Below are 55,328 nucleotides of genomic sequence, written 5' to 3'. Positions count from 1 at the left end.
TCACAACACTGCTGCTCCCAGAGGAGTACTAGCTCGAGGCCTGCCACCGTCGTTTGATGGGCTGGCACGCCGATAGGCGCAAGCAGAGCAGCTAGCTGGAACGGCGGACGCGCTTGATCGCTCGCTTGGGCAGCGGTTCCATCAATTGGGAGACGGAGATATCGAGCCCTCCGGCTAATCGCCAGATGTTGAAGAGCGACAAGTTGCGCTCACCGCGTTCAACGGAACCAACGTAGTTCGGGTGTAAGCCAGACAACTCTGCGAGTTGCTCGATTGTGATGAGGCGGTTGTGACGCACGGCTCGCAGGTGCTCGCCAAAGGTCTGCTGCAGACGCTCCAGCTCTTTGCTGGACGCAGGGTCCAACGGCTGGGGCTTGTTTGCAACGACTCGGGGCATGCGCCCAAGTTTTCAGTCTTCCACACTAAGAGTACACAAACTATCCGTTTTGTTATGAGACGGCTTCTGGCAAACTAAATGAAAACCAAACGTAAAGTGTGTTCGCGCACTCAATCCTTTTTTCTTCTGGAGCTTTGATGACCACGGTAGATGCAAGACCGAAACGTGATTCGGTCACCGAAATTTTGAGCATGGCCAAGCGCCGGCTGTGTGTAGCCCCTCTAGTCGTTCTAGTGACTGCCTTGCTGGCTGCCTGCGGCCCCGAAGCTCCAGCCTGCAACGATCCCAAGGTGACCAGCATGATCCTTGAGATGGTGGGTAAGGCTCACGACGCCCACCTCAAGCAGTACCCGTCGAAAAGCAAGGATCTAGCCTCCTTCACGCTCGAAACGCCAACGGTGACGGCCTACGACGACAAGCTCAAGCTGCGCAGCTGCAAGACCACCTTCGTCATGCAAATTCAGCCCGACAGGGTGGCGCAGATGAACGAGTTCATCTCCAACCCGAATCCCAGCTTGTTCGGTGCTCTTGCGATGCTTTCGGGGCGGCGAGATGCGCTGTACCCCGACATCGTCCGCAATGAAGTGCTCTATCTCCAACAGCGCAACGCGGTCCCGCTGACTCAGGAGCCTATACGCAAATCCCTGACCTACCAGGTTCAAAAGGAGGAGGGTAGCAACGAGTATGTGGCCAGCACCAACGTGGATGTCGACGGCTCGATCCAGTACTTGCGCGTGGCGGCCTTCACGGATCAACGAGCCAAGAGCAATGCTGAATCAAAAGCCCAGGCGGCCAAAGAGCAGCAGCAAAAGCAAATAGAGATCGACCGACTGGCCGCCACTGGCAACTGGCGAAGGGCGGTCACCATCGATGGCTTCAAGTGGGAAAAGGACCCCGAATTTTGCCGTCGGCAAGACGCTTTCTGCTTTGTTGGGCAGGCCGATGACCTCATGGGCAGCGTGCTGTACATGATCAAGGCCGGACCGAACACGACCGACGAATCTCGTGAGAAGACCCGCAGCAACCTGACTGCTGGTGCGCGTGTGTGCTTGATCGGGCTGAAGAAGACCTCAGATGCCGACGTGTTCGCGTACTCAGTGTGGTCCACGCTGCGTGATGACAAGGGCCAGTTGGAAGACTGCCGCCCGGGCGCGGCCGAAGCCGAAGCTGCGGCCAAGGTAAAGGGGGTAGCGGTTCAGCCTGTGCCGTCCGCCCCATCAGCCTCCACTCTTCCGGCACCCGTTGCAGCACCCGCGGGGACGGGGCCAGAAAGCGTGATGTCGCTGATCACCAAGTACGAGGCCTGTGGTGACGAAGCCGTGTGCCTGCATACCGGTAAGGGCAACACGGTCTGGATGCAGGCCGGGCAAATGCGCCGCATGGACTACGCATTGCTCGACCGAACCATCAGCAGCAAGACGCCGGTGTGCTTGCGTGAGCTCGTGCGCACCGAAGGCAAGAACTTCACGGCCGAGAGCCTGGACAGCCAGTGCTGAAGGCGATGTTCATGACGTAGCGACAGCGCGTCGCTGACCACAGCCCTTCGCGAAGGCGCCGTGCTGGCCACCAAGGCCGGTCCGGCGCCTTTGCTGTTTCTTCTCCTTCTCTTTTTCCCGCCGTGCGTGCTTGCGCGCGGCGTCACAGGTAACCCCAATGAATGTTCTTCACACGCCCGCCGACAGCGGGCCGACCACGGCTGTCCGCTTGATCGGGATCGGGGCCTCGGGCCGGCGCTTTGTTCAGCAGTTTCACGCCCGCATCGATGCACCACTGCATACGCCGCTGGCGGATCTTCTGAAGCAGCAGCCGGTCTACCTCGAGGTCGACAAAGGCGAAGTCGATGCCCTGGTCGAGCAGGTCGACCTCAAGGACGCGTGCATCCTGTGCATGGCCTTTGGCTTTGACGTCACACCCGCCGAGATCGAAGCGGCCATGCTGCTGGTCTGGCGCATGTGGGGCCAGGATGTCCATGTCATTGGCATCGTGCTCGAAGCCCACAATCATCCACCGCCGGAGAGCGAGTCGATGCTCGGCATCCTCTGCGAGTCGATCGATGCGCGCATTGATATCGCGAGCCTAAGCGAGCCCGCCGAGCTGGCGCCCTTGCAATGGTTTTATGTGGCGCTGCAGCGCTCGGTGCTGGAGGGCTTGTCGGCCCTGGAGGCCGCTTGGGACCACTCGGATGTCGTTGAAACCCTGGACTTCGGCCAGGTGCAGTTGGAACTCTTTACGCAGCCGCTGGACGAGCCCGCGCAGTTGGATGCGGCGATGGTGGCGGTTCTGGAGGAGCTCAGGCATCGCGGGGTCTGGCTTGAGCAGGCACTGGGCGCGGTCCTAGTGTTGTGGGTGCCTTCGGAGTACCAGCTCACCGTGCGCGTGGTGCGCGGGTTGGGGCGCAGCCTGGGCGAGGCGCTGGGGGCGGGCGCGATGCACCTGACCATCCGGCTGCGCAGTCGGCCGGCCGTGGGAGGCCTGACTGCGTATCTGACGGTGGTGGTGAGCACGGCGCGAGCACACACGCGTCTCCAGTAGATCACCTTGCACCTTGGCCATGGGCATTCCCATGGCTTCTCTAGACAACGCCCGCTGACGCGGGCGTTGCTCATTCTCAAGAACCAAGAACATTAACTCAAAGCGAGCAATACCATGAAGAAGGTTCGGATCGATTCGTCAAAGGGCGCGTCCGTTGCGCGCAAGTCTGCGACGGCCAATGCCAAGTTCAACCACTACGTCGTCAGTTCGGTGGCCGAGAGCACGCGGCGGGCCTATGCCGGAGACCTGAGGCATTTCCGGAACTGGGGTGGGAGGATCCCTGCCACGCCGGCCATGGTGGCGCGGTATCTGGCGGCCTTCGCTGGCAAGGTCAAAGCGAGCACGTTGAACCGGAGGTTGGCTGCAATTGCCAGCGCGCACACGACCATTGGCAAGCCGTCGCCCACGCGAGCGGAACTGGTACAGACCACCATGCGGGGGATCCGACGGGTGCATGGCTCGGCGCAAAGGCAAGCCAAGCCCATCAGCATCGAGATGCTGCGAGTGCTCGCCAAGCCGCAGAGGCAACTAGACCCTGTGCGGGATCTGCGAGATCGGACAGTGCTGGTGGTGGGATTTGCGGGAGGGTTTCGGAGGTCGGAACTGGCGAGGCTGAAGCTCGAGAACCTCGTCTTCGATGCCGAGGGCGTGACAGTGACGTTGGTGCGCTCGAAGACCGATCAGCAGGGCAAGGGCAGGGTGGTGGCGCTGCCACATGGGCCGGGGCGGATGTGCCCGGTCAAGCTATTACAGGCCTGGATTCAGCGGCTGCGTGGGCTGGGGCGCGAGGAGGAAATGGAAGCGATGCCGCTCTTTCGGAGGGTCGATCGATATGGACGCCCAGGAAACGGGTTGGGCGGGGCGGCAGTTGGTGGTGTGGTGCGGCGACGGATGCGCGACTGCGGGCTCGATCCGAATGGGTTCTCGGCGCACAGTCTGCGCTCGGGTTTGGTGACCGCCGCGGCAAGGGCTGGTGTACCGACGTGGGCTATTCAGCGGCAGACTGGCCATCGCTCAGAGAGTACTGTGCATCGCTATATCAGGGGGCTTTCGCCGTTCGAGCGAAATGCGTTCAAGTCGATCGCGAATTGAAGATCCGTGCGCCGGCGGGTCGATTCCACCCCAGCCGCCAGGTCCCCCTTCGTGTACGAGGTTGGCGCTTTGCCTGCACTTCAGTCGGTACGGCCTCTGAAGTGAAATGTTTGCAAAAACACTAGATGTAGCGTATCTTGTATGTCGAAGACGCTACCTATAGCGTCTTGGAGGTCTTGTAGCCAGCTTGGGCCAGCGAGGTGCACGATGAACAAAGTCGCGATTGAGAAAGAAGCGCGTCGACTCCAAACCGAAATCTGGAGTCGCCGGGACGTGCGCTACCCGCTTGGCGTGCCCGACATCCCCACACTGTTCGATCCACGGAATGTGGCCGACCACTGCGATCTCTACTTTGATGTGCGCGACAGGCTCGACACCGACTACCACGGAGGAGGCGAGGCTGCAGGTCTTTGGCAGCGAGACCGTTCGACCATCCTCGTATCGAGAAGGTTCTCCTTTGAGATCCAACGCTTCACTGCAGCGCATGAGATCGGGCATTTCATCCTTCATCCGGCGATCGGGGATCGAACACTTCACCGGGAAATGCCGGTAGATGGACCCCGCAGCGGTAGGCCACTGCTTGAGCAGGAGGCCGACTACTTCGCCGCATGCCTACTCATGCCCCGGAAGGCAGTAATCGCTGCATTCGAGGCTCGGTTCACAAAGCAACCGATCGTGCTCACGGAGACGGTGGCTTACCACCTGAAGGTGGACACAGGATTGATGTTTTCACAGCCCCGAGGGTCGTTGCTGTTTGCCGAGGCGGTGGCGCGCGCGCAGCAGTTCGATCGGCTTCGATTCAAGTCGCTAGCGCAATACTTCGGTGTCTCTGCGCGTGCGATGGCAATTCGATTGGATGAACTGGACCTGGTCGCACCATATCTACACGCCTAGCTCGCGAATTAAACCGATCGGCGTTGCTGATTCCGTGAGTGTCTTCTCGACAGGAAGGCTTGCCAGGAATGTGGAGGGAATGAGGTGAAGCGGAGCGCAGACGGTTCATCTGTCGCTGGTTTGCGTAGCAATTGCGAATCGATCGGGTGCTTGCCAAGGCTGTTGCAGGCCAGAGTCACCGAAGCCCGCTTTAGACTGGTTGCGGTCAGTCGGTGCGGCCCGCTGAATGTCTGCTTTGCGCCGCAATCGAGGCATCCGGTAGCGCATCGATATGCCTCCGGGCGTGAACTCGAACTGCACTGGACGCTGCGTCTTGTGCTGCATCACTGTTGCCCGTGGGGCAACTTGCTCTCCGTGGCAGACGTCCCCGACCTTCAGGCTAACAAGATCGCAGCCTCGTAACTTGCTGTCCAGACCCAAGTTGAAGAGAGCGAGCTCGCGCACTCGGCCCTCCAGTTGCAGCCGCACTCGCAGCGCCCAAATGTCCTTGAGCTTGAAGGGTACCTTCTGGCCGATCATCTTGCCCTTGTTCCAGGGTACTTCTGTTTAGTCGTTGGCATGATGGCCCGCATACCCGTCGCAGTGTTCGCAGCCTGTGACATAGGTGTGGTCGGTGTCGCCAGTCATTGGGTCGTTGCACCACTGACATTGGCCCACTGCGTCGAAGTAGGCGAAGCAGTTGGTGCAGAGGTAGCCGCCTTCATATTCGCATACGGTGTGATAGCCCTGACACTCGTCGCAGTTGGCTGGGGTGTCGGCATCAAGGCCGTCCTTTGTGCCGCGAAAACTGTTTTGATCGAGCAGCTCAAAGATTTCGCTTTCGCCTGAGACTTCGCAGTCGCATTCCGTGCAAGAGAACCCGTCGTAAGGTTCCATGTGCTGGTCGGAGTCGCCACAATCTGGGCAATCTATCTGAAGCTGCTTACCGCTGTGGAAACATACCATGCAGTGGTGAGAGGTCAGGCGAGGGGCTTCCTCTTCAGCTTGGTAGGCGTTTGTATGGCAGCGGGGGCAATCTTCAAAGGTCGCTCCACCTTGCTTCATGCCCTCAATCTTCGGCTTCAGGTCTTCGTACTTGGCCTTCGCATAGTGATTGTTGGCGATCAGCGTTCGCTCCATTCGCTGGAATTCGCTTGCAAACGGTTTGAATTCTTCACGCCAGGTGTCAGCTACGAATCTGTTCAATTCAAACCAGGCGGTTGCTTGCTCTAGCTTAATCTCGTTACGCTGCTTGCCATTGAGCCCACTGTGATAGAAATGCACCATACGGTTGCGGTGCTGGCGCACTTTGTCAAACGCATCTCTCGCGCTTTTTTGAAGAGGCTTTTTTAGCGTCTTGGACAGAAGCGAACATGCCTCTTCAAAAGATACAGAAACAAAGTCACCTGAGTCATATTTTTGTCGGTCTGGTTCGCGCCCAGCGATGACCAGAGTCCAATGATCCAATACGAGTGGAGCCTTGAGAAAAATCTCTACTGCCGTGTAGAAATTGATGACCGAGTGCTTCGGATCGCTGTCAAGCTGAGACATAGCCTTCTCAAGAAAGTCAATGCCATTGCGCACCAAGTTCTCAAAGTCTGTCGTAGGTGCTTTCTTCGCTACGGGTTTGGTCATTCTTCTGGCTCCCTGAATCTCTTACCACTGAAACCTGATCATACTTATCGGCATGCTATTAGAGGCTGTGGCAATGCTTGGCGGTCGGGAGACTAATTCCGCGTCTAGGAGCGCTTGCTGAAGCTCCAGTTTCGCTGCCACGGTGCCTAGGGTCGGTGGAGCGTGACCGGGAAACAGGTTCAGAAACACAGCCTGCGAGCGAAGCTCAAAGTAGAAGCCTCCAATGTGCCCGTCGTTGATCAGCGGAATCATGACGATCTCGCTAGGCTGGTGCAATGTTTCCTTTGCCGGGAAGAGGAAGTGAGCGCCCATTTGGTGGCTGAAGGGCAGCCTTCCAAACGCCACATCGATGAGGTAGGGGGAGGGCAGACCCGGCACAGAACCGTTCATACCGACACCGATGTGCAAATTCCCTCGGTAGGAAAGGTTGATGGCGGTCTTGAGCAGCCAGCGTTCTAACTTGTGGCCGTCGACGTTGTTGTTGCCAAGCGGGTCGTCTTTGGTTGGCGGTGCTGAGCGCTGGAAGAGGCCAATAGCTTTCTTGGCTTCTGCGTCTGTTTCTGACAAGGCCGAGTTGTGGGTCTTGCAGAGGATTTGCCTCTCAAGCCCGTTGACCCCTATGGACTTGGTCTCACCATTGCACCAGTCAAAGCCTGAAACGTGGACAACCCCTGCGGGGAACAGGCACTTGGACACGATGTGTTCGGCTGACGGTCCTTCGCCGCATCCACCACAGGCAGCAGCCCAGCACTTGAACTTGCGATTCTGAGGATTGTTCATGGTGTCAGCGTCGCTTGCCATGCCCGAAACTGCCAGGCAGCATGAGGCGAGAGTCCATCAGATCGTGGCTTCCCTTTGGCTTCGCGACCTTCTTGGAGGGCTTTGTTGGGGCAGTCTTGACGGTAATGGGCTTGGAGAGGGCCTGCTTTGCTGCCTTGGCTACTTGCTCGGGCGTGGCCTTCTTGAACTTGCGCGGCTTCGTCTCCGTGAGCACGAAGTTGAGCTTGGGGCGAAGTGAGAAGATGAGGTCGGTGGCATGCACGCTGCCTTCCACGAGGGTCAGCAGGTGGTTGAGGTAGTTGAAGTCGCCGTGCTTGGCGGCATGCTCTGTAGCCATCTGCACAGACAGGTTGTATGTGCCTGATTGGCAGAGCTTCTTGAGATCAATGAAGGCACTGATCTTCGGATCGGTCACGGTGCTTATGAACTTGCGAAGTTCGGCAATCCTCTTCTCATCCATGCTTTTGCTTCCCCCTTGCAAGCATTGTTGCCGCCCAGATGAAAAAAAGCACCACAAGGTTGCTTTTTTAACTGATCAAGTGCTGGTTACTTGACGCGGTACTTCTCGATGTCGTCGCCGGCTGCTTGAGCTTCAACGAGCCACTTGGGCTTGCGGCCCCGTGCGGCACCAGACCAAGCTTCCGTGTCGCTCTTCTTGTACATGACGGTGGCTTCCACCACAGCTGGAGGCAGTGGATGGGCAACATCGTCTCGATGGGGAACGGCGGTCAACCCAACTTCCGCTATGGGCGCCCATAGCTGAAGCTAACCTGCAGCCAACAGAAGCGTCGAAGGCTTCTGGAGCCCTTCATAATCAAAACCCGCCCCCTTGTTCGAGATACCGACCTTTCGTCATGGATAAATTCTTGCTGCAACAGCAGGTGCTGGAACGGCTCGCCGAAGACCTGCTGCAAGCCGAACAGGCAATGCGGGCAGCTCATGAAACGGCGACTCACGAAGAAAACATCGCCGAAAACAAATACGACACATTGGGACTCGAAGCCGCCTACCTGGCCACCGGCCAAGCTCGGCGCGCCGAAGCCATTCGCCAGGCGATGGCCAATTGGCGCCGATTCCGCCCGCGGCCCTACGACGCCATCAAAGGCATACAACTCGGCTCGCTGGTCTGCCTGGTCGATTCCGACGACAAGCAGCAACAGCTCTTTCTTGGTCCGGATGGGGGCAGCATGAAGTTGGTCAGCGGCGCTCAGCTTGTTCAGGTCATCAGCAGCGAAGCCCCTTTGGCCAGGGCAATGCTGGGCAAAGGCGAGGGGGATGAGGTGTCGATACAGGTCGCTCCAATCCGACAGCAGTTTGAGGTGCTGCGGGTTCTTTAAGCCGCAAGCAAGTTCACGCCGAATTGGCCAAGGTCAGCGGACGTGCAGGCGTCGTGCGTACCGGCTGGCTAGCAGGGTCAGCAGTACCTAAAACCGGCCACTGGGTCGATATGACCCTGGCGCATGAATGACCGCTGCGTGGCCAAGACCGTGAACTCAGGAGGCCGACATCACCGGCAGCAACCGCTGCATTCCAGACGTCCATGACGGTTCGCATCGGTGATGCGGCGAAAAAAACTAGGCATGTGCCGGATGACCTAGAGCCCGGATATATGCAGTGGCTGCCCAACCGCCGATAAGGGGGTATTTACGTACCTTTGGTTATCGTCGGTTGGTCGGTGGCACTGGGCGCGGGGCATTACCGCGCAGGCGCCTGGCCTCAGCGCCCGCGCCAAAACCGCTACCAACAGAACAGGGTCGCGCTGCCCTCAATCTCGAGCGGCCGCATATCGAGGGTGTCGTAGTTGGCGAACGGCGTTACGGATTCGTAAGGTCAGTTCAATCTGTGGGTGGCGCGTAAGAGGCTAATAGCGGAAATGGAAACGCCCTCCGCGCGGTTCCGCTGCCTGCCAGCGTGCCTTTTGGAAAAGTAGTGCTTCACCGATTGGAGAGTCTCAGTAGCTGAGCCGACCAGCCTTCCGCTTCTCGTGACATGTCGATATGGCACTGCATGAGTGGCGTTTTAAGTAAGCGCAAGTTCGGTCTTGACCCGCTTCGGTGTCATCGGCAGATCGCGGATGCGGCGTCCGGTTGCGTTGGCAAAAGCATTCCCCACCGCTGCCGCAGCCGGCCCTAGCGCCCCTTCGCCCGCGCCCAGCGAGGGCTCGTGTGGCCGGTCGATCATCGTGAGCTCGATCTTGGGCACCTCGGTGAAGCTCATCACTGGGTAGTCGGTCCAGGCGCGGGTGAGGACCCGTTCGCGGTCGAAGCGGACCTGCTCCTTCACGGTCCAGCTGATGCTCTGCAGGATGCCGCCCTCGATCTGGTTCGCCACGCCGTCCGGGTTCACGATGCGCCCGGTGTCGATCACCGCCACCACGCGCGGCACGCGCACGATGCCGGTGGCGCGGTCGACCTCGATGTCCGCCACCACCGCGGCATAGGTCTGCATGTTCTTGTAGCGCGAATAGGCAAAGCCGCGTCCGCGCAGCACGCCGCTGCCGTCGTCACCCGTCCGGTTGGCAGCGCTCGACCAGCCGGCCCGTCGTACTGCCTCCTCGATCACATGGCGCGCTCGCGGATCGCGTAGGTGATCGAGGCGAAACTGTGCCGCGTCGGCACCGGCCAGCGCGGCCAGTTCGTCCATGAACGACTCGATCGCATACACGTTGCCGTGCGCGCCCAGCGTGCGCACCGAGCTGTTGCGCAGCGGCGCATCGAGCAGCAGGTGATTGACGATGCGGCGGCGCGGAAGGTCGTACTCGGGCAACGCGTTGCGGTCGCCGTCTCCGAAGGGCTGTGGAATGCGCAGTGGCTGCGACGGCCCGTACGCGGACGACATGTGCCAAGCCGACAGCAGGTTGATGCCGCCCGGCTGACCCGGACGCATGGCGTGCGAGTTGCTCCACACCTCATAGTTCCAGTCGGCGATGCGGTTGTCTGCGCCCAGCGTAGCGCTCAGGCTGATGGCCATCGCGGGACCGAACGGCGCCGAGGCGAACTCGTCGTCGCGCATCCATTGCAGCTTGACCGGACGGCCCTTGATGGCCCGCGCCAGCAGCGCAGCGTCGAGCGCCACGTCGTCGGCGCCGTTGTGGCCGTAGCAGCCCGAGCCGGGCATGTGGATCACATCGACCTGCGCCTCGGGCATCTGCAGCACGGTCGCGAGGTCGCTGCGCAGCGGAAAGGCGCCCTGGGTGTGCGACCAGACCCGCATGTGCTCGCCCTCCAGCACGGCCACGGCGCACGACGGGCCCACGCTGCCGTGCGAGATGTAGGGCCGGCTGTACGACGCGCTCAAGTGCCGGCCTTCGGGGGCGGGGCGATCCTGGCCGGCGCTGCCGATCACGCTGTCCTCACGCCGCAGGGCACGCAAGGCGTCGGGGAGGGCGGCGGAGTCGGGCAACGCCGGCAAGGTGCCACCCCAACGCGCGGAGGCGTGCAGCGCGGCACGGGCGCGCACCGCCTGTTCCTCGCGCTCGGCCACCACCCCCAGGAAGTTGCCGTGGCGCACCACCACGAGCACGCCGGGCAGGCGGCGCGCGGCGGCCTCGTCGAAAGCCTCGAGCATCAGGCCCGAGCGCGGCGGTAGCACCACGCGGCCGAAGGCCATGCCAGGCAGGCGCAGGTCCTGCACGAAGGCCGCAGCACCCGAAAGCTTGCCCGGTAGGTCGATGCGCGGCATGGGCTTGCCGACCAGGGTGTAGGCATCGGGGTCTTTAGGGCGCGTCGTGCCGGCCAGCGTGCGCCGCAGCGCATCGGGTCCGCGACTGGCAATCTGCCAGTAGGTGATCTGCGAGCCCTTCGCGCCGGTGATGGTGCCGTCGCGAACGCCGAGCGCCCCGACCGGTTCGCCCAGCGCCTGCGACGCAGCGGCCAGCAGCACGCCGCGAGCCTCGGCACCGGCGCGTCGCAGTGCGTCGCCGCTGAGTTCGATTGATTGACTGCCGTAGGTGTAGCGCTCGTCGGGGCTGTCGATGGTGCTGGCACCACTGATGCTGATGCGTCCGGGCGCCACATCGAGCTCCTCGGCCACGATCTGCGACAGCGCGGTCAGGATGCCCTGCCCGAGCTCGGCCTTGCCGCTGAACACCGTCACCGTGCCATCGGGCTGGATGCGCAGCCAGGATTCGAGCCGCGGATTGGCCTTGAGGCTGCCGGGCAGAGCGGTGACCACCTGCGCCTGCGCGAAAGGCTCGCGCATCGAGAACGCGATGACGATGCCTCCGAGCAGTCGCCCCGCCGCGCGGCGCGTGAGCATCGCGGTGCCGCTCATTGCGCGCTCCCGGCGTGAACGAGGGCGTTGCCGCGCGCCGCGCGCAGCACCGCCTTGACGATGCGGTTCTGCGTGCCGCAGCGACAGATGTGGCCGTCGAGCGCGCTGCGGATCTCCGCTTCGCCCGGCTGCGGCGTGCGGTCGAGCAGCGCCTTGGCCGCGACGATCATGCCGCTCGTGCAGTAGCCGCACTGCGCGGCCTGTTCGTCGAGGAAGGCCTGCTGCAGCGGATGCAGCGACACCGGCGAATTTGGCCCCGCCTTGACAGCGTCTCCGACGAGCCCTTCGAGGGTCGTGAGCCGGCCCTTGCCGATGGCCGACACGGGCATCACGCACGAGCGCAACTCCTGTCCGTCGAGCAGCACGGCGCAGCTGCCGCACTGAGCGGCTCCGCAGCCGAATTTCGGGCTGTTGAGCCCGAGGTCGTTGCGCAGGATGTAAAGCAGCGGCGCGTCAGGTTCGCATCGAACGGAGTGCGAAGCACCATTGACGTCGAGAAGAAAGTTTTGCGGCATGGGGATGTCTTGTTTTGATTGAATTATCAAGTAATTTGTGAATTTATACTTGATTAATCAAATAGATGCGCGCGTAAACCCGAATGCCTTGCCGCATCTCGACCCGAGTGACAACGTTCCCGATTGGGTTGGCGCGGTCGACGTCGCATGGATGTCGACGAGCGCCGGCGGCCACGAATGAAGCCTGGCCGGCGGGATTGCTTGGCAGTTCAGGAAATCGGCCGGTCCGTCGCCAGATATTCGTCCAGCGCGAGAAGGATCGAATCGCACACCATCCGTGCGGCTGCGGGCAATGACGCTGTCTGGCGATGAAAGATGGCCAGCCGAAGGTGCTGGCTGCCCACGTCGCGAAGGTTCTTGAAGACAAGTTTTCCATTCGCGACTTCGCTTGCCACCGACAGGAGCGTCGTCACGGAAATCCCCGTACCCGACAGCGCAAGCGATCGGATCAGCGACATGGCGTTGGTCGTGATGGCCGGTGAGATGCTTGTTTGTCGGCCGACGTTGATCCGGTCCAGCAGCTTCCTGATCTCCATTCCGCCTGCGGGAAAGATGATCGGAAAGTCGCGGCACTGCTGCAGGGACAGGTCCGGTTCCTGTGCGAGCGGATGTGACGGATGCATCGCAACGCCTATGTCCATCGAATAGACCTTCAGCTTCTCGACGGGGACTTGCTCGGGAGGCTCCCAACATATCCCGATATCCAGCTCGTTGCCCACGACCTTGCGCACGATCTCTTCCGTATTGCCGCTGAAGATCGAGAAGGAAATGTCGGGGTTGTCCTGGCGAGAGTGCGTCAAGAAGTTGGGGAAAAAATCGCCGGCCAGCGTCTGGATGGTGCCGATCGAAACATGGCCCCTCTGCTTGCCCTTGATGGCACTCACTTCCGATACCGCAGCAGCGGAGACCTTCTCGAAATCCTTGATGATGTCGTAGATCACGCGGCCGGCGTCCGTCAGCTTCATGCCACGAGGCAGCCGCTCGAAGATCGGCGCACCGATGAGCTCTTCGAAGTTGATGATCTGGCGGTTGATGGCCGACGGCGAGATATGGAGGTACTCGGACGCCTTGCGAATGGACCCGTCCTCCGCGACCTGGCAGATGTACCGCATCAAGGGAGACAAGAGCATCTTCATGGGGAAGCCGAGTTGTGATCAGGGATGCTATTGCCCCATGCTTGGCAGCGTCAACCTATGCCAATGCGCGGCATTGGCCGTTCAGGTAGACGAGTGGGTCGACCTGCTCCACGAAGTGGCTTTCGAAGACCTCGGCGATGAAAACGGTGTGCGTCGCAAACGAGCTGGAGGTCGCGATCTTGCAGAAGAAGGTGGCCTGCGCGCCGGGTGAGTGAGGCAGCTGAAAGGGCCCCGAAAGCCATCGACTGCGGTTGAACCGCTCCTCCTGGTCGTACTTGCCGCCGAAGTCCGCACAGAGGTCCTGCTGCTCTCGCGACAGGACGCTCACGGAGAACCTGCCGCAGGCGTGGAGCAACGGATGCACGGACGCCGATTTGTTGACGCAGACCAGGAGTGACGGCGGATCGGCCGAGAGGGACACGACAGAGGTGGCAGCCATGCCCGCTCGCTTGCCATCGACTTCTGTGGCCACGATGCATACCGCACCGGCCATTCGCCGCATGGCAGTCTTGAATGCTTCGGTGTTGGTCATGCTCATCCTCGCTGATCGACGTTCGCAGATGCGGTCGCGGCGAACTGATTGACAGGGCGTGCCAAGTCGAGGTTTTCCCGCAGGGTCGATCCCTCGTACTCGGTTCGAAAGACCCCCATGTGCTGAAGAACCGGCACAACGTCGTAGACAAAGTCCTTCAAGCCGTTCGGCAACTCTGCCGGCTGAATGAGGAAACCATCGACGGCTCCGGCCTCGAACCACTGGGTCATGTCTCGGGCGATCTGCTCGGGCGTTCCAACCAAGGTGCGCTGGCCTCGGGCGCCCGCGAAGCGCTCGTAGAGTTGACGCACGGTCAGGTTCTCGCGCTGTGCCATCTTCATCACGCCTTCGAGCGTGCTCTTGCTGGTGTTGGTATCGCGCTCCAGAAGATCGAGGGGCAGCGGTTGGTCGATGTCGATACCTTTCAGGTCGACGCCCCCGATGGCGTTCGACAGTAGTTCAAGGCCAACCGACGGATGGATCAACGACTGCAGGTAGGCATGCTTCTCTTTGGCCTCGGCCTCCGTGCTACCGACAATCGGATTCAGGCCGGGCATGATCTTCAAGGACCGTTGTTCGCGTCCGTATCTGGCCATGCGGCCCTTGAGATCGTTGTAGAACTTCTTTGCCCCTTCCAGGTCGCCCTGGGCGGTGAACACGATGTCCGCGGTCTCCGCTGCCAGTTCCTTTCCCGGCTCTGACGAGCCCGCCTGCGCGATGACCGGATGGCCCTGAGGAGGGCGTGAAATGTTCAGCGGGCCTTTGACAGAGAAATTCTCACCCTTGTGGTTCAGCGTGTGCAGTTTGGCTGGATCGAAGTAGCGCTGCTGTTCCCGATCCCGCACGAAGGCGTCATCTTCCCAGCTGTCCCAAAGGCCGCGCACCACGGCGGCGAACTCCTTGGCACGCGCATACCGATCGCCATGTTCCAGGTGCTCATCGCGCCCGAAGTTCTTGCTCTCGTCCAGGTTCGAGGAGGTCACCACGTTCCAACCCGCGCGGCCCGCGCTGATGTGGTCGAGCGATGCGAATCGTCTGGCGATGTTGTACGGCTCGTTGTAGGTGGTGGTCGCCGTCGCTACCAGTCCGATCCGGCTTGTCACCGCAGCCAGCGCCGATAAGAGCGTGGTCGGCTCGAAGTAGGCCATGTACTGGGGCCAGCGACTGAGCGCCTCGAGATCGCCGCCGCGCACGGCGGCAGCGTCGGCCAGAAACATCAGATCGAACTTGCCCTGCTCTGCAAGCTGGGCGAGCTCGACGTAGTGCCGGAAGTTGGAGCCTGCATCCAGCTGGGAGTTCGGATGCAGCCATGAAGCGACGTGGTTGCCTGTCGGATGGAACAAACCGCCGAGCTTGAGTTTTTCAGCTTTGAAGTTGCGCATTGAGATCATTCCTTTACGCGCCCGGATTGCGGCGGACTCGATGTCCGTCTTGCAGGAGGGCAGGTGTGATCAGTATGCGGTTCCGTTTTTCAGCGACAAGCAGAGAAAACATGACGCACCGTGCCTGAATTGGCAACGCATATGGGGCGGCCCGTTCCCGGCGTCGGCCGCTGCAGACCGTTCGAGCAATGCGATCGTTGCGGTCGTCGCAGGTGTGCGACTTTTGCGAACGCGGTCGCCGAAAAATGCTAACCCGGGCGCCTTTGACAATCCCTAGGATCGTGAAATGAACCCACTCCAACAGGCCGGTGAGACGGCGCAGACGAGATCGTCGATGCGTGGCAATCCATCGCTGGCAAAGATCGCGGAAGCACCCAAGGCCGAGCTTCATGTCCATCTCGAAGGCACCATCGGCCCGGAGACCCTGCTGGCGCTGAGCACGCGAAACCAGGTGAAGGTCCCGTACACCACGGCAGAGGAGGTGCGCGCTGCCTACAAGTTCAGCGACCTTTCGGGATTCCTGAAGCTCTACTACTCTGCATTGAGCGTTCTGATCACCCAGCGGGACTTTTACGACATCACCTATGCGCAACTCGAGCGCTCGGCCGCGGACAGGGTGGTCTACGTGGAGTTCTACATGTCTCCACAGAGCCACCTCGAGCGCGGCATCGGGCTGGAAGTGGTGCTGGCCGGCGTCGAGGCGGCCATAAAAGCGGCGCGAGCTGACTTTGGCATCGAGGCAAAGCTCATCTTTGGCTTGCAGCGCCATCGCACCGAAGCGCAGGCCTTTGAAGCGTTGGAGGCGGCCCGCCCGTTCAGGGAGTCGTTTGTCGCGGTGGGTCTTGGCGGGGTGGAAAAGGGCAATCCGCCTTCAAAGTTCGAGCGGGCCTTCCGCCAGGCCAAGGACATGGGATGGCCGATCACCATCCACGCTGGCGAAGAAGGACCGCCCAGCTACATCTGGGAAGCTTTGGACATCTTGGGCGCGGACCGCATCGACCACGGCGTGACCGCGCAGGAGGATCCACGACTAATTGAGCGCCTGGCAACCGACCAGATTCCGATGACCGTGTGCCCGCTCTCCAATATCTGCCTGAACGTCTTCCCCTCCCTGGCGCAGCACAACCTGAAGGCCCTTCTCGATGCGGGTTGCAGGGTGAGCGTGAACACCGACGACCCGCCTTACTTCAACGGCTACATGAACGACAACCTCATGGGCGTGGCATCCGCGCTTCAGCTGTCGGATGGCGATGTCTATTCGTTGCTGCGAAATGGTTTTCAAGGCTCCTTTGCCTCAGCGGAACGCAAGGCGGAACTGATTGCCGGCCTCGACAAGTTCTGGTTGATCTAATTTCCTCAAAGGTGAAGCAAATGCTCAAAAACGCAGTCAGATGGATCGGCTTCTTGATGGGAGCCGTCGCGATTCTCTCGGCCACGCAGGCGGGGGCGCAGACACCAAAGAAGAAGGTGCGGATCGTGGTGGGGACGCAGGTTCTCAACATCTCGTATCCAACGCTGAACCTTCCTCTCGCGCTCGGCTATTGGAGCGACGAGGGCTACGACGTCGAGATCACGCCGCTGGCGCCGCCGGCACAGACCATCGCGCTGCTGATTGCAGGCCAGGCAGATTTCGCACAGATCAATGCGAGCATCGCTGTGCAGGCGCAGTCGCTCAACAGCCAACCGGTCAAGCTTGTCGTGAACAACGGTGTGATTGATTGGAGCATCGGCGTACTCCAGGACTCGCCCCTGCGTTCGATCACCGATTTCAAGGGCAAGACCATCGGGGTGTTCGGCCTGGGATCCGGCGGGGTCGCCATCTTGCGTGCCTATCTCAAGGAGAAGGGCATCGACCCGGACAAGGACGTCCAGTTCATCGCCACTGGAGCGGGCGCGCCAGCCATCGATGCGCTCAAAAGCGGGCGAGTGCAGGGCCTGATGTTCTGGGCTTCGGCCATGGCGGGCTTCGAGAATGCGGGCCTGAAGATGCGGTATCTGCGCGGCGAAGATTGGCGTACGTTGCCCGACTTCAGTATTGCGGCCATGTCGAAGACGATCGAATCGGACCCCAAGATGGTGGAGGCCATTGTGCGTGGCATGGCGAAGGCTTCGGAGTTTGCGTTCGCCAATCCCGACTGTGTCCGCCGAATCCAGTGGAAGACCTGGCCGAACACAAAGTCAACGGGGCAAGCCGACCCTTCCGTGCTGGCCCAGTGGGATACCAACCTGCTCAAGGCCCAACTCGATTCCTTTCGAGACGGGTACAAGGTCGGTGGCGGGAAGTACTGGGGCAACGTGGACACTGCCGCTGTGTCCCGGTTGGAGCAATACATGCTCAAGTCAGGCCAGATCAGCCGCGCGGTACCGGCAAGCGCACTGATGATTGCGGACGCCGATCTCTATCGGAGAGCCAATCAGTTCGACGCATCGGCGATCCGGCAGGCCGCCGAAAAGTGCGCGAACTGGTGAATGGGCCGAGTGACTTCACGAAGGGCGCTGTGCCGTGGATCCCTCAATTGGCGCCTGGATCCACGAGACCGCACTGATGAACAGCGACCTGGAGTCAGCCTTGTCGATCGCGGACCTCCGGCGCCTTGCCCGGCGCACGCTTCCCCGCATCCTGTTCGATTACCTCGAGGGCGGTGCGGAAGACGAGTGCGGGCTGGCCCGCAACACATCGGCCTTTGCGCAGCATGCGTTCTTGCCGCGCTACCTTCGGGACGTCGGCAGTGTCCAAAGCGGGGTCACGCTCCTTGGGCGCTCCTTCGACCAGCCCTTTGGAATCGCCCCGACGGGATTTGCTGGATTGCTGCGACCGGACGCCGATCTCATGCTGGTCCGCGCAGCCACGCGGCGGGGGATTCCATTCATCCTGTCCGGCGTCGGCAATTCCTCGCTCGAGGAAGTGCATCGCAACGGACCGGGGCACACGTGGTACCAGCTGTATCCGTCGAAGGACAAGGCCATTGCGTTGGATGTCATCGACCGTGCGGCAGGCTCGGGTATCGAGCACCTGGTGGTCACGGTCGATATTCCCGCGAGTTCGAAACGTGAACGCGACCTTCGCAATGGCTTCGGCTTGCCGTGGAAAGGCAATGCGCGCGCGACCATGGAGGCGCTGCTGCATCCCGGATGGCTGCTGCGCTTCTTGCGAAGCGGGGGACTGCCCTCGTTCGAGGGCTGGCGCCCCTATGCCGGGGCTCACGCCAGTGCCATGCAGATCGCGACGTTCCTGCGAACGCAGTCGCCGGCCCAGGTCACATGGAATGATCTCGAGGCATTCCGGCGGCGGTGGAAGGGCAAGCTCATCCTCAAAGGCGTCATGCACCCTGAAGATGCGCAAAAGGCCATCGCGCACGGCGTTGACGGAATCGTCATATCCAACCATGGAGGACGGCAACTCGATCGTGCTGGAAGTTCGCTGGCGGCATTGCGTGTCGTGCGCGAGGTTGTCGGGCGCACGTTTCCCTTGATGCTGGATGGCGGCGTACGCCGGGGTGCGGACATAGCGACTGCTCTGTGCCTCGGCGCGGATTTCGTCTTCGTGGGCAGGCCGACGCTCTACGGGACGGTCGCGGGTGCGCAGCAGGGAGCCATGAAGGCCATCGATATCCTGGCGGATGAACTCCTGCGCGTGCTCAAGCAGATCGGCGCCCGCGATGTGCGCGAACTCGACGCATCTTTCTTGATGTCGCCCTCCATGGAGGCGTTGGACGCGGCACGCTCATGAGCACAGGCGCGAAACCGCTCGAATCAGTCGAGCCGCAGGGCCGACGAAAAGCAGAGCTGCGTCCGGTCAGCAGCAATGCGCTCAAGTACTTTGTGGCTGTCGCCAAGTCGGGCTCGATACGCCGCGCCGCGGAGGAACTGCATGTGGCCGCCTCCGCAATTTCCCGGCTGATCCAATTGCTGGAGGAGGAACTGGATGCCCAATTGCTTGAGCGACACCGGGGACGCAAAGGCCTCAAGCTTACGGCCGAAGGGCAGGTGGTGCTGAACTATGCAAGGAGCATCGAAGCTGGCCTGGACGCCGTTCGTGACGATATCCAGTCACTCAAGACCATTCGGACCGGCAAGGTTCGATTCGGCATTTCCGAATCCTTCACGCGAGAGTTCGTCCCTCAGTTCCTGCATCGCTTCCACACCGCGTATCCGGGCATCATGTTCGAAGTCATCGTCGCGGGTGGCAGCAAGCTGACTGAGATGATTGCCAATCACGACATCGACGTGTCTCTGTCGTACATCACGCCGGATGCTTTCAATGTTTCGGTGGTCGAACAGGCAATGACAACACCTTGCCTGCTGGTTGCGCGCGGCCACCCGTTTGCGCAACGGGAATTCGTCGATATCTCGGAGTGCGCCGGCGAGGACATCGCATTGCCGGATGCATCCCTGACCATTCGAGAGAGCTACGTTCGAATGTTCGCAAAGGCCAGAATCCGACCGCGTGGACTGTTGGTCACCAATTCATTCGAGCTGATGCGCGCATCAGCGCGCGCGGGGTTGACGATTGCCGTCGTGGACAGGTACTTCGGCGATCACGAGGCCCCTGAGGGGATGACCTACGTGCCGCTGCGGGGGAAGGGGCTGGATCGCTGGCCGCTAAACGTCAGCATCCATGTCGATCGTGATCTGCCCGCGGCGGCAAGCATCTTCGTGGAGCACCTGCGCATGGCGGTGCGTTCCGTTGCCGCCGATCACTGACACGTTGCGAACCGTCGCAACTTCCAGCATTCCGATGCCGTCGACTTGCAACTCCGCAACGCCCGTTCTCGCAATTCTGCGGAGAGGTGACAACTCGTCGTTGATCGATGCTTTCCGTTCGCTGCGCCCTGACATCGATATCCGGGAATGGCCCAGACTTGGCAAGCTCGAAGAGATCGAAGCCGTGGCGTGCTGGTCGCCGCCTCCTGGCGTGTGCGCGTCCCTTCCGCGTCTGTCGCTCATCCAGTCGCTGGGCGCGGGCATCGACCATCTGCAGAGCGACCCCGAACTGCCTCGAGGCGTCACGGTCTGCCGCATCGTCGATGCTGGTGCGACCAACAGCATGGTTTCATACGTTTGCTGGGCAGTGGTCCATCGCCAACGCCGGATGGATGCGGTGTTGCAGGCGCGCGCGGATCGCCATTGGTTGAAATCCGGGGTCTACGCTGTGGACGGACATGCAGTCGGGATCGCCGGGATGGGACAGTTGGGAAGCGCATGCGCAATGGCATTGAACGCAATGGGATACAGCGTGCGTGGCTGGGGCGCCAGTGCGAAGAACGATGTGCCACGATGGATGGCTCATTTCCACGGATCGGCGCAACTGTGCGAATTTCTTGGTGCATGTGACACCCTGGTGTGTTTGCTGCCGCTGACGGAGCAAACGCGCGGCTTCCTCAGCGCCTCGTTGTTCGCAAAGCTGCCCAAGGGGGCTCACGTCGTCAATGTCGGACGCGGGGCGCACCTAGTGGACGCCGACCTTGTCGCCGCGCTGGAGTCCGGCCATATCGCAGGCGCCACGTTGGATGTTTTTTTGGAAGAACCGTTGCCGCGCGCGCATCCATTCTGGAACCACGAGCAGGTCCTGGTGACGCCTCATATGGCCACACGCGCAAGCGCCAGTGAGATAGCCCGGCAGACACTGCTCAATCTGGACAGTCTTCGCCGAGGTGAGGTGCCTGCCTTCGCCGTTGACCGCGACCGCGGGTATTAGCGAGCTGTCTACCGCGCATCAACAAGGCTGGGTTGATGCGCGGCGTGCGCACTAGTAGCGGTAGGCCTCGGGCTTGAATGGGCCGGTCTTGCTCACACCAATATAGGCGGCCTGCGCGTCGGAGAGCTCCGTCAACTGCGCACCGAGCTTTGCGAGATGCAGCTTCGCAACCTTCTCATCGAGGAGCTTGGACAGCACATACACCTTGCCCTTCTCATAGGCGTCCTGCTTGGTGAAAAGCTCGATCTGTCCCAGGGTCTGGTTCGCGAGGCTGGCGGACATGACGAAGCTGGGGTGGCCGGTCGCACAGCCCAGATTCACCAGGCGGCCCTTGGCAAGCAGGATGATCCGCTTTCCGTCGGGGAAGATCACATGATCCACCTGCGGCTTGATCTCGTCCCATTGGCAAGCCTCGAGCGACGCCACGTCGATCTCGTTGTCGAAGTGTCCGATGTTGCAGACGATCGCTTGGTCCTTCATGCGTTTCATGTGCTCGAAGGTGACGACGTCGCGGTTGCCGGTCGCGGTGACGAAGATGTCCGCCTGGCTTGCTGCCTCGTCCATGGTCACCACGCGATAGCCCTCCATGGCCGCTTGCAGCGCGTTGATAGGATCGATCTCCGTCACCCAGACCTGGGCGCTGAGGGCGCGCAGCGCCTGCGCGGAGCCCTTGCCGACGCCGCCAAAGCCGGCCACCACGGCGATCTTGCCCGCGATCATCACATCGGTCGCGCGCTTGATCGCGTCGACCAACGATTCCCGGCAGCCGTAGGTGTTGTCGAACTTGCTCTTGGTCACGGAGTCATTCACGGCAATGGCACGGATGACGAGTTCGCCCTTGGTGCTCATGTCATTGAGTCTGAAGACACCGGTGGTCGTTTCTTCCGTCACGCCGATGATGTGGCGCAGACGACGGCTGTACCAGGTCGGGTCCGCGGCCAGCCTCTTCTCGATGGCCGCGAAGAGGATGTGTTCTTCCGAACTTGCGGGCTTAGAGATCACGCTGCGATCCTTCTCGGCGCGGCTGCCAAGATGCATCAGCGTGGTGGCATCGCCACCGTCGTCGAGGATCAGGTTGGGACCTTCTTCAGGCTCGCCTCGAGGCCCTCTGAACTCGAAGATCCTGTGGGTGTAGTCCCAGTACTCCTCCATCGTTTCGCCCTTGAAGGCGAAGACAGGGGTTCCCTTCGAAGCCACGGCCGCCGCGGCGTGGTCCTGCGTCGAGAAGATGTTGCACGACGCCCAGCGCACGGTAGCGCCCAGCGCTTGCAGCGTCTCGATGAGAACGCCGGTCTGGATGGTCATGTGCAGGGACCCGGCGATGCGTGCGCCCTTCAGCGGCTGCTGCTCGAGGAACTCGCTTCTGATGGCCATTAGTCCCGGCATCTCCGTTTCCGCGATGCGCAGTTCCTTGTGACCCCAATCGGCCAACGCGATGTCCGCCACGACGTGATCGCCGGCTTGGCTCAATGTCAATCTTTCGCTCATCTCTTGCTCCTTGTGATGGGTTGTCGTCAGAGCGAGATGAACACCGAGGCTCACCGCACTCCGTCGGTGAGCGCAGTTAAGGATGCCGGTTCTTGGCAGTCTTCCGAGCCTGACAGATCGGAACTCGCGCAGTGGCGGGCGTGATCGTTGCAGCGCTCCTCGGTGAACAAAAATTCTAGTGTTCGACCGCTCTTGGTGTGTGTCAAAAATTAGTACGTGGATGCCGAAAATCTGTGATTGACCCGCACATGTGCGCTCCCTAGAGTCTCGGTTCTCGACATCGGTGCCGCATCTCACGCGGCGATCGATCGATGCCTCTCAAGCCCCGTAGGAGCCCCTCTTTGCATTACCTGTCCACGCTAATGAATCCCAAGTCCATCGCGGTGTTGGGAGCGTCGCCGCGACCTGAGGCGATGGGCAATACCGTGATCAAAAATCTCCTGCGCGTCGGGTATGCCGGGGCCATCTACCCCATTCATCCCAACGCCGAGTCAGTGCTGGGTTTGGCGTGCCATCGCGATCTGACCTTGTTGTCCGGATCGGTGGATTGCGTGGTGATTGCACTTGGCGCGGACAAGGCCCTTGATGCCCTCAAGAACGCGCATGCCGCCGGGGCGCGCAGTGCGGTGTTGTACGCCAGCGGGTTTGCCGAGACCGGAGAGCAGGGAGCCGCCCTGCAGGCGGAGATCAGCACGTTCTGCCGTGACAACGAAATCAATCTTTGCGGGCCCAACTGCCTGGGAATTTTCAGTGTCGAGAACGGGGTGGCGTTATACAGCGCTGCCGTGCCGGAGGGGCTGGAAGCCGGCGACATCGCGCTGATCTCCCATTCGGGTTCGGCATGCATCGCCCTGAGCAGCTTGAACCGCTTCAAGTTCAGCCATCTGGTTTCGTTGGGCAACGGGGCGGTGACCGATATTCCCGAGTACCTCGACTATGTGGCGCAAGACCCGCGCACCAAGGTCGCCGCGCTCTTCGTGGAGACGTTGCGCGATCCTTCGGCCTTCGCACGCGCCGCCGCACAAATGCGAAAGGCAGGCAAGCCGATCGTAGCGTTGAAGGTCGGCCGATCCGTGTCTGGTGCTGCCGCGAGCGCCGCGCACACCGGTGCGATCGCGAGCTCCGACACGGCGCTGCTGGCATTCTTCAGGCGCCACGGCGTCACGCTGGTCGAAGACTACGACGAGCTGGTCGAGACTGTCGCGCTGTTTTCCACGATCCGCTCGATGCCGAAGGGCGCGGGACTGGGTGTCCTCAACGTGAGCGGCGGCGAACTCTCGATGACTTGCGACATCGCCGAGCGCTGCGGGCTTGTTCTGCCGGCGTTGAGCGACTCGACCGTGGCGCACCTCAAGACCGTGCTCCCCGTGTTCGGCGCCCCGCGCAATCCGCTCGACGCAACGGGCGTCGGGGTGTTCGACACCAGGATGTACGGGGATTGCCTGGATGCGCTGTTGAACGATCCTTCTATCCATATCGTCGCCGTGTCGCAGGATTGCCCGGCGTCCATGGGAGAGGACCAGGCGGCGATCTACGAGAAGCTCGCGATCACCGTGGCTGAACGCAGCGCGCGGGCGCACAAGCCCGTCGTGTTCTTCAACAACCTGTCCGCCAGAATCCATCCTGCCGTGCTCGCTCCATTGAGCGAAGTGCCCACGCTGTGCGGAATGCGCAATGCGCTGCGTGCCATCAAGCATCTGGTGGACCATGCGGCGTTCATGGTCACCGAGGTCGTTCCCAAGACGCCGGGTGTCGACCGTCAACAGAAATGGGTCCGACGCTTCGAATCCGCGGAGCCGCTGACGGAACGGGAGAGCAAGTCGTTCCTGGAGGAGCACGGGATCCGTGTGACCGCTGAGCGCTTGGCATCGAGCGAGGAAGAGGCCGTTGCACACGCCGATGCCATCGGGTATCCCGTGGTGATGAAGATCGAATCCGCGGACCTGCCCCACAAGAGCGAGGTAGGTGGCGTCGTCGTCGATCTACCGGACGCAGCCGCCGTGAGAGCGGCCTATAGCCGGATTCTCGAGAGCGTCAGGCGCAAGGCGCCCGAGGCGCACGTCGCAGGGGTGCTGGTGCAGCAGATGGTTCGCGGTGGTATCGAAGCCATCCTGGGCGTCGTGACCCATCGGCCCTTTGCACCCGGTGTGGTGGTCGGTTCCGGCGGCGTACTCGTCGAGATTCTGCAGGACGCCACGTTCGAGCTCGCGCCGGTGGACTTGAAGACCGCTGCCGCGCTGATCGATCAGACGCGGCTGGGCAAGTTGTTGGGGGGCTATCGAGGCGGAGTCGCGGCGGATCGTGACGCCCTGGCGAAGACGCTTGAGCGGCTGTCCGACATCGCGGTGGTCTACGCGAATGAAATCGAAGCCATCGATCTGAATCCCGTTGCAGTCCTTGCCCAAGGCCAGGGTGCAGTGGTGCTGGACGCGTTGGTGATCCCGAAGGCTCGGTGATAGCCGCATCGAAGGTAGCTGCATTGAAAAACCAGGAGACAAGAAAAAATGAAATATGAGTGCATCGAACTAAGTATCGAGAACACGGTGGCGACGCTCGAGCTCGCAAGACCGGACAAGATGAACGCGCTGAACGATCAGATCCTGCTCGACATGCAGCACGCCCTGGACGTGCTCGAGAACGACACCGGCGTGCGCGTGTTGATCATCACGGGGCAGGGGCGGGCTTTCTGCGCGGGTTTCGATCTCGCGCCGCGCGCCAAGCCGTTCACGAGCGTGCAGGACTGGCGCGGCCACGTGAAGCTCGGGAACGACACCTGGTGGCGGATCTGGAAATCGCGCCTGCCGGTGATCGCAGCCGTGAATGGCTTTGCACTTGGCGGGGGATGCGATCTGTCCATGGTCTGCGACTACACGCTTGCGTCGGAGGGGGCGGTGTTCGGCGAGCCGGAGATCCAGTTCCAGTCCGCGCCGCCCTTCAACATCACGCCTTGGATCATGGGAATGAAAAGCGCCAAGGAGTTTCTGCTCTTCGGTGATCGGGTGTCGGCCGAGGGCGCCGTGCGTCTGGGGATTGCGAATCGCGTGGTTCCCGCCGATCAGCTTCGCTCCGAGGCAATGAACACCGCTCTGCGTCTCGCCAGGCTGCCTCCACCGGCGGTCGAGCTCAACAAGCTCGGACTCAATCGCTCCTATGAACTGCGCGGGTTCCAGCCAGCGATCGAATACGGAGCGGAGATCTTCACCCAGGTTCTCATGTCCGAGTCGGACGAAGCGAAGGAATTCTTCGAACGCATGGGCCGCGATGGCATGAAGGCTGCGTTCAAGTGGCGAGATGAGCGCTTCGCTTCACCTGGGCTCGTTTCCCAATCCGGCGACCACGGTCGCACCAACGCCGTTTGAGGAGACCCGATGATTCATGTTTCAGGCCTGAACAAGATGTATGCGACACGCGAGGGGAACCAGATCCACGCGCTGTCCGACGTCAATTTCTCGGTTGCCAACGGAGAGTTCATCACAGTGGTGGGCCCCAGCGGTTGCGGCAAATCGACGTTGCTGAAGATTCTCGCGGGCATCCTGCGCCGCACTTCCGGCTCGGTCGAGATCGACGGACGCCAGATCGAGGGGCCGAATCGCCAGATCGGCGTGGTGTTCCAGGCGCCGGTGCTCCTGCCGTGGCGCACCGTGTTCGAGAACATCCTGCTGCCGAGTCAGCTGCACGGCGCCATCACGGATGCGAACCGCGCGGATGCCAGGAAGTACCTCGCCATGGTCGGACTTGCCGGGTTCGAGGATAAGTACCCCAATGAACTGTCGGGCGGCATGCAGCAACGCGTGGGGATCGCCCGGGCACTGGCCCACGATCCAGCGCTTCTGCTCATGGACGAACCATTCGGTGCACTGGATGCCATGACGCGCGAAAACATGAACCTCGACCTGCTGCGTATTCGCGCCGCCAGCAAGAAGACCGTGTTGCTCGTGACGCACAGCATTCCCGAGGCGGTCTTCCTGGCGGACCGAGTCATCGTGATGTCACCGCGTCCGGGGCGGATCACCGAAATCCTCAACGTCAACCTGCCGGCAGAACGCAGGCTGGAGATGATCAACTCGGCGCCGTTCGGGGAGGTCGTCTCTCACATCCGCAAGTATTTCAGTTCACAAGGAGCGCTCGACGCATGACCGATACCACCACTCCCAAACAGGACGGTCCGGGGCTTCTTGGCAGCAAGCCCGAACGTCCGCTCTCTATCCTGCTTTTCATCGTCATCATCGGAGGGTGGGAGCTTGCAGTCAGGCTTCTTGAAGTCTCTTCGCTCGTGGTTCCCACGCCGACCGCAACGGTGATTTCCTTGTGGAACGGCCTTGCCGACAACACGTTCGTATGGCACACCGGCGTGACTTTGTACGAGACGTTGGTAGGTTTTTTTGCCGGCGCATTGTTCGGACTGGTTCTGGGAGCCTTGATCGGACAGTTCACTCTGGTGGAGCGAACGCTCTATCCGTACGTCGTGGCCTTCCAGACGATTCCCAAGGTGGCCATCGCCCCCTTGTTCGTGATCTGGTTCGGCTTCGGCGTCACGTCCAAGATCGTCATCACGGCAACGATCGTGTTCTTCCCGGTGCTGGCAAACACGATCGTCGGTCTGCGCTCCTCACCTCGGGAGCAGATCGATCTGATCACGGCCTTCACCGGTTCGCGTTGGCAGACGTTCAAGTACGTGAAGGTACCTAACGCCCTTCCGTACATCTTCGTTGGTCTCGACGTTGGCATCGTGCTGGCCGTGATCGGCGCCATTGTGGGCGAATTCGTGGGCTCGCAAGCCGGACTTGGCTATCTGATCCTGCAGCGCAACTTCTCGATGGACACCGCCGGGGTGTTCGCCATTCTCATCATCCTTTCGGTGATGGGAATCTTGCTCCACGGCGCCGTCGATCTCATCAAGCGCAAAGTGGTTTTCTGGGTCAACCATGAGGCCGAAAAAATCGTCGCTGCCTGAAGCCGGCGCGCGCTGACCCCCCGACGGGCTGCATCCCCTCTCTACACACAGGACCTCAATCAATGGAACAACTTCAAGAAAATGCTCACGCGTCGGTCGATGTCACCGTCACCGACGCTCATCTGGCGGCCGCTCTGTCTTCCGAGCCTGGCGAGTCCTTTCCGGAGGTCTTCTCGACGCCGTGGCTGCTCGCGCAACTCGAGCGCGCCGCGGCAAAGGTACTCCGGCCAATTCTTACGGAAGGGCAACTCTCTGTCGGCGCGAAGGTGGAGTTGGAGCATCTCGCGCCCACGCCAGTTGGTCAGAAGATCACCGCGCACGCGCGCTTCCTGGAGAAGAAGGGTCCTCTGTTTCTCTTCGAGGTGTGGGCCGAGGATGGTGCGGGAATCATCGGCAAGGGAACGCATGCGCGGGCCATCGCGCCGAAGATCGCCGTCGAAAAGCGGGCCTCGGGCCGCTTCGCGCAGGCCTGAGGGGGTGATTGATGAACACCGAGGACGCAGTCATGAGCACAAGGCAGCGCGATGCCGTTCCAAACGAACAGAGCGAACGAAGCGAACAGGAGGTGCGAGAAGACCTGGCTGCCGCCTACCGTCTCTTCGCGTTGTTTGGAATGGACGATGCCATCTACACGCATCTCTCGGTGCGTGTGCCTGGCCGGCATGATCATTTTTTGATCAATCCCTTCGGCCTGCTGTTCAGCGAGGTGACGGCGTCTGCGCTGGTCAAGATCGATCTGGATGGAAACAAGGTCGACGCCAGCGACAGCGAGGTCAATGCCGCAGGCTTCACGATCCACAGCGCGGTTCACGCGGCGCGGCACGATGCCGCTTGCGTGATGCACACCCACACGGTGGGCGGGATGGCAGTGGCGTCGCTGCGTGATGGACTTCAGACGACGAATCAGTGGGCCCTACAGTTCTATAACCGGGTGGCCTATCACGAGTTCGAAGGGCTGGCGCTTGATCTGGATGAGCGAGCGAGGTTGGTGGCAAGTCTCGGAGACAAGGCCAAGGCGCTGATCCTGCGCAATCACGGACTGTTGACGGTTGGGCGGTCCGTCGCGGAAGCATTCATCCTCATGTTCAATCTGGAACGCGCATGCCGGGTGCAACTCGCCATCCAATCTGCTGGTCAGGCAGTTCGGCCACTGTCGCCCGAAGTGTCCGAGAAGACCGCACTGCAGTTCGAGAAGGGCGGCGCGAACGCCTCCCAGGCTGATCCACACGCCCGGGAATGGAACGCTTTCAAGCGGCGACTGGAAGCTGCCGACGGTCTCGGCTATCAGGCCTGAGCGCTTCTGTGGACGTTGCCTCCGGACGCGTACCGGGGTGACGGTGGATCGGCGGCTCGCGCAGCGTTGCGATCTTCGGCAGACGGCACAAGGTTTGCTTGTGTCCTGTATAAGATTCGCAGGCTGCGGAAGACCGCGGCCATCGCCGGAGGTCTTTCCTTGATCAACAGCATTGGATTGCGGTATTTCGCAGGCGTCGCGCGGGTCGGGTCCATCCGGCGCGCGGCGGAGGAGCTGCACGTTGCAGCGTCTGCCATATCGCGCCAGATCCATCTGCTGGAAGAAGACTTGGGCAGCCTGCTCTTCGAGCGGCACCGTGGACAGAAGGTGATGAAACTCACCTCGGCAGGCGAGGTCGTGCTCGCCTACGCACGCAACGTGGAGAACGGGCTCGACCAAGTCAGAACGGACATCCGATCCATTCAGACGATGCAGCGCGGGACGGTGCGGCTGGGCATATCGGAGTCCTTCACGAGAGAATTCCTTCCGCAGTTTCTGCGGACGTTCCACACGCAGTACCCGGGCATCAATTTCGAGGTCGAGGTGGCCGGAGGCGCCAGGCTGATGGAGCAGTTGTCGAAGGACGAGCTCGACATCTCGCTGTCGTACATCAGCCCCGACACGTTCGACGTCACGGTCGTCGAGCAACGGTTCATCAAGCCATGCCTTCTGGTGTCCGGAAGCCATCCTTTTGCCAAGCGAGCCTTCGTGGACATCAGCGAGTGCGGCGATGAAGAGATGGCATTGCCGGATGAAACGCTGACCATCCGCGGCAGCTATGTAAGGATGTTTGCAAAGGCGAAGATCAAGCCGCGCGGTGTCATGGTGACGAACTCTTTCGAGTTGATGCGTGCGTCGGCCGCCACAGGTCTTTGCGTCGCAATCGTCAACAAATACTTCGGTGGTTCAACACCGCCACGTGGCCTGAAGTACGTGCCGCTGCGGGGTAAGGGCGTCGAGAAGTGGCCGCTTAACATCTGCGTTCACACGGACCGCAATCTCCCGGTCGCAGTTCGCATCTTTCTTGAGCATCTGCAAGAGGCCGTGCGGCGCGCCACTGCGGACGACTGATTCGACGCTTCTCCGAGCGCAGAACGGTGAGAGAGGCCATGGATTGCTTCGATCTTTTTTTCGCCTCTGATCGCGTCACTCGCATGTAGATTTCAGCGTGCCAGATATTCGAACGCACTGAGCTGAATTTCATGCTTTAGGTCTAAGTGCGAACGTGCTCCACTGCGCATCAAGTTGAACAAGGAGACTTCATGCCGCGCCATTCATCCGTTCGTCTCTGCCGGTGCTTGCTCCGTAAATGGGCATTCGCTGTGTTGGCCCTTTATCTCGTCACGGTGGGGCATACGGTTCAGGCACAGGACCGCCCGCTGAAGAAGGTCACCATTGCTGTAGGAAGCCAGGTTCTCAACATCAGCTATCCGTGGCTGATGATGCCGTTGGCGTTGGGCTATTGGAAACAGGAGGGCTATGACGTCAACGTCATCGGTGTCTCCGGATCCGCCCAGGCGCTGCAGCAACTTGCATCTGGTGGCATCGAGTTTGCGGAGCTGAATGCCACGAACCTGATCCAGGCGAACACGGATGGAAATGCGAAAGTTCGCGGCGTGATGGGGAACGGTGTCATCGACTGGGGTTTGGCGGTCATCGACGGTGGCGCGATCACCGACGTCAAGGACCTCAAGTCCAAGAAGATCGGCATCGTCAGTCTTGCAACGGGCGGGACGTTGCTCCTGAAGGGATTGCTCAGGAGCAACGGCCTCGATCCGGACACCGATATTCAGTTGATCGCAGTGGGAGCCGGCGCACCGGCGCTGGATGCACTGAAGAACAATCGCGTCCAGGCGTTGATGTTCTGGCAATCTGCGCTGACCGGCTTCGAGAACAGCGGGGCGAAGTTAAAGGTGTTCCGGTCGCCCCAATGGCGGGGCATGCCGGATTTCACGCTGACAGCCATGCAGAAGCTCGTTGAGTCGGACCCCAAGATGGTGGAAGCCATCGTGCGAGGTGCCGCCAAGGGGCAATTGTTTGCCGAAACCAACCCGGACTGCGCACGCAAGGTTCAGTGGAAGTCCTTCCCGGGAAGCAAGCCCAGCGGCGCGGACGAAGCCACATTGGCCAAATGGGACCTCGCGCTTCTCAAGGCGCAACTCGATACCTTGAAGGATGCCTTTCAAATGAACGGCGGCAAATTGATAGGCGCCATGGATCCAGCTGCGTATGGGCGATTCCAGGAATTCATGTTCAGTGAAAAACAGATCACCAAGCAGCTGCCGCGCCAAACGTTCATCGCGGCGAGTCCGATGCTGATCGAGAACGCCAATGGATTCGATCGGCAAGAGATCATCGCCGCGGCAACGGCATGCAAGGGGTGGTGAGCTCCGAAGTTCCGGAGCGTCGCCCAGGCCTACGGTGTTCAGCGTACTCGGGCTGACGCAGGTTCTGGGGCTGGTAAGTCGTCTGGATGAAACGCCATCCCGTAGGGCCAGTTCACGTCTTCCATACGAACTGGCTTGCCACGGGGTGTGGTGCCGATGCCCTGCTGTACAGCCTCGATGTCTTCCTCGCTGGGATATTCGCCTTCGAGCAAGTAGTCGAAGATGCGCCGCGCGATGGGCGCGGAGACCTGGCCACCTCCGCCGGCGTTCTCGACGATCACCGCGACCGCGACGCGCGGTGCACCGGCGGGAGCAAAGCCCATGTAGAGCCCGTGATCGCGTTCTTGTTCCTGCATCTTCGCGGCGTTGTAGCGGTGGCCTTGCTTGATCGTCACTGCCTGCGCCGTACCGGTCTTTCCCGCACTGACGTACTTTGCCCCCAGGAATGATTTTCTGGCGGTGCCCTGGACCGTCACGCCGATGAGGGCATCGCGCACGAGCGCGAGGTTCTCGGGGCGCAGCTTCAGATCGCGTGACGCCGGTGGTGCGATGGGATGGATCGCATGCGTGTCGGGATCCTCGAGGCCTGTCGCCATCCTCGGTGGATGGAGGAGGCCGTTGTTCGCCAACGCAGCCGTGGCGGTCGCAAGCTGCAGGATGGTGAAGTTGTTGTACCCCTGGCCGATTCCCAGGGAGATCGTTTCGCCGGGCTGCCATTTCTGCTGCGCCGCTGTGCGATAAGCCTTTCGCTTCCACGCCTGGTTGGGCAGCACACCACGCACTTCACCATCGAGATCGATTCCCGTCAGCTGTCCGAAGCCGAAGGGCGACATGAAATCGTGGATGGTCTCGACGCCCATCTCATTGGCCAACGTGTAGTAGTACACGTTGCTTGAATAGACCAGGCTGGTGAAGAGGTTCATCGGACCCAGACCACCCTCGTGGCTGCGGAATCGATGATTGCCGAAATCCCAGTAGCCGGGATCGTTGATGAGAACGCTCGGGGCGCGCTTCCCGAGTTCGAGTGAGGCCATGGCCATGAATGGCTTGTAGGTCGATCCGGGCGGATAGGTGCCGCGAGACGCGCGGTTGAGCAGCGGATGGTCGGTTGACTCGTTCAAGGTCTTCCACGTGTCTCGATCGACCCCGGTCACGAAGATGTTGGGATCGAAGGTCGGCGTGCTGGCAAAGGACAGCACATCGCCGTTGCGCGGGTCCAGGACCACTGCCGCGCCGCGGCGGTTCCCGAGCAGAAGCTCGATGAGCCGCTGCAATCGAAGGTCCAGCGCCAGTTGCACGCCCTGGCCTGCGCGGGCAGCTTGCACCGACAGGCTGCGCATGGCTTGACCGGACGCCGCAGTCTCCATCCTCTCGAACCCTGTGGTCCCGTGCAGTTGGGTTTCGTAGCGCTGTTCGATTCCCAGTTTGCCGATGTGGTCCGAGCCCAGGTAGTTCTGGCGCGTTGGCTCGGCATCCTCCAGTGCGCGGCGGTCCGTGTCGTTGATGCGGCCTATGTAGCCCAGCGCGTGGCTGGCAAGCTGTCCGAAGGGATAGGTCCGAAGACTTCTCGCGTTGATTTCCACTCCCGGAAAGCGGAAGCGCTGCGCGGAGACGATCGCGATCTCTTCCTCGCTGAGCATGGTGCGCAACGGGATGGGACTCAGCCCTTTCGATTCTGCCAGCAGCGTGCGAAAGCGACTGATGTCGCGTGCTTCGATTCGAACCACTCCGGCGAGATCGCTCAGCAGATGGTCAAGATCACCTTGAACCTTCGTTGGCGTGATCTCGAGCGAGAACACGGGCTTGTTTGCCGCCAGCACCACGCCTTGACGGTCGAAGATCAGGCCCCGCTCGGGCGGGATGGGAACGATGGCCGTGCTGTTGCGCTCGGCTTTGGCGCTGAGAGACGCGTGTTCCTGAATCTGCAGGTAGAACAGGCGCGCAATGATCAAGCCGAAGCAGATCAGAGTGAGCGCGCGCGCGACGGCGACGCGCCGCTGAAACCGGGCTGACTCGGTGCCCGGATCGGAAAAGCTGTGCATGGACATGCGATGCGCCCACCACGAGTGGGCGATGCAGGAAGTTCGGTGAGGTCGAACGCACTGCCGAGCAGTGCGCGGCGTTCAGAAGTGCGCGTTCTGTTTCACGTAGTCGTCGATGCGGGACAGATAGCGAGCCTTGTTGGCTTCGTCGATGAACGCAGCACGGAAACTGTTTTTCGCCAGCGTGATGATGTCGTCGCGGGTGAGGTCGAGGCTGCGCTGGACCTCGATCAGGTTCTCGTTGACGTAGCCGCCGAAGTAGGGCGGGTCGTCCGAATTGACGGTTGCGAACAAGCCCTTCTGGAGCATCTCCCGCAGCGGATGCTCTGCAAGCGAACTCACGCCTTTCAAACGGAGATTGGACAAGGGGCACACGGTCAGAGGGATGGCTCGTGCCCTCAGCAGCTCGACCAATGAAGGGTCGTCCAGGGCGGAGTTGCCATGATCGATCCGGTCGACATCCAACAGCTCAACTGCCTCGCGGACGTATGCAGCGGGTCCTTCTTCTCCGGCATGAATGGTGGTCTTGAACCCGCGGCGCTTGCACTCGGCAAAGAAGTTCACGAACTTCGAAGGCGGATTCCCCACTTCGGGGCCGCCCATGCCGATACCCGCTATGCGGTCTTGCCATGGCGTGATGCTGTCCAGGAGCGCAAGGGCATCTGCTTCCGTGCGGTGGCGATGGGCGCTGATGAGAAGACCGGAACTGACGTTGTCTTCCCGGCGTGCATCGTCCATCGCGCCAAGTACACCTGCCATCAGCGATTCGATCGTCACGCCGCGGTCGGTGAAGCTTTGCGGCCCGATGAACATCTCCGCATGCAGCACGTTGTCCGTGGCGCACCTGTGCAGATAGGCACGCGTGATGTCATAAAAATCTTGCTGCTGCACCAGCACCTTGCAGCCTTCGAAGTACAGGTTCAGGAAATCTTGCAGGCTCGAAAACTCATAGGCGCTGCGGAGCGCATCTGCGGTTTGCCAGCGCAGGCTGAGACCATTGCGTTTGGCAAGGCTGAGCATCATTTGTGGCTCGATGCTGCCCTCGAGATGCATGTGCAGCTCAGCCTTTGGCAGTTGACGAATAAATTGGGCGCGATCGGTCATGGGCAGGATTGGGTTGTTTCGGAGACGTTCGATCGGGTGCAAACGCATCGCTTCGTCCTTCAAAGGCTAACAGCGTGAAGGGGGGGTGTGGAATCAGAATTGCGTGAAGTCTGTTCGAAAAAATAGAACATCTCAGGCTTCGACAGCGTGCAGAAATTTCTACAGAACGACATTTCAACGACTCTAGCAACGTCATCGCGTCGTGGCGGATAGCTTGGGGTCGGGCCTGATCAGGAAAAACCGCAGCTACGCGCGACTGCCGATCGGTGAGCCGGACGGCACGCCGTCGCAGCGGGCGATGCGGCAGTCGGCAGTCCATCAACGCGTTCTGTCCGGAAACTGGACAAGCTTCTGGAGAACACACACGTGCGTTCAGAAACCAAGAATTTGTCCATCACCCGGACAGGATAGGTTTCCTCTCTCCGACAGGAGCGAAACAATCCGCATCACATCGCCCGATGCTGCGGACTCATGGCCAAGGTAGGGTTGGGCGATGCTCGTTTCGACACTACGCGACCGGGAACAATGCAATGAATTTGGAACTGAAGGGCAAGGTTGTCCTCATCACTGGCGGAAGCAAGGGCATCGGTCTTGCCACCGCGAAAGCCTTTTGCGAGGAGGGGGCCCGGGTGATCGTGTGCGGGCGTGGGCGCGACGCGCTCGACGCCGCAGCTGCTGCACTACGGGGCATTCAGGCCTCGACGGTGGATGTGGTCGTCGCGGACGTGACTGTTCCGCAGCAGATCGTCCTGCTGGCCGAACACGTGCGAAGGCAGTATGGCCAATTGGACGTGCTCATCAACAATGCCGGCTACGGCATGTACAAGCCTTTCGCCGAGGTGAGCATGGACGATCTGCAGAAGGGCATGGCCGTCAATTTCTTCGCCCCGTTTCTCGTCACCCAGACCCTGTTACCGCTGTTGCGAGCAGGTAGGTATCCCTGTGTCGTGAATATCGCCGGCCGCACCGGTACGCGAGGAAATTACCCGCCGGGCTCGTCCTGCACCGGGCCGGCGAAGGCTGCGGAAATCCGCTTCTCTATCGACCTTGCGGCGGAGCTGGCGGAGTTCGGCATCCGGGTCAACTGCGTGGTGGCGGGGGTGGTGATGATCGAAGACCGTCTCAAGACGTGGGAAAAAGGGGCGCAGCAGCGTGGCGCCACGTCAGAGGAGTTAAGCCACTTTGCCGAGCGCATGGCCTCCCAGGGTTGGGGCACTGCTGAGGAGGTGGCGGATGTCATCACCTTCCTCTCATCGCGCAGGTCCTCGTATGTCAACGGTGCTGCCCTCGCGGTCGATGGCGGCCCCCACACCAAGTCCTTCTTCGACGCCGTACACGATCACGTCCAGGAATTCCGTCTCGGCGCGAAAACCTAACCTCCTACCATTGAGACTTGCCATGATATTTGAGCTTCGTTCCTATGTCCTGCGTCCCGGAAGTGTCGCGAAGACACTTCGCCGCTTCCAGGAAGTGCTGCCGCACCGGTTAGCTTTCTCGACGATGGCGGGGCTATGGGCGACCCGTTCAGGAAACCTCGACCAGATCTTCCACCTCTGGCCCTACGCCTCCGTTCAGGAACGCATGGACGTTCGTGCTGCCGCTGCCGCCAGTGGCGTCTGGCCGCCGAAGATCCGAGACTTCATGGTGGAGGCCGACTCATGGATTGTGGTGCCCCATGCGTCGGCGCCCCCTATCGTCCCGCGGCAGGTGGGGAGTTGCTACGAGATCTGCATCGACCACTATGTTCCGGGTGGCATCGAGGAAATGCTGCCGGAGTGGCTGGAAAAGGTACAAACCCGAGCCGAACTTGCCTCGCTCGTGACCTATGGACGCACGGAGATCGGATCGCTCTACCAATGGGTGCATATCTGGGCCTATGAGAGCGTAGTCCAGCGGGAGCGTGTGATGGACGAGTTGGAGGCAACGGGCCAGTGGCCGCTGGTGGCCGGCAGGGACAAACTGCTAAAGCGACAGTCCACCCTGGTCAAACCGGTCGGCTTCTCGCCGCTGCGCTAGCCGGCCGGGAGGGCCGTGAGTTCCACCTGGGCCGGGTAGTCCACCGGCTAGGTGCCTTGTTCTGCAGCGCGTTCACACGCCGGCGGGCTAACACGTTGCCTATTCCACAGGGTGGACAAGTAGAGCTCGCGCATCGACTTGCCGACATTTCGAGTCGCCCGCTTGGTGAAAGCCGGGCCCTGCCTCTAATAGGCTCGACATCCGAAATTTTTCATGGTCTCACGTAGCGACAAGCTGAAGGGCCTTCGACGCGACAGAGCCGGCGAGCCGGTGATGGTCCGCCGGTTTGGTGATTCCTGGCGGATCTATCAGATCGTTGCAATCGGTGTCACCGGAGATGCCACTGCCCCGGGGAGATTGAGTGGGGGCGCAGTCAGCAGAAACCGATTGCGGCCCAACTCATGCAATCGGGAGGCCAGTGGTCCGAGGTGCCAGAGCTCTCCAAGATGGACTCCCAGCTTGAACAGGCAGTGCTCATGCAAAGGCAATGCAGCACAGCAGCCCCCGCGATGAGATGCGGGGAAGTTTTCGACCGCATAGTTGTCCGCGGCAATCGCAGCTACGCCACTGTCGGTGATCCACTGAAGCAGCCTTTCATCCCTTCCGTCTAGCACCGCCCCGCACCCCTCCAGTTCGTGGATGCTCGGTTCGCGATGCATCGCCAGGAGCGCGTCCGCGAAGCCCGTGTGCAAGCAGAGGATGTCCCCTGAAGTGATCTCGACTCGGCCCGCCTCCAACGCGCGACGGAACATGTCAAAACCAACGACCGTCCGCTGAGGGCCGAGCGCGCTTTTCAAGTCGAGCAGGACGGCTCGGCCTTGGACACAGGCGGTCGCCATGTTCTCTATGCCTAGAGCAACGGCCCTGGAAGTGCTCGAGCCCGGACCAGAAGGAACGCCCGCGTCGGAAACGTCACGTGGACCGACGATGTCGCGATCGGCGCGGTATCCGTTGTAGTAGACCGACTCCGGAAGCCCGTCGCCGTCGGCGTCGAAACGCGATCCCACGTGAGCAAAGCCGTCCCACTGAGTGGAGTACTGCAAGTGCAGTGTCACCAGATCGTCCGACAGGACATCGGTGACTCCTGGGGTCTGCTGCGACAGAAGGTAGTTGAAGTTAACGCCACCGTTGCGCAGTGTCGGGCGAATGACCGGAGGATGGCGATTGGGGTTGAGTGCACTGCCGCCTGGGTAGTCAAGGGGCAAACTCAGGCAGAAGGTCTCTCCAGTTTGAACTTCGGCCAATCCTTCCAGCACCTTGTCTTTTGTGATCAGGTTGATTCGACCGCGCTGATCGTCCGGTCCGAAGTCGCCCCACGTCGATCCCTCGGGACGACGGCTCCATCGCTTGTTTTCCATCCTGGTCATGCTGCTGCGGCTTTGGTCGTGGGCGCTTGTTGCTTGAGCCAAGCCTGCTCACCGCCAGCCGCAACGATTTCCAACGCTGCAGAGGCCAGTGGCGGGAATGCTTCCCTCCGGCCTAGCGTGTGGTTGACTATCGTGCCGCTGAAGAAGTCGACTTCGACATCGTCATCCGCGCGAATGAACGACTGAATGCCCTTGGCGAAGGGTATCGTCTTCAAGCCGACAGACACGGACAGTCTGAAGAACGATCGAGCCATGGACTCGGAAAGGACCGAGACGCCAAGAGCCTTCAATGCAATGGCGCCCTGGATATGCATCGGGCCTTTTCCGAAGTTGCGGCCGGCGACGATGAAGTCGCCAGGACGCGCCTTCTTCGCGAAATCCGTCGACAGTCCGCACATGGCATAAGGAGCGAGCTGAACCGGGTCATAGACAATCTGCCGAGTCATTTCTATGTCCATGATGTGCCCGTCCGTCAGGACGTCGTCACCAAAGACCCACGCACGCCCTCGTTGGACGAGGTCTACTTTTTCAGTCATGAGTGTCACCTCCGAAGACCTCGGCCGGTGAGCCGATTCGTCCCAGAACCGCGGACGCCGCCACCACGGCAGCATTCGCCAGATAAACCGGAGCTCGTTCGCCGCCCAGGCGTCCCGCGTCGTTGCGTGTCGCGGTGCAGATGGAAATGTCCTGATCGCTCAGCGGCGCGTAAGTGCCATAGCAGGGGCCGCAGATTCCAGCCGAGACTTCGGCGCCGGAACTCGAGATGTCGGTTATCAAGCCTTCACGCAGTGCCTGGTGATAAATCGCCTGCGTGGCGGCAATGACCGTCAGCCGAACGTCTGGGTGCACGTGGCGGCCCTTGAGTACCTCCGCCGCTGCGCGCAGGTCTTCCATCTTGCCCCCGATGCAGGAGCCGATGAATGCCGACGTAATGCGCCGACCAATGGCCTCCACGAGAGGAACAGCGTTCAACGGATCGGGGGGCAGGCAGATCTGCAACGCAAGGCCGGACACATCGAAGCTCAGCTCGTCCTCGAAGCTTGCGCCGGCGTCGCTTTGCCAGACGACCCCGTGTGCATCGCGAGCCGGACAAACAGCAGCCTTGACCCCGATATCCACCATGGCGTTGCACAGCGTGTGCTTGCCATCCTGATCCAGCCCTTCGACATAGTCGCCATGAAACTCGATGCACCGATAGTCTCCGCGCGCCTCGCCGATCTGTGAGGCAATCCACTGCGCGACATCGCGACTCATCGTGCCGGGAAGTGGACGGCCATGCAGGGCGACCCGAAGCGTCTCCGGGACTCGCAGCCACACCTTGCCGGTTGCCAGTGCCATGGCCGCGCCCATGCCAAGCGCGACTGCGAATGCGCCGGCGCAACCTAGCGCGGGAGCACGCGTGTCCGCTGCAACCACGAGCATGCCGGGATGGACTACATCGAGGTCAAGAGGGGCGTTGTGGCTGATGCCGTTGCGGCCTGTATCGAGAAACCAGCCGACTTTCTGCTCCTTCGTGTCCCTCCGGATGAACGCGTGCGTCGCCAAGTGGGTCACCGATCCGGAGTGGGTGGTGTGATCCACGGTGACGAATACCTTCTCCGGCTCGGCGATGTTCGGATAGCCAATCGACTGCAGCATCCTCCGATGCCGTTCGTAATTCAGATCGTGCGCTGTGATCAGGTCTGGCGATGCCCAAACCACATCGCCGGCCCGAACGGACGGCAAACGCGAGGCGCGGGCCAGTATCTTTTCCGCCAGGGTGAGTGGGACCGTCATGCTGCGGATTCCTGGCCTTGAGCCTGGAGAAGGTATTGCGAGAATGCACCATCGATCGCGTTGGCCTTGGCCTGTCCCATGAACGCGCTGAGCTCGGGCAGGACCATTGTCTGGTTCAGGCTGGCCGTTGTGCTGCCCTGTGCTCTCAGCCCTTCGAGCATTTGCTTTTGCGAGAAGGCCTGTGCTTGCAGCAGCGAGACCGGGTAGCAAACCACCGGGTAGCCGATTTCCTGCAGGCGCTCAGCCGAAACCAGGGGACGGAGACCTTCGACCATCATCACGATCGTGGGCTTACGCAAGGATGACGTGATCTTGCGCATGTCATCTTCGGTTGCCACGGACATCAGAATGGTTGCGTCCGCCCCGGCATCCTCGTACGCCTGCAGTCTCGCGATTGCCGCATCGAGTCCTTCGACGGCAAAGGCGTCCGTGCGGGCAATGATGACAAAGTCAGGATCCGTCCGCGCATCTAGCGCTACGCGCAGGCGCGCCACCATCTCGGCGACCGGAACAAGCTCCTTGCCCGCCATGGCCGCACACTTCTTGGGGAATGGCTGGTCTTCCAGGTGCAGCGCGGCCGCTCCCGAGGCTTCGAGAGCGCGAGTGGCGCAGTGAACGTTGTAGGCACCGCCATATCCGCTGTCCGCGTCCACGATGAGCGGAATGGAGATCGCCGAAGCGATCGTTCGGGCTCGCTCTACCATGACATCGACACTGATGGAGCCAACGTCCGGCTCGCCGAGCGTGGCCGCGACGCAGAGTCCCGACATGTACGCGATCGGGAAGCCTGCTTGTTCCACCAGCATTCCCGTGATTCCGTCGTAGCAACCCGGGGCAATCGAGATCTCGCGACTGTTCAGGAGGGCGCGCAGTTTGCGGCGCGTGTTGGTGGTGACCATGTTGTCTCGCATGTCTGGTTGGGAGGAGGGCGCTCGCTCGTTGAACTGCGAGGCTCGTTGGGTATGCCAGTTTTCCGATTTCGCACTTCATGAGAAAGCTAAAATGTCCACTCAATGGACAAATCTCAGGTTGAACCGATGGGTCCTGGCGCGCTGCGCCGAGGCCTTCACATCCTCAATGCGCTGCGCAATGCGCTGGGCGAACCACTCGGCGTGGCGGAGATCGCGGCGGCAATCGGCCTTCCGCGACCCACCGTGTACCGTCTGCTTGAGACACTCGAAGCCGAGGGCTACGCCCGCAGGGATGACAGTGGCAAGCTGTTTGCAATTTCTTCGCCGGACCACGATCTCGGAGATCGATGGTCCGCGTTCAGCCACAAGATGGAACCGCTGATGCGCCGAATCGCGCAGCGCACTGGCAATGCAGTCTTCTTGGCGCGCCAGGACAAGGCCGAGTTGCTGGTCTTGCATCGCGAGATCGGCACGTACCCGATACAGGTTCTGTCGATGCCTATCGGCGGCAGACAGCCACTGGGCGTTGGTGCAGCCGGCGTTGCACTGCTGTCGATGCTGAATTCAAGGCAGCTCTCGACGATCCTCCAGCAAAATGCCAAGACCTATGCCGCATTCGGGAACCTACAGGCGTCCACGGTCCAGCGTCTGGTGGAGAACTGCCAGGCCCGCGGCTATGCAGTTGCTGGGAACTACTCCCTGAAAGGCGTGCTCGCTGTCGGCGTCGCGATCCGAGCGACCGGGCAACTGCCTCCAGCCGCAATCAGTGTTACGGCGCCCCTTGATCGAATGCCGGTGGCACGCCAGAAAGAGATCGCGCAGATCATGCACGCCGAGCTCAAGTCGGTGATGTGACCTTGGGCATAGGCAGTCGCGCTGCTGGCCTCACGCCTATGCGCCTTCACTCCTGCGATACCGTAGCAGCTTCATGAGCTCGCGGTCGCGCCACACAACCCGTCGATCCCACTGATCGAGCGGCAGCCCATCTCGTCGCTGCGTCGCGACCTGCTGCACGAGTTCATCTGTCCAGGGGTCGTTCTGGCCGCGCTCGGCGCCCATCCTCGCGTACGCCGGTCCCATTTTCTGCGCATGCGCTGCGATGCCACCGCGCGTGTTCAGATCCACCGTCTCGAATGGCCCGATCACTGACCAGCGCAATCCGAGGCCGTCTCTCACAACTCGATCGATGTCGGCGACAGACGCAACCCCGTCTCGAACAAGGCAATAGGCTTCCCGAAGCAGCGCACCCTGGAGCCGGTTGAAAACGAACCCTTCAACCTCTCGGTGAACAAGAACGGGCTCAAGACCCACGAGACGACAGAGCTTCATGCATCGGTCGACGACCGCAGGCGAAGTCATTGGCGACGGAACGATTTCAATCACGGGAATAAGATACGGCGGATTACCCGGATGAGTCACAAGGCATCGATCTGCGCTGGCGAGATGGCCGCATATCGATGAGGCAGTCAGCGCTGACGATGCGCTCGAGAGAATGGCATCGCGATGCGCGACAGCTTCGCACTCGCTGAAGATCTGCCGCTTCAACTCCAATCGCTCAGGTGCGCATTCCTGGATGAACATGGCTCCATCGACCGCTGTCGACAAGTCGGCCACGACGCTCACGAGCTCGCAAACCTCCTCGGGTGACCTGTCCAGAAGATCGAATTCCCGGAGCACGAGGAGCCGCTCCAAGAGCTCATCCATCACAGCAGTACGACGACTGGGGTCCGGTTCGAAAATAGCGACCTGGATCCCAGCACGTGCAAAGACAAGGGCAAAACCCAAGCCGATACTGCCACCGCCGATGACCGCGATCTTCTCGGAGTTCATGGCAGCTTGCCCGTCGTGATGAAAGCGAGCTCGCAATGTCCTGGAGCAAGCATCTCAAAACGCCGCGGCGCATCCGCGATGGAACCGGGACGATGGAAGTAGGTTCGGAGTTCGAAGATCATGGCTTAGTCGGCGGTGATATTTGCTGCTTTGGTGAAAGCGCCCCACTTGGCGGTCTCCGCGCTCACGAACATCTGAAACTCGGTTGGCGTGTTGGGAGGCGCGGCAAAGTAGCCGACGGTCGATACGCTTTCTTTGTAAGCCTGAGTGGCAATGATCTTGTTGACGGCCGATGAGATCGACTGGACGACCTCTGGAGGTGCCCCTTTGGGCGCGAAGATCCCGTACCACCCTTCGGTGACCATTCCTGGAAGCCCCAACTCCTTGACGGTGGGAACGTCTGGAAACTGCGGCAGACGATTCGGGCTTGTGACCGCCAAGGCTCGGAGCCGTCCTCCTTTGATCAAGGGGGAGGCTGTGGCCAGCGTGTCGAACAACACGTCGACCTGGCCCCCGGCCACGTCCGCGGCAGCCGGCGCGCTTCCTTTGTAGGGAATGTGGTTCAAACTGGCCCCTGTCTGTTGGGCGAACATTGCGCCGGTCAGATGCCCGCCACTGCCCACTCCGGCAGAGGCGTAGGAGACAGGCCTTGTTTTTGCCGTGGCAATGAGATCGGGAAGGGAGCGGATCGCGCTTTGCCCGTTGACTGCGATCACGAACGGATAGGTTGCCACTTTCGCGATCGCGTCCAGATGCTGCTGAGGAACGTATGAAACCTTTCGGTAGATCCCGGGATTGATGGCTTGAGTCCCGACGAAGGACATCATCAGGGTGTAGCCATCGGGCCGGGAGCGCGCCACCTGCGCGGCCCCGATATTGCCGTTCGCTCCCGAAACGTTGTCCACGATGACCGACTGCCCATGCGCTTCGGTCCATCGTGTCCCAATCCAGCGCGCAAGAAAATCTGTACCTCCACCTGGGGGCGCGGCCACGACGATGTGGACTGGCTTGCTCGGATATGTCTGGGCTTGCACCCCCATACAACTGAAGACAATGAAAGTGCTCGCAAGGACGAAGCGAAGAAGAGTCGACATGGAAAGGTCTCCGACGTAATTATTTTGGTGTTCAAGAGAGGCCCGAGGCCGCTGGTGCGATTGACAATGTGTGCGGCTATGCGTACGCGCCTTCCAATTCGCCGATAAGAGTGGTCCGGTAAAGCCGGCGAAGCTGACGGTAGTCGTAGTCCTGAAGGGCCAGATGCATCGTGCAGCGGTTGTCCCACATCAGGAGATCGTGCTTGCGCCATTGATGGCGATACACGAACTCCGATCGCGTGCTGTGTTCGAACAAATAGGCAAGAAGGGGCTGGCTCTCGTCGACAGTCATCCCCTCGAAGTTGGTCGTATGCATCTCATTCATGTACAGGGCTTTGCGACCGGTCTCCGGGTGAGCGCGAACGACAGGGTGCAGAACTGGTGGATTGAGCTTTGACCTTTGAGCGCGTAGCTCCGTGTCGACGTTCCGCAAGTGCCGTGCTCCAAGAACACTGTGCTCGGCCTTCAGTGGCAGCAGCAGGCGCTTCATGGCGTCGGACAGGGTGTCGTAGGCGGCGTACATGTTGGTGAACATCGTGTCTCCGCCAACTTCGGGAATCTCGTGCGCGTGAAGCAGGGATGCCATCGCCGGCCGCAGCGTCATCGAGTAGTCCGAGTGCCATTGCTGACCGAAAACCTTCTCTCGCTCTCGGCCCTCATTCGTGACTTTCAATAGGTGGGGATATCCATCGGCTCTATAGTCCGGCGTGGACTCGTGTGTATCGAGTTCTCCGAAATGCCTGCTGAAGTCAATATGGGTTTCGAACGAGATTCGCTGATCTCGGAACAACAGAACCTGGTGTTCCAAGAACAGATCTCTCAGCTCAGACACGACGTCGAGCGATAGATGGGGCGATACCTCGAACTCCAGGACTTCTGCACCAATGGAATTCGAAAGGCGGCGGATTCGCATTGCTTTTGTCTCCGGTGAATACGCGATCGACCAAGGCAAACTCGTCGGTCTGCTCTTAGAGGAGTCGATTCTTTCGCTCCATGTGAAGTCGCTCAACGGACGTTGTCCATGGAGTGGACAAATCAGCAATGTGTGAACCGCATGGACTGCTCGCCAAATCCGGGCGGTTGGCGACCCGGCTCAGGCTGAAGCTTCGATGGGCTGGATCGACTTGGAACGAAATCATCGAACCACCGAAGCTCCGACATCGCGGTGGGCTTACGGTGGTGAGTGAGGACGATCAAATCAGATCGGCGCGACGCCCACGGTCATGCCGCCGCACACGTAGAGCACCTGTCCGGTGACGAAGCCGCTGCGCTCATCGAGAAGAAAAGACACGGCATGCGCGATGTCGTCGGGTGTCCCGATGCGGCGCACGGGCACCGCATCGATGATCGCCTTCGTGCGAGGCGAGTCCGCCGGGTTGGCCCTGTCGAAAAGCTCAGTCCGGATAGGGCCCGGGCCGATGGCATTGGCCGTCACCCCGTGCCGGCCCAGTTCCAGCGCCCAGACACGCGTCATCCCGATCAACGCCGCCTTGGTGGCCGAGTACGCCGTGCGCTGCTCCTTGCCCAGCGATGCGCGTGAGGACATGTTGACGACGCGGCCGAACCCCGCGGCCTTCATTCCGGGCAGCAAGGCCTGCATGCATTGCATCGCGCATCGCACATTGAGCGACCAGGCCAGCGCAAGTTCTTTCTGCGTCTGGCTTTCCACATCGGCCGGGCAGACGACACCGACGTTATTGACGAGGCGGGTGATGGGGCCCTCGCTCAATGCACTGTACAGCGCAGCCGCCGTCGCATCGGGGTCGCTCAGATCTGCGCGGATGCCATCGCCCGCGCGGTCGATGACGAGGGGCTCGTAGCCGTCTTCGAAACAACGCTCAGCCGCGGCAGCACCGATGCCCGCGGCGCCCCCGGTGATCAACACTCGTTCTCTGCTGTTCACGGTATGGTCTCCGTCCTCAGTCGTCGGCCTTGAGACCTTCGGTGCGCACGACCTTCGCCCAGCGATCGAGTTCGAGGTGATAGAACGTGGTCGCGTCCTGGCTGCTCATGGCGGCGGGCTCCAGGCCGAGCGTGGCCAGTTGCTGCTGGAGTTTGGGATCGGCGATTGCGGTGCGAAGCGCGGTGCCGAGTTTGGTGACTACATCGGCCGGCATGCCACTTGGGCCGCCCACGGCATACCAGCTGGAGACGTTGAAGCCCTTGACGGTCTCCGACACTGCTGGAACTCCGGGGACCAACGAGGTCCGCTTGCCCATCGTGGAGCCCAGGATGTTGACCTTCTGCATCACCGGCGCAATCGAGGGCGGCGTGCCGAACTGGACGTCCAGCTGCCCACCCAACAGCGCGGCAGCGGTCTCGCTGCCACCCTTGTAGGGAATGTGCGTCATCGAGATGCCGGTATCACGTTGCAGCACGAGCGCGCTTAGATGAGGCGTCGTTCCGATGCCTCCAGCGCCATAGTTGATCTTGCCGGGATTCTTCTTGGCGCGATCGATGAGCTCCGCCAGGGTCGTGATGCCCGACGACTTTGGCACCGCAATCAACATGGGGCCTCGGCCGATCATGCCAACGATGATGAAATCGGATGCGGGCTTGTACGAAATCGACTTGTACATCGCAGGCGAGATCGCGTTGGTCGACGATACGAGCATCAAGGTGTAGCCATCGGGCGGCGACTTGGCGACGACCGAGGCGGCCAGCGTCGTGCCGGCGCCGGGGCGGTTTTCGACGATGACGGCTTGCCCCAGAGCCTTGCCCATCGAGTCGGCGAGAACGCGCGCCACCCCGTCGGCGCCTCCACCCGCAGTGAATCCGACGATCAACTTGATTGGACGTTCGGGCCATGCCGCCTGGGCGGCGGAACAGGCAGCGACGAGCGCCAGCGTCATCAGGTACCGGGGCCCGGCCTTGCTGAAAGAAATACTGTTCATGGAAGTCTCTGTCATGCGGAGGGAAGTGCGGCGAGCAGGGCGCGGGCCGACATGGAATGAAAGCCGAGGCAGGCCTCAAGGAACCGCGCACCATCGCGCTGTTGCCCGGTGGCACCACCCCAATCGAGGCAATCCTCGAGCTTCGCGGACAGCTCCGCGCTGCTCAGTGGCTGCGAAGCCGAACCATGCAATTGCTCGATGCGCTGGTTCACGGTGCGCCCATCCCGCAGATGCAGAGTGACATCGGCCCAGCGCGGCGATGCGGCACCGTCGTCATCGCGCCAGCGCACCTTGTCCAGAAAACGCTGGATCTCGGGGCGTTGGACTGCCGCGTCCGTGAAGCTTGCAAGACGCACGGCCCCGTCGGACAGCGCCACCGCAAGGGCATAGGGCAGGCTGAACTTGCCCTCGAGTCCCAGCGAAGGGCGCGGATGGACCAGGGGGAGCAACCCGGTCCTGCTGCTGAGGACCTCGATGGTTTCCACATCCTCAAGGCGCAGGCCATGCGCGGAACGCAGTGCCAGCACGGCATCGATGGAACGGTGCGTCGCGTAGCACATGGGGTACTGTTTCACGTCGACCCCGCTGCGCTCGATTTCCAGAGGCGACTCGCCCAGTCCGGCCAACACCGTATCGACGGGTTCGCCGTTTCCGTAGAGCACCAGGTACCCGGTCGGTCCGTCCAGCGCCATCTCTCCGGCCGTGAAGCCCTCCGCGGCAAGGCTCGCCGCGCGCACTGCGGCGCCGCACGCGTGTCCGGCCTGGAAGCTCTTGCCCTCGGTACCGACGTTCTCGCGCGAGCCCGCCGCCTGCGCCACGGCCAGACCGATGGCGTGGGCGATCTGGCATGCGTCGAGCTGCAGCAGGTAGGCGCAGGCGACGGTCGATCCGATCACGCCGATGCTCGCCGTCGAATGCCAGCCCTTGACGTAGTGCTTCATCGCGATGCCCCGCGAGAGCTTGCAGATCACCTCCAGGCCGACAACGAAGGCCGCGGCGACGCGCTCCCCGGGCAAGTCCCGCTGCTGTGCCAAGGCCAGCAGCGCAGGCCAGAGCACCACGCTCGGGTGGCCTCGCATTGGTACGGTGACGTCGTCGTAGTCGAGGACGTGCCCCGTCACGCCGTTCCACCAGGCGGCAATTTCGGGCGCCGCGTATTCCGGACGTCCCCACAGGCCGACCAGCGCACCGGCCCGGTCGTCATATGAAAGAAGGCCTGCCGACTGCAAGTAGCGCAACGCCGCTTGCGGCGCTGCCTCGTTGCGGCCAGCGAAGGCCACGGCATAGGTATCGGCCAGTGAACGGCCGCAGAGAAGGAGTTGCTGTGCAGTCAGGTGCGCACAGTCGAAGCCGCATGCGAACTGCGAGATGCGTTCTGCGGCACTGGGTTGAGTCGATGTCATGACTTTCTTTCTGCTCGAAGAAGCGTTTCCTGCTATTCCACCTTGACGTTTGCGGCCTTGGCTGCGCGCGCCCACTTGCTGATCTCAGCGCCGACGAACTGGCTGAACGCCGCCGCGCCAAGCGCCCGAGGCTCACTGCCCCCCGCACGGATCGGCGTCATGGCTGCGTCGTTCCTGCTCGCCGACTGCATGGCGGCGTTGAGCTTCTCGACGACCGCAGCGGGTGTACCCGCAGGGGCGAAGAGAGCGCTCCACGAGGCAACCTCGAATCCCGGGAGGCCTTGCTCGGCGACGGTCGGCACCTTGGGCAGCACCGGATAGCGGTCCTTGCTCGCTACGGCAAGCACCTTGATCTTTCCGGCCTGGATCTGTGGCAGAACCAGCGAGCCGGCATCGAACATCAACTGCACGTCGTTCGACAACAGGCCGGTGAGTGCGGCGGGAGATCCCTTGTAGGGCACGTGAAGCAGGTCCATGCCGGTTTCCGACTTGAGCAACTCCATTGCCAGGTGTGCCGTGATGCCCGCACCGCCCGAGCCGAAGCTCAACTTCTTCGGGTGCGCCTTCGCATAGGCGACCAGCTCGGGCAGCGTGTTCACGGGAAGCTGCGCGTTGGCGACCAGGAAAAGGCGCCCCGAGGCACCCAGCGCCACCGGCACGAAATCCTTCAAGGTGTCATAGGGCAGCTTGTCGTAGATGGCCGGATTGATCGTCATCTGGCCGGAGGTCCCGAACAGCAGGGTGTAGCCGTCAGCTGCGGCGGACTTGACCGTCTGGGCGCCGATGATGCCGTTGGCGCCGGCCTTGTTGTCGACGAAGACCGGCTGTCCGAGCAATTGCTGGAGCGCACCTGCGTAGGCGCGCGCCCCGACATCGACCGTCTGGCCGGGCGGATAGCCCACGACGATGCGGATAGGACGCTTTGGGAAATCCGAGTCGTCGGACTTCGGCTGTCCGAAGGCATGCAGGACCGGCAGCGAAGCCGCAGCCGCGCCCACGCTGGCGCGCAGGAGAAACCGGCGTCCGGAAGAAAAGTGCGAAGTCATCGTGTGCTCCTCAGGCTTCAGGCCGCATGCGCCAGGCGGGGACGTAGGCGATACCGTGCATGAGCCGGCGTGCGGTGCGGCCCAGGCCGAGCCGTTCGTAGGTCGCGCCTTCTGCGCCAGCGCCAGGGTTGGCACGAACGACGACGGTCATCGACCCTAGCGGATGGCCGATGCGAAGCTGATCGGGTTCACCGCCGCTCGTACCCTGGCAGGCCTCGTGAACCAGCGTGCCCGGAATGCGCGACATGGCGGCCGTGCACATCGAGCCCGTGCCGGCCATGCTCTCGTGGCATTTGTTGTAGAAGACCAGCCGGGCCCGCAGGTCCATGGAGCCGGCCGTCACTGCGAGGCCGTTGCTGCCTGTGTAGGTCTCGGGAGGCGCCACCATGACTGCGAGCGGAAGGGCAGGGGACACACTTTCCGCCTCGCGCCAGTCCTTGCACAAGCCGATGGCTTGCGCTGCCTTGCCCCGAAGTTCGCGCAGCGTTGCAATGAGGGCGTCCGATGCATTGATATCGTCGGGCAACTCACTCCCGGTCGCACCGACATCGGCAGCGCGCACGAAGACACAGGGGTTAGCAACGTCGCCCATGGTGGCCTCGATCACCCGGCCATCTTCGAGCGCGATACGGTCCACCAGACGGCCCGTGGGCAGGACCTTGCCGGTCTTGGCGCCGGTGGTGGCACTGTAGTCCAGGAAGACCAATGCACCCGTGCCGGGAATGCCCGGGATCGAGAAACTGCCTTCCACGCGCGCGCGGCCATTCACGACCGGCACATGAGCGATGAGAATCTTCTTGGTATTGGTGTTGAACACCCTGATCTTGGCGACCGCTCCCTCGGGAGGATCGACCAGGTCGCTGTCGATCGCGAAGGGTCCGACACCCGCCGAGATGTTGCCGCAGTTGCTCGTGTAGACCACGATGCCGCGCCCGGGCGGGACGATGGCATAGGTGTAGTCGACGTCGGCATCGGGCCGCGAAGAGCGTCCGACAATGGCGATCTTGGCGGTCACCAGACGCGATCCGCCGAGACCGTCGAGCTGGAGCAGGTCGTCGCTGCCGACCAGTGCCTTGAGCACGGCGTCGCGCTCGGGACCTGGCGGCGGAAGATCCTCGCTCCTGAAATAGAGGCCCTTGCTGGTTCCTCCGCGCATCAATGTGCAGGGCACACCGATCTGTTCGGCGTTCGGTTCGTTTGTCAACATGCTTTGTCTCCGTGAAAGTCTTGTGGCTGGTCAGGTGTTGGTTGAATCGACGGTTGTGGCCGCGACGGGCGCCCAGATCCAAGGGCGTACCAGCCGGTCCGTCGCCTGCCACGCGGCGATGGCCGTGCGGCGCTTCAGGGTCCTCGTGACATCGTCCATGCCGTCCAGCAGCGCTTGGCGTTTCATGGCATCGACCGCGAAGGACTGCTGGCTGCCGTCTGGCAGTGCGATGCGGCATGCCTGCAGGTCGACCGTGACGGGCGCGCCACTGCGAGCCTGATCGGCGAGGCGGTCGACCGTCTCGCGCGGCAAGACGATCGGCAGCACGCCGTTCTGGAAGCAGTTGCCGATGAAGATGTCGCCGAAGCTTTCCGCAATGACGCAGCGGATGCCCCGGTTGGCCAATGCCCAGACCGCACCTTCGCGCGACGAGCCGCAACCGAAGTTGCGCCCGGCCAGCAGGATCGGTGCGCTGGAGAAAAGAGGCTGGTTGAGGACGCACTCAGCGTCTTCCGAGCCATCGGCGCGGAAGCGCAAGGCCTCGAAGGCGTAGGGGCCCAGTTGGTCGCGCGCCAGGTCGGTCAACCGGTTGATCCGAATGATCACGTCGGTGTCCACGTTGTCGAGCATCAGCGGTGCCGCGATCCCCTGGAGGGTGGTGAAAGGCTGCATCTCAAAGCTCTCGGGGATCTGCAATGGCGCCAGCGAGCGCACTGGCCACGGCGGTCGCGGGGCTGGCAAGGTGCGTGCGCACACCGGGCCCCTGGCGGCCGACAAAATTGCGGTTGGAGGTGGACACGACGCGTTCGCCAGGCGCCGCGATCTCGCCGTTCGCGGCCACGCACATGCTGCAGCCGGGCTCTCGCCAGTCGAAACCCGCCGCGCGGAACAGACTGTCGAGACCTTCGCGCTCGGCCTCGCGCCGCACGGCTTCCGAGCCGGGAACGACCCATGCGCGGACATGCGGTGCCACGTGCCGGCCACCGATCAGTGCCGCGGCTTCGCGCAGGTCCGAGAGGCGCGAGTTCGTGCAGGAGCCGATGAATACCCGATCGATGCGTTGGCCTCTGAGCGCGTCGCCGGGGTGAACGTTCATGTACGTCATTGCCTCTTGCCAGGCCTGCAGCTGGGCAGGCCCATCGGTGGCCTCGGGCGAGGGCACGCGGCCGCTGATCGCCATCACTTGTTCCGGGCTGGTGCCCCAGGTGACCATCGGTGTCACCTCGTCGGCATCGATGTGCACTTCGCGGTCGAAATGCGCATCCGGGTCCGAGCGCAGAGCGTGCCAGTGCGTCACCGCCGACTCGAACAATGCGCCCTTGGGCGCGAAGGGGCGCCCTTCGAGGTAGTCGAACACGCGCTGATCGGGCGCGACCATGCCCATCTTGGCGCCCATCTCGATGGAGAGATTGCACACGGTCATCCGCTCCTCCACCGACATCGCCTCGATCGCCGGGCCCGCGTACTCCACGGCGTAGCCTGTGCCTGCAGATGCGCCTAGTTTCCCGATGGTGAAAAGGATGAGGTCCTTCGCAGTCACGCCGGGCGCCAGTCGCCCGTGGTAGACGATGCGCATGTTCTTTGGCTTGCGCTGCATCAACGTCTGGGTTGCCAGCGCATGCATCAACTCGGAAGAGCCGACACCGAACGCCAGCGCACCCAGCGCGCCGTTTGTGCATGTGTGACTATCCCCGCAGATGACCGTGCTGCCGGGCTGGACGATGCCCAACTCCGGTCCGATCACATGCACGATGCCCTGCCCAGGTTGACCCAAGTCGAAGAAGCGGATGCCGTGTCTTTGACTTCCATCTCTCAGCCGCATCAGCAGCGGTGCGCCGCCCGGGAAGGTCTCGGCGGTTCGCCCCGGCGCTGAGGAGACCGCGTGATCGGGGGTGGCAAACGCCAGTTCCGGCGAGACGACAGGCAGTTTCCGGGCGTCCAACTCGGCCATGCCGCGCGGCCCCGAGAGATCGTGCAGCAGATGCCTGTCGATGTGCAGCAGAGCCCAGCCGTCACCCAAGTCCTCGATGACGTGTGCCTGCCAGACCTTGTCGAACAGGGTGGAGGGGGAGCCAGAGGTCACGGCGACACCGCCTCCTGCGGCGCATCGCGAAAGCGGGTGCGGATGTCGTTCCACTCATCCGCGCCGAAACGCCGGAAGCGCTCGGCGACCGGCAGCGCGAGAGCCGAATTCGGCGGCCGGCGCTGTTCGCGCAGTTCCTTCAGTGCCTGGTCGCAGGCGCCCATCACAGTGCCGAACAACAGGCTGGGAAGGATCACGAGGCGGTATCCCATTTCCTGCGCATCGTCCAGGCCGATGTCCGGTGTCTTGCCGGCGCGAACGACGTTCAGGAGACATGGTCCTTCGACGCGTTTCGGAATGAGCGCGAGCTCTTCCAGGCTCTGCGCCGCCTCGACGAAGGCCATGTCGGCGCCGGCGCGAAGAGCGGCGTTGGCGCGTGCGATGGCTTCCTCCATGTCGACCACGGCCCGGGCATCCGTGCGCGCGATGATGAGGAAATCGGGATCCACGCGGGCGGCCACGGCTGCGCGGATCTTCGCCACGAATTCCTCGCGCGAGACGATTTCCTTGCCGTCCAGATGCCCGCAGCGCTTGGGTGCGACCTGGTCCTCGATGTGAAGACCTGCGACGCCTGCGCGCTCGTATTCGCGCACGGTGCGCGTCACGTTGAGTTCGTTGCCATAGCCGGTGTCGGCATCCGCGATCACGGGAATCTTTACCGACTGCGCCATCACGCCGGCCGCCTGTGCCATTTCACCCAGCGTCAATAGCCCGAAGTCGGGGAAGCCGCGCGAAGCGGAGACGGCAGAGCCGGACATATATGCCGCGCGAAAGCCGCCCTGTTCGATCGTACGAGCCGTGATGGCGTCGTAGCCACCCGGGGCGGCAACGATTTCAGGAGCCGACAGCAGGGCCCGCAAATCTTTTCTGGCAGATGACATGAATGGTTCCTTGAGCAGGTGCCGGATCGATCACCGGCGTCGTTAATACGTTCTAATTCTATAACGTTATATATTTATGATGATATGGGTGGATAGAATTTGTTTCTTTTCTACGCAAGCTCATGACAAAGTCTTCCGAGAGCGGATTGGCTTCCAGAAAGAACGGACTGCCGCTTCACCACCAGCTCTACGTGGTTCTGCGCGAACAGATCATGAGAGGGCTTTACGCCCCGGGTGCGCTGATTCCCAATGAAGCCCGTCTGGGCGAACTCTTCGGCGTCTCGCGCATCACGGTGCGCCGAGCCGTGGCAGACCTGCACGCCGAAGGCCTCGTGGAGAAGCAACAGGGCAAGGGGACTTTTGTCCGCATCGAGCTTCCGGCCCAGCGGCCCGCGGCGACGCTGGGCTTTGTCGATGCGCTGCGTCGCACGGCGCTGAATACGCAGGTGACGGTGCTGGACGTGCAGACGCAGGATCCTCCCGCCGTCATTGCCGTGCAACTGGACCTGCCCGCAGGACATACGGCCGTTCATGCAGTGAGATTGCGCTCGTCGAGCGGGCAGCCACTCATGGTCACAGATGCATGGGTGCCGGACCGTTTCGCGTCTGGTGTCACCCGCGCCAAGCTCAAGAAGCAGGCGCTCTACGAGATCCTGCTGGCCCAGGGCGTCGAGTTCGGGCGCGTCGTGCAGGAGATCACTGCCGTGCCTGCCGATCCGCAGCACGCAACGTTGCTGGGCGTGAACCTCGGTTCACCAATGCTGCGCCTGACCCGGGTGCTCTATGCAATAGATCGTGTCCCAGTGATGCACATCACCATTCATGTCTCGCCGGAGCGCAGCCGGATCTTGATGGACGTCGCGGTGGAAAGCCTCAATACCTTGGGGGCAGGGCAGATCACGCACGACGCGCCAAGACTGTAGGAGCCGACCGCTTCCGCGGTTGTCCCCGTTGCGAGTCATTCAATCAGAAGAACTAGCTCGCTGAGATTCCCAGTTCTCGGCGGGCCAGGAACATCGGGTCTTCAGAATCTCGACGTCCGACGACTGACCCAGGGACGTTCTGTGGCAACTGCCGTGGAAGCGGTGTGATCAATTTCCAATCCTGTATGACAACCCGATCTGCGATTCGCCATTCGCCGTTGCGTCGTTCGAAGCGGTCGAGATAGCGGGAGCATGTCCACAGGTCCCTGCCCGTCTCCGGCGCGTCGTCACCGACGCTCGCCAACTGGGCAAGAGCCGCCATCGCCTCTTTGGGATAGCGCTGCGTCGTGCGTAGATAGGTCTCGGCGAGTGCGACATCGGGAGAAGCGAATTCGATGAGCATGTTGCTGACCTGATGCATCGAGAAGGGGATGCTCTTGTGGCGTTCACGAATCCAATCGATCAGTCCCTCGATCCCTCCGTTGTAGACGCCGTGCGAGTCATTGGCATCCGGATGAAATACAGATCGGATTCCGTTGTAGTCGAGTCGATCGACGGCGCGGCACCAGCGGTACATGACATCTTGAATCTGCATCCTGTCAGCGATGCGTTGGGGGCTGTATTGCTCTGAAGTTTCCAAGGTGAAGTCTCCGGTTGGCTGATGTGTTGCTTTGTCACTCGACCGTGATGCCCAACTGCTTCACGATCTTCTTGTACTTGTCGATTTCCGCTTTGACGAATGCAGCGGTTTCTTGCGGTGTACTGATGACGGCTGTAGCGCCTTGTGTCTCCAGTTTTCGTTTGGTTTCGGCGTCCGCGAGGATCTTGTTCAAACTGGAATTCAGCAATGAGACAACATCTGGAGACACGCCAGCTGGTGCCATCAGGGCATACCAGGTGGAGAAATTCATGTCGTTCACGCCGCTCTCTTTGAAGGTGGGCACAGCCGGCAATAGATCGGTTCGCGTTGGAAGGGCCACAGCGAGAACGCGCAGGCGATCGGAGTGCAGGAAGGGAATGATCGAAGTCAGACTCACGAACGCAAGCGGAATCTGTCCCCCAAGCACGTCCGTCACGGCCGGAGCATCGCCCTTGAACGGGACATGCACCAGCGAGATTCCAGTCACCTGTTTGAATGTTTCACCGGCAATGTGTCCGGTCCCGCCGGTACCACTCGAGCCGAAGCTGAGTGCCTTCGGATTTTCCTTGCCGTAGGCAATCAGGTCGGAGACCTTTCTAGGCGCAAGAGTTGCACTTGAGATCAGTACCATGGGCACGGACGCGACGATGCCGATCGACGTGAAGTCCTGGATCGCGTCGTACGCGATCTTGGGGTAAAGCGCCGGATTCAGCCCGTGAGTTGCGCCGCCTCCCATGACGAGCGTATAGGGGTCGCCTTTGGCCTTGGCCACGAAACCCGCGCCAATCATTCCATTCGCGCCAATGCGATTCTCGACAACAACTTGTTGGCCCAACAGGGATTGGAAGCCGTTCCCAACGATGCGGCTGAGCAGGTCGTTGGTCCCGCTTGCGGGAAATGTGGAAATCAGCCTGATTGGCTTCACGGGGTAGCGGGAGGGCTGTGCCCGGGCCATCGTATTCATGGTGGCGGCGACGGCCAAAGCAGACTGCAGCAATAGCCTGCGTCGAGGACTTGCGATTCGGCGATGCATGAGATGTCTCCTTTATTTGGATGGGCAGCAACCTGCCTCGTTGCTGAACCTGGCCAGGAGTCTCGACGGCATGGAGGACGGCAGCAATCGCAGGTGTCCAGCCCTTGGACA

54 protein-coding genes, 1 pseudogene and 1 riboswitch (1 of these 56 only partly in view) are annotated in these 55,328 nt (G+C 61.5%); of the genes and pseudogenes, 23 read left to right on the top strand and 32 right to left on the bottom strand.

Annotation, left to right across the window (positions count from 1 at the left end):
* On the top strand, positions 1-32 hold the 3' end of the coding sequence (locus ACSFBF_RS08515) for a type I restriction endonuclease subunit M (protein ID WP_435465861.1). The gene continues 328 nt to the left of window position 1, outside the view; 32 of the gene's 360 nt are visible here — the last part of the coding sequence; the start codon falls outside the window, past its left edge; the stop codon is at positions 30-32.
* Positions 33-91: 59 nt separating this feature from the next.
* On the opposite strand, the gene ACSFBF_RS08510 is transcribed toward ACSFBF_RS08515, so the two are convergent.
* Positions 92-397 (bottom strand): helix-turn-helix domain-containing protein, encoded by a 306-nt coding sequence (locus ACSFBF_RS08510; RefSeq protein ID WP_435465860.1) that lies wholly within the window; start codon positions 395-397, stop codon positions 92-94.
* 137 nt (positions 398-534) lie between these two features.
* Here ACSFBF_RS08510 and ACSFBF_RS08505 point away from each other — a divergent pair, with 137 nt between their 5' ends.
* The 4 genes from ACSFBF_RS08505 to ACSFBF_RS08490 all read left to right on the top strand — a co-directional run bounded on the left by ACSFBF_RS08505 (position 535) and on the right by ACSFBF_RS08490 (position 4,915).
* Complete coding sequence (locus tag ACSFBF_RS08505; protein WP_435465859.1) at positions 535-1,893, top strand: hypothetical protein; 1,359 nt, start codon at positions 535-537, stop codon at positions 1,891-1,893.
* 157 nt (positions 1,894-2,050) lie between these two features.
* Positions 2,051-2,929 carry a hypothetical protein gene (locus ACSFBF_RS08500; RefSeq protein ID WP_435465858.1) on the top strand — a complete coding sequence of 293 codons (879 nt, stop codon included), beginning with the start codon at positions 2,051-2,053 and terminating at the stop codon, positions 2,927-2,929.
* Positions 2,930-3,043: 114 nt separating this feature from the next.
* Positions 3,044-4,021 (top strand): tyrosine-type recombinase/integrase, encoded by a 978-nt coding sequence (locus ACSFBF_RS08495; RefSeq protein ID WP_435465857.1) that lies wholly within the window; start codon positions 3,044-3,046, stop codon positions 4,019-4,021.
* Between the two features lie 207 nt (positions 4,022-4,228).
* Complete coding sequence (locus tag ACSFBF_RS08490; protein ID WP_435465856.1) at positions 4,229-4,915, top strand: ImmA/IrrE family metallo-endopeptidase; 687 nt, start codon at positions 4,229-4,231, stop codon at positions 4,913-4,915.
* Between the two features lie 282 nt (positions 4,916-5,197).
* Here ACSFBF_RS08490 and ACSFBF_RS08485 read toward each other — a convergent pair.
* The 5 genes and pseudogenes from ACSFBF_RS08485 to ACSFBF_RS08465 all read right to left on the bottom strand — a co-directional run.
* Positions 5,198-5,434, bottom strand: a pseudogene (locus ACSFBF_RS08485) (site-specific integrase); the annotation flags it as partial.
* A 27-nt stretch (positions 5,435-5,461) separates the two neighbouring features.
* Entirely contained in the window at positions 5,462-6,529 is a 1,068-nt protein-coding gene (locus ACSFBF_RS08480) for a hypothetical protein (RefSeq protein WP_435465855.1), read from the bottom strand.
* Positions 6,530-6,550: 21 nt separating this feature from the next.
* Positions 6,551-7,309 carry a hypothetical protein gene (locus tag ACSFBF_RS08475; RefSeq protein WP_435465854.1) on the bottom strand — a complete coding sequence of 253 codons (759 nt, stop codon included), beginning with the start codon at positions 7,307-7,309 and terminating at the stop codon, positions 6,551-6,553.
* Between the two features lie 4 nt (positions 7,310-7,313).
* Entirely contained in the window at positions 7,314-7,769 is a 456-nt protein-coding gene (locus ACSFBF_RS08470; protein WP_435465853.1) for a hypothetical protein, read from the bottom strand.
* A gap of 86 nt (positions 7,770-7,855) precedes the next feature.
* Positions 7,856-7,972, bottom strand: a complete 117-nt coding sequence (locus ACSFBF_RS08465) for an H-NS family nucleoid-associated regulatory protein (RefSeq protein ID WP_435465852.1) — start codon at positions 7,970-7,972, stop codon at positions 7,856-7,858.
* A gap of 191 nt (positions 7,973-8,163) precedes the next feature.
* Here ACSFBF_RS08465 and ACSFBF_RS08460 point away from each other — a divergent pair, with 191 nt between their 5' ends.
* Entirely contained in the window at positions 8,164-8,646 is a 483-nt protein-coding gene (locus ACSFBF_RS08460; RefSeq protein ID WP_435465851.1) for a GreA/GreB family elongation factor, read from the top strand.
* Between the two features lie 682 nt (positions 8,647-9,328).
* Here the strand turns inward: ACSFBF_RS08460 and ACSFBF_RS08455 are convergent.
* The 5 genes from ACSFBF_RS08455 to ACSFBF_RS08435 form a co-directional block, all read right to left on the bottom strand.
* Entirely contained in the window at positions 9,329-11,581 is a 2,253-nt protein-coding gene (locus ACSFBF_RS08455) for a xanthine dehydrogenase family protein molybdopterin-binding subunit (protein ID WP_435465850.1), read from the bottom strand.
* Positions 11,578-12,096, bottom strand: a complete 519-nt coding sequence (locus ACSFBF_RS08450) for a (2Fe-2S)-binding protein (protein WP_435465849.1) — start codon at positions 12,094-12,096, stop codon at positions 11,578-11,580. Before ACSFBF_RS08450 ends, ACSFBF_RS08455 begins: the two co-directional genes overlap by 4 nt.
* Positions 12,097-12,305: 209 nt before the next feature.
* The gene (locus ACSFBF_RS08445; RefSeq protein ID WP_435465848.1) at positions 12,306-13,232 is read right to left on the bottom strand and encodes a LysR family transcriptional regulator; all 927 of its coding nucleotides are present in this window, start codon (positions 13,230-13,232) and stop codon (positions 12,306-12,308) included.
* 55 nt (positions 13,233-13,287) lie between these two features.
* Entirely contained in the window at positions 13,288-13,764 is a 477-nt protein-coding gene (locus ACSFBF_RS08440; protein ID WP_435465847.1) for a flavin reductase family protein, read from the bottom strand.
* 2 nt (positions 13,765-13,766) lie between these two features.
* Positions 13,767-15,146, bottom strand: a complete 1,380-nt coding sequence (locus tag ACSFBF_RS08435; RefSeq protein ID WP_435465846.1) for an LLM class flavin-dependent oxidoreductase — start codon at positions 15,144-15,146, stop codon at positions 13,767-13,769.
* A 286-nt stretch (positions 15,147-15,432) separates the two neighbouring features.
* Between ACSFBF_RS08435 and ACSFBF_RS08430 the strand changes: the two genes are divergently transcribed.
* From ACSFBF_RS08430 to ACSFBF_RS08410, 5 genes are all read left to right on the top strand, one after another.
* Positions 15,433-16,497: an adenosine deaminase gene (locus ACSFBF_RS08430; RefSeq protein WP_435465845.1), complete on the top strand. Its 1,065-nt coding sequence runs from the start codon at positions 15,433-15,435 to the stop codon at positions 16,495-16,497.
* A 20-nt stretch (positions 16,498-16,517) separates the two neighbouring features.
* Positions 16,518-17,615 (top strand): ABC transporter substrate-binding protein, encoded by a 1,098-nt coding sequence (locus ACSFBF_RS08425; RefSeq protein WP_435465844.1) that lies wholly within the window; start codon positions 16,518-16,520, stop codon positions 17,613-17,615.
* A 76-nt stretch (positions 17,616-17,691) separates the two neighbouring features.
* Positions 17,692-18,876, top strand: coding sequence for an alpha-hydroxy acid oxidase (locus ACSFBF_RS08420; RefSeq protein WP_435465843.1), 1,185 nt, complete (start codon positions 17,692-17,694; stop codon positions 18,874-18,876).
* Complete coding sequence (locus ACSFBF_RS08415) at positions 18,873-19,850, top strand: LysR family transcriptional regulator (protein WP_435465842.1); 978 nt, start codon at positions 18,873-18,875, stop codon at positions 19,848-19,850. The genes ACSFBF_RS08420 and ACSFBF_RS08415 overlap by 4 nt, the downstream gene beginning before the upstream one ends.
* 100 nt (positions 19,851-19,950) lie before the next feature.
* Positions 19,951-20,844 carry a 2-hydroxyacid dehydrogenase gene (locus ACSFBF_RS08410; protein ID WP_435465841.1) on the top strand — a complete coding sequence of 298 codons (894 nt, stop codon included), beginning with the start codon at positions 19,951-19,953 and terminating at the stop codon, positions 20,842-20,844.
* Between the two features lie 51 nt (positions 20,845-20,895).
* Here the strand turns inward: ACSFBF_RS08410 and ahcY are convergent, their stop codons facing one another.
* On the bottom strand, positions 20,896-22,332 hold the full coding sequence (gene ahcY / locus ACSFBF_RS08405; RefSeq protein WP_435465840.1) for an adenosylhomocysteinase: 1,437 nt from the start codon (positions 22,330-22,332) through the stop codon (positions 20,896-20,898).
* Between the two features lie 61 nt (positions 22,333-22,393).
* Positions 22,394-22,499, bottom strand: a riboswitch (S-adenosyl-L-homocysteine riboswitch).
* A gap of 174 nt (positions 22,500-22,673) precedes the next feature.
* Between ahcY and ACSFBF_RS08400 the strand changes: the two genes are divergently transcribed.
* The 8 genes from ACSFBF_RS08400 to ACSFBF_RS08365 all read left to right on the top strand — a co-directional run bounded on the left by ACSFBF_RS08400 (position 22,674) and on the right by ACSFBF_RS08365 (position 30,967).
* Positions 22,674-24,788, top strand: coding sequence for an acetate--CoA ligase family protein (locus tag ACSFBF_RS08400; RefSeq protein WP_435465839.1), 2,115 nt, complete (start codon positions 22,674-22,676; stop codon positions 24,786-24,788).
* An 87-nt stretch (positions 24,789-24,875) separates the two neighbouring features.
* Positions 24,876-25,691 (top strand): enoyl-CoA hydratase/isomerase family protein, encoded by an 816-nt coding sequence (locus ACSFBF_RS08395; RefSeq protein ID WP_435465838.1) that lies wholly within the window; start codon positions 24,876-24,878, stop codon positions 25,689-25,691.
* A gap of 9 nt (positions 25,692-25,700) precedes the next feature.
* The gene (locus ACSFBF_RS08390) at positions 25,701-26,468 is read left to right on the top strand and encodes an ABC transporter ATP-binding protein (protein ID WP_435465837.1); all 768 of its coding nucleotides are present in this window, start codon (positions 25,701-25,703) and stop codon (positions 26,466-26,468) included.
* Positions 26,465-27,286 carry an ABC transporter permease gene (locus tag ACSFBF_RS08385; RefSeq protein WP_435465836.1) on the top strand — a complete coding sequence of 274 codons (822 nt, stop codon included), beginning with the start codon at positions 26,465-26,467 and terminating at the stop codon, positions 27,284-27,286. Before ACSFBF_RS08390 ends, ACSFBF_RS08385 begins: the two co-directional genes overlap by 4 nt.
* A gap of 62 nt (positions 27,287-27,348) precedes the next feature.
* Positions 27,349-27,759: a thioesterase family protein gene (locus ACSFBF_RS08380; RefSeq protein ID WP_435465835.1), complete on the top strand. Its 411-nt coding sequence runs from the start codon at positions 27,349-27,351 to the stop codon at positions 27,757-27,759.
* Positions 27,760-27,791: 32 nt separating this feature from the next.
* Positions 27,792-28,580, top strand: a complete 789-nt coding sequence (locus ACSFBF_RS08375) for a class II aldolase/adducin family protein (protein WP_435465834.1) — start codon at positions 27,792-27,794, stop codon at positions 28,578-28,580.
* Positions 28,581-28,739: 159 nt separating this feature from the next.
* Complete coding sequence (locus ACSFBF_RS08370) at positions 28,740-29,651, top strand: LysR family transcriptional regulator (RefSeq protein ID WP_435465833.1); 912 nt, start codon at positions 28,740-28,742, stop codon at positions 29,649-29,651.
* Positions 29,652-29,842: 191 nt separating this feature from the next.
* Entirely contained in the window at positions 29,843-30,967 is a 1,125-nt protein-coding gene (locus ACSFBF_RS08365; RefSeq protein ID WP_435465832.1) for an ABC transporter substrate-binding protein, read from the top strand.
* A 38-nt stretch (positions 30,968-31,005) separates the two neighbouring features.
* Here the strand turns inward: ACSFBF_RS08365 and mrdA are convergent, their stop codons facing one another.
* Entirely contained in the window at positions 31,006-33,015 is a 2,010-nt protein-coding gene (gene mrdA, locus ACSFBF_RS08360; RefSeq protein WP_435465831.1) for a penicillin-binding protein 2, read from the bottom strand.
* A gap of 75 nt (positions 33,016-33,090) precedes the next feature.
* Entirely contained in the window at positions 33,091-34,113 is a 1,023-nt protein-coding gene (locus tag ACSFBF_RS08355; RefSeq protein WP_435465830.1) for an adenosine deaminase, read from the bottom strand.
* Positions 34,114-34,643: 530 nt separating this feature from the next.
* Here ACSFBF_RS08355 and ACSFBF_RS08350 point away from each other — a divergent pair.
* Positions 34,644-35,489, top strand: a complete 846-nt coding sequence (locus ACSFBF_RS08350) for an SDR family NAD(P)-dependent oxidoreductase (RefSeq protein ID WP_435465829.1) — start codon at positions 34,644-34,646, stop codon at positions 35,487-35,489.
* Between the two features lie 22 nt (positions 35,490-35,511).
* Positions 35,512-36,129, top strand: coding sequence for an NIPSNAP family protein (locus ACSFBF_RS08345; protein ID WP_435465828.1), 618 nt, complete (start codon positions 35,512-35,514; stop codon positions 36,127-36,129).
* A gap of 308 nt (positions 36,130-36,437) precedes the next feature.
* Here the strand turns inward: ACSFBF_RS08345 and ACSFBF_RS08340 are convergent, their stop codons facing one another.
* The 4 genes from ACSFBF_RS08340 to ACSFBF_RS08325 are packed head-to-tail and all read right to left on the bottom strand — an operon-like array spanning position 36,438 to position 40,171.
* Positions 36,438-37,487 (bottom strand): cyclase family protein, encoded by a 1,050-nt coding sequence (locus ACSFBF_RS08340; RefSeq protein WP_435465827.1) that lies wholly within the window; start codon positions 37,485-37,487, stop codon positions 36,438-36,440.
* 5 nt (positions 37,488-37,492) lie between these two features.
* Entirely contained in the window at positions 37,493-38,032 is a 540-nt protein-coding gene (locus ACSFBF_RS08335) for a 3-isopropylmalate dehydratase small subunit (RefSeq protein WP_435465826.1), read from the bottom strand.
* Positions 38,025-39,272 (bottom strand): aconitase family protein, encoded by a 1,248-nt coding sequence (locus ACSFBF_RS08330; protein WP_435465825.1) that lies wholly within the window; start codon positions 39,270-39,272, stop codon positions 38,025-38,027. Before ACSFBF_RS08330 ends, ACSFBF_RS08335 begins: the two co-directional genes overlap by 8 nt.
* A complete protein-coding gene (locus ACSFBF_RS08325) occupies positions 39,269-40,171 on the bottom strand; it encodes an isocitrate lyase/PEP mutase family protein (protein WP_435465824.1) in 903 nt (300 codons plus the stop codon). The genes ACSFBF_RS08330 and ACSFBF_RS08325 overlap by 4 nt, the downstream gene beginning before the upstream one ends.
* Positions 40,172-40,285: 114 nt before the next feature.
* Between ACSFBF_RS08325 and ACSFBF_RS08320 the strand changes: the two genes are divergently transcribed.
* The gene (locus ACSFBF_RS08320) at positions 40,286-41,038 is read left to right on the top strand and encodes an IclR family transcriptional regulator (RefSeq protein WP_435465823.1); all 753 of its coding nucleotides are present in this window, start codon (positions 40,286-40,288) and stop codon (positions 41,036-41,038) included.
* A gap of 36 nt (positions 41,039-41,074) precedes the next feature.
* Here the strand turns inward: ACSFBF_RS08320 and ACSFBF_RS08315 are convergent, their stop codons facing one another.
* The 12 genes from ACSFBF_RS08315 to ACSFBF_RS08260 all read right to left on the bottom strand — a co-directional run bounded on the left by ACSFBF_RS08315 (position 41,075) and on the right by ACSFBF_RS08260 (position 52,621).
* Complete coding sequence (locus ACSFBF_RS08315) at positions 41,075-42,013, bottom strand: 3-hydroxyacyl-CoA dehydrogenase (RefSeq protein ID WP_435465822.1); 939 nt, start codon at positions 42,011-42,013, stop codon at positions 41,075-41,077.
* A complete protein-coding gene (locus tag ACSFBF_RS08310) occupies positions 42,010-42,135 on the bottom strand; it encodes a hypothetical protein (protein WP_435465821.1) in 126 nt (41 codons plus the stop codon). Before ACSFBF_RS08310 ends, ACSFBF_RS08315 begins: the two co-directional genes overlap by 4 nt.
* A 3-nt stretch (positions 42,136-42,138) precedes the next feature.
* Positions 42,139-43,107 (bottom strand): Bug family tripartite tricarboxylate transporter substrate binding protein, encoded by a 969-nt coding sequence (locus ACSFBF_RS08305; RefSeq protein ID WP_435465820.1) that lies wholly within the window; start codon positions 43,105-43,107, stop codon positions 42,139-42,141.
* Positions 43,108-43,183: 76 nt separating this feature from the next.
* Entirely contained in the window at positions 43,184-44,020 is an 837-nt protein-coding gene (locus ACSFBF_RS08300) for a TauD/TfdA dioxygenase family protein (protein WP_435465819.1), read from the bottom strand.
* 285 nt (positions 44,021-44,305) lie between these two features.
* Positions 44,306-45,010, bottom strand: a complete 705-nt coding sequence (locus ACSFBF_RS08295; RefSeq protein WP_435465818.1) for an SDR family oxidoreductase — start codon at positions 45,008-45,010, stop codon at positions 44,306-44,308.
* Between the two features lie 16 nt (positions 45,011-45,026).
* Positions 45,027-45,959, bottom strand: coding sequence for a tripartite tricarboxylate transporter substrate binding protein (locus ACSFBF_RS08290; RefSeq protein WP_435465817.1), 933 nt, complete (start codon positions 45,957-45,959; stop codon positions 45,027-45,029).
* Positions 45,960-46,012: 53 nt separating this feature from the next.
* Positions 46,013-47,404, bottom strand: a complete 1,392-nt coding sequence (locus ACSFBF_RS08285) for an MmgE/PrpD family protein (protein WP_435465816.1) — start codon at positions 47,402-47,404, stop codon at positions 46,013-46,015.
* Between the two features lie 32 nt (positions 47,405-47,436).
* Complete coding sequence (locus tag ACSFBF_RS08280) at positions 47,437-48,450, bottom strand: Bug family tripartite tricarboxylate transporter substrate binding protein (protein ID WP_435465815.1); 1,014 nt, start codon at positions 48,448-48,450, stop codon at positions 47,437-47,439.
* A gap of 10 nt (positions 48,451-48,460) precedes the next feature.
* Positions 48,461-49,657 carry a 2-methylaconitate cis-trans isomerase PrpF family protein gene (locus ACSFBF_RS08275; protein WP_435465814.1) on the bottom strand — a complete coding sequence of 399 codons (1,197 nt, stop codon included), beginning with the start codon at positions 49,655-49,657 and terminating at the stop codon, positions 48,461-48,463.
* A gap of 30 nt (positions 49,658-49,687) precedes the next feature.
* The gene (gene leuD, locus ACSFBF_RS08270; RefSeq protein ID WP_435465813.1) at positions 49,688-50,329 is read right to left on the bottom strand and encodes a 3-isopropylmalate dehydratase small subunit; all 642 of its coding nucleotides are present in this window, start codon (positions 50,327-50,329) and stop codon (positions 49,688-49,690) included.
* A 1-nt stretch (position 50,330) separates the two neighbouring features.
* Positions 50,331-51,740 carry a 3-isopropylmalate dehydratase large subunit gene (gene leuC / locus ACSFBF_RS08265; RefSeq protein WP_435465812.1) on the bottom strand — a complete coding sequence of 470 codons (1,410 nt, stop codon included), beginning with the start codon at positions 51,738-51,740 and terminating at the stop codon, positions 50,331-50,333.
* Positions 51,737-52,621, bottom strand: a complete 885-nt coding sequence (locus ACSFBF_RS08260; RefSeq protein WP_435465811.1) for an isocitrate lyase/PEP mutase family protein — start codon at positions 52,619-52,621, stop codon at positions 51,737-51,739. The genes leuC and ACSFBF_RS08260 overlap by 4 nt, the downstream gene beginning before the upstream one ends.
* Before the next feature lie 122 nt (positions 52,622-52,743).
* Here ACSFBF_RS08260 and ACSFBF_RS08255 point away from each other — a divergent pair, with 122 nt between their 5' ends.
* Positions 52,744-53,544, top strand: a complete 801-nt coding sequence (locus ACSFBF_RS08255; RefSeq protein WP_435465810.1) for a GntR family transcriptional regulator — start codon at positions 52,744-52,746, stop codon at positions 53,542-53,544.
* Between the two features lie 52 nt (positions 53,545-53,596).
* Here the strand turns inward: ACSFBF_RS08255 and ACSFBF_RS08250 are convergent, their stop codons facing one another.
* Positions 53,597-54,184, bottom strand: coding sequence for a nuclear transport factor 2 family protein (locus tag ACSFBF_RS08250; RefSeq protein WP_435465809.1), 588 nt, complete (start codon positions 54,182-54,184; stop codon positions 53,597-53,599).
* Positions 54,185-54,218: 34 nt separating this feature from the next.
* Complete coding sequence (locus ACSFBF_RS08245) at positions 54,219-55,217, bottom strand: Bug family tripartite tricarboxylate transporter substrate binding protein (protein WP_435465808.1); 999 nt, start codon at positions 55,215-55,217, stop codon at positions 54,219-54,221.
* Positions 55,218-55,328: the final 111 nt, after the last annotated feature.

It is taken from the genome of Variovorax nivicola (assembly GCF_051216475.1).
Taxonomy (GTDB): domain Bacteria; phylum Pseudomonadota; class Gammaproteobacteria; order Burkholderiales; family Burkholderiaceae_C; genus Variovorax.
This window is presented reverse-complemented; position numbering and strand designations above follow the sequence as displayed.

What these genes read in the sequence shown, in the direction of transcription:
- ACSFBF_RS08510 (WP_435465860.1), bottom strand. Translation starts at nt 397, where the DNA reads ATGCCCCGAGTCGTTGCAAACAAGCCCCAGCCGTTGGACCCTGCGTCC.
- ACSFBF_RS08505 (WP_435465859.1), top strand. Translation starts at nt 535, where the DNA reads ATGACCACGGTAGATGCAAGACCGAAACGTGATTCGGTCACCGAAATT.
- ACSFBF_RS08500 (WP_435465858.1), top strand. Translation starts at nt 2,051, where the DNA reads ATGAATGTTCTTCACACGCCCGCCGACAGCGGGCCGACCACGGCTGTC.
- ACSFBF_RS08495 (WP_435465857.1), top strand. Translation starts at nt 3,044, where the DNA reads ATGAAGAAGGTTCGGATCGATTCGTCAAAGGGCGCGTCCGTTGCGCGC.
- ACSFBF_RS08490 (WP_435465856.1), top strand. Translation starts at nt 4,229, where the DNA reads ATGAACAAAGTCGCGATTGAGAAAGAAGCGCGTCGACTCCAAACCGAA.
- ACSFBF_RS08480 (WP_435465855.1), bottom strand. Translation starts at nt 6,529, where the DNA reads ATGACCAAACCCGTAGCGAAGAAAGCACCTACGACAGACTTTGAGAAC.
- ACSFBF_RS08475 (WP_435465854.1), bottom strand. Translation starts at nt 7,309, where the DNA reads ATGAACAATCCTCAGAATCGCAAGTTCAAGTGCTGGGCTGCTGCCTGT.
- ACSFBF_RS08470 (WP_435465853.1), bottom strand. Translation starts at nt 7,769, where the DNA reads ATGGATGAGAAGAGGATTGCCGAACTTCGCAAGTTCATAAGCACCGTG.
- ACSFBF_RS08465 (WP_435465852.1), bottom strand. Translation starts at nt 7,972, where the DNA reads ATGTACAAGAAGAGCGACACGGAAGCTTGGTCTGGTGCCGCACGGGGC.
- ACSFBF_RS08460 (WP_435465851.1), top strand. Translation starts at nt 8,164, where the DNA reads ATGGATAAATTCTTGCTGCAACAGCAGGTGCTGGAACGGCTCGCCGAA.
- ACSFBF_RS08455 (WP_435465850.1), bottom strand. Translation starts at nt 11,581, where the DNA reads ATGAGCGGCACCGCGATGCTCACGCGCCGCGCGGCGGGGCGACTGCTC.
- ACSFBF_RS08450 (WP_435465849.1), bottom strand. Translation starts at nt 12,096, where the DNA reads ATGCCGCAAAACTTTCTTCTCGACGTCAATGGTGCTTCGCACTCCGTT.
- ACSFBF_RS08445 (WP_435465848.1), bottom strand. Translation starts at nt 13,232, where the DNA reads ATGAAGATGCTCTTGTCTCCCTTGATGCGGTACATCTGCCAGGTCGCG.
- ACSFBF_RS08440 (WP_435465847.1), bottom strand. Translation starts at nt 13,764, where the DNA reads ATGACCAACACCGAAGCATTCAAGACTGCCATGCGGCGAATGGCCGGT.
- ACSFBF_RS08435 (WP_435465846.1), bottom strand. Translation starts at nt 15,146, where the DNA reads ATGCGCAACTTCAAAGCTGAAAAACTCAAGCTCGGCGGTTTGTTCCAT.
- ACSFBF_RS08430 (WP_435465845.1), top strand. Translation starts at nt 15,433, where the DNA reads ATGAACCCACTCCAACAGGCCGGTGAGACGGCGCAGACGAGATCGTCG.
- ACSFBF_RS08425 (WP_435465844.1), top strand. Translation starts at nt 16,518, where the DNA reads ATGCTCAAAAACGCAGTCAGATGGATCGGCTTCTTGATGGGAGCCGTC.
- ACSFBF_RS08420 (WP_435465843.1), top strand. Translation starts at nt 17,692, where the DNA reads ATGAACAGCGACCTGGAGTCAGCCTTGTCGATCGCGGACCTCCGGCGC.
- ACSFBF_RS08415 (WP_435465842.1), top strand. Translation starts at nt 18,873, where the DNA reads ATGAGCACAGGCGCGAAACCGCTCGAATCAGTCGAGCCGCAGGGCCGA.
- ahcY (WP_435465840.1), bottom strand. Translation starts at nt 22,332, where the DNA reads ATGAGCGAAAGATTGACATTGAGCCAAGCCGGCGATCACGTCGTGGCG.
- ACSFBF_RS08390 (WP_435465837.1), top strand. Translation starts at nt 25,701, where the DNA reads ATGATTCATGTTTCAGGCCTGAACAAGATGTATGCGACACGCGAGGGG.
- ACSFBF_RS08385 (WP_435465836.1), top strand. Translation starts at nt 26,465, where the DNA reads ATGACCGATACCACCACTCCCAAACAGGACGGTCCGGGGCTTCTTGGC.
- ACSFBF_RS08380 (WP_435465835.1), top strand. Translation starts at nt 27,349, where the DNA reads ATGGAACAACTTCAAGAAAATGCTCACGCGTCGGTCGATGTCACCGTC.
- ACSFBF_RS08375 (WP_435465834.1), top strand. Translation starts at nt 27,792, where the DNA reads ATGAGCACAAGGCAGCGCGATGCCGTTCCAAACGAACAGAGCGAACGA.
- ACSFBF_RS08365 (WP_435465832.1), top strand. Translation starts at nt 29,843, where the DNA reads ATGCCGCGCCATTCATCCGTTCGTCTCTGCCGGTGCTTGCTCCGTAAA.
- mrdA (WP_435465831.1), bottom strand. Translation starts at nt 33,015, where the DNA reads ATGTCCATGCACAGCTTTTCCGATCCGGGCACCGAGTCAGCCCGGTTT.
- ACSFBF_RS08355 (WP_435465830.1), bottom strand. Translation starts at nt 34,113, where the DNA reads ATGACCGATCGCGCCCAATTTATTCGTCAACTGCCAAAGGCTGAGCTG.
- ACSFBF_RS08350 (WP_435465829.1), top strand. Translation starts at nt 34,644, where the DNA reads ATGAATTTGGAACTGAAGGGCAAGGTTGTCCTCATCACTGGCGGAAGC.
- ACSFBF_RS08345 (WP_435465828.1), top strand. Translation starts at nt 35,512, where the DNA reads ATGATATTTGAGCTTCGTTCCTATGTCCTGCGTCCCGGAAGTGTCGCG.
- ACSFBF_RS08340 (WP_435465827.1), bottom strand. Translation starts at nt 37,487, where the DNA reads ATGGAAAACAAGCGATGGAGCCGTCGTCCCGAGGGATCGACGTGGGGC.
- ACSFBF_RS08335 (WP_435465826.1), bottom strand. Translation starts at nt 38,032, where the DNA reads ATGACTGAAAAAGTAGACCTCGTCCAACGAGGGCGTGCGTGGGTCTTT.
- ACSFBF_RS08330 (WP_435465825.1), bottom strand. Translation starts at nt 39,272, where the DNA reads ATGACGGTCCCACTCACCCTGGCGGAAAAGATACTGGCCCGCGCCTCG.
- ACSFBF_RS08325 (WP_435465824.1), bottom strand. Translation starts at nt 40,171, where the DNA reads ATGGTCACCACCAACACGCGCCGCAAACTGCGCGCCCTCCTGAACAGT.
- ACSFBF_RS08320 (WP_435465823.1), top strand. Translation starts at nt 40,286, where the DNA reads ATGGACAAATCTCAGGTTGAACCGATGGGTCCTGGCGCGCTGCGCCGA.
- ACSFBF_RS08315 (WP_435465822.1), bottom strand. Translation starts at nt 42,013, where the DNA reads ATGAACTCCGAGAAGATCGCGGTCATCGGCGGTGGCAGTATCGGCTTG.
- ACSFBF_RS08310 (WP_435465821.1), bottom strand. Translation starts at nt 42,135, where the DNA reads ATGATCTTCGAACTCCGAACCTACTTCCATCGTCCCGGTTCCATCGCG.
- ACSFBF_RS08305 (WP_435465820.1), bottom strand. Translation starts at nt 43,107, where the DNA reads ATGTCGACTCTTCTTCGCTTCGTCCTTGCGAGCACTTTCATTGTCTTC.
- ACSFBF_RS08300 (WP_435465819.1), bottom strand. Translation starts at nt 44,020, where the DNA reads ATGCGAATCCGCCGCCTTTCGAATTCCATTGGTGCAGAAGTCCTGGAG.
- ACSFBF_RS08290 (WP_435465817.1), bottom strand. Translation starts at nt 45,959, where the DNA reads ATGACGCTGGCGCTCGTCGCTGCCTGTTCCGCCGCCCAGGCGGCATGG.
- ACSFBF_RS08285 (WP_435465816.1), bottom strand. Translation starts at nt 47,404, where the DNA reads ATGACATCGACTCAACCCAGTGCCGCAGAACGCATCTCGCAGTTCGCA.
- ACSFBF_RS08280 (WP_435465815.1), bottom strand. Translation starts at nt 48,450, where the DNA reads ATGACTTCGCACTTTTCTTCCGGACGCCGGTTTCTCCTGCGCGCCAGC.
- ACSFBF_RS08275 (WP_435465814.1), bottom strand. Translation starts at nt 49,657, where the DNA reads ATGTTGACAAACGAACCGAACGCCGAACAGATCGGTGTGCCCTGCACA.
- leuD (WP_435465813.1), bottom strand. Translation starts at nt 50,329, where the DNA reads ATGCAGCCTTTCACCACCCTCCAGGGGATCGCGGCACCGCTGATGCTC.
- ACSFBF_RS08260 (WP_435465811.1), bottom strand. Translation starts at nt 52,621, where the DNA reads ATGTCATCTGCCAGAAAAGATTTGCGGGCCCTGCTGTCGGCTCCTGAA.
- ACSFBF_RS08255 (WP_435465810.1), top strand. Translation starts at nt 52,744, where the DNA reads ATGACAAAGTCTTCCGAGAGCGGATTGGCTTCCAGAAAGAACGGACTG.
- ACSFBF_RS08245 (WP_435465808.1), bottom strand. Translation starts at nt 55,217, where the DNA reads ATGCATCGCCGAATCGCAAGTCCTCGACGCAGGCTATTGCTGCAGTCT.